The following is a 57106-nucleotide window of genomic DNA, read 5'->3' on the forward strand; positions in this document are numbered from 1 at the left end:
GACGCCGGTGGGCCGTCGGACACAGGCGGAAAGTGACCGGTGGGCGAGCCGTGCTCCGGCTGCCCGGACCAGGGATCGACCGGCGGTGAGGTCATCAGATCAGCTCCAGGCGAGGGTGAGAACGCGTGATGGTAGCCAGACGGAGCCCGGCCGCGCAGCCCCCCGAGTCTGACGAGGGTACGCAAACGACGATCGCGGTGGCCACGATATCCCGGGGGGAGGACATCGTCGGCCACCGCGATCGGCGGGGGAGCGGGGATGGTTCAGGCGCGCAGGCTGGCGGCCCCACGCGGCAGGAAACGCTGGCCGGTGACCCGCTCGGAGGTGCCGGTCCGGTCCAGGTACGGGGTGATCCCGCCCAGGTGGAACGGCCAACCGGCACCGAGGATCATGCACAGGTCGATGTCCTGCGCCTCGGCGACGACGCCCTCGTCGAGCATCAGCCGGATCTCCTGCGCCAACGCGTCGAGGGCGTTCTGCCGGACCTGCTCGGCGCTGAGCGGCTGGTCGCCGACGACGAGCAGCTTGGCCACCTCGTCGTTGATCCGGTCCTCGACGACGATCGGCTGACCCGAGTCGGCGATCCGACGCAGGTTCTCGCTGACGCCGAAGCGGTCCGGGTACGCCGCGTGCAGGGTGCCGCCCACGTGGTAGGCCACCGCCGGCCCGACCAGTTGGAGCAGGGCGAGCGGACGCATCGGCAGCCCCAGCGGGTCCAGTGCGCTGTCGGCAACGTCCAGCGGGGTGCCGGCGTCGACGGCGGCGAACACGGTGCCCAGGAAGCGGGTGAGCAGCCGGTTGACCACGAACGCCGGGGCGTCGGAGACCAGCACCGAGGACTTCTTCAACTGCTTGCCCACGGCGAACGCGGTGGCCAGGGTGGCGTCGTCGGTCCGTTCGCCCCGGACGATCTCCAGCAGCGGCAGCACCGCCACCGGGTTGAAGAAGTGGAAGCCGACCAGCCGCTGCGGATGCTCCAGCTCGGCGGCCATCGCGGTGATCGACAGCGAGGAGGTGTTGGTGGCGAGCACCGCCTCCGGCGCGACGATCTTCTCCAGCTCGGCCCAGACCTGCTTCTTGACGTCCAGGTCCTCGAACACGGCCTCGATGACGAAGTCGGCGTCGGCGAAGACGGACTTGTCGACCGAGCCGGAGACCAGGCCGTACAGCTTGGCGGCGGTGCCCTTGTCCATCCGGCCCTTGCTGACGGCCTTCTCGATCTGGGTGTGCACGTAGCCGACACCCTTGTCCACCCGCGACTGGTCCAGGTCGGTCAGTACGACCGGCACCTGGAGGCGGCGGGCGAACAGCAGCGCGAGCTGGCTGGCCATCAGGCCGGCACCGACGATGCCGACCTTGGTGACCGGCCGGGCCAGGGCCTTGTCCGGTGCGCCGGCCGGCCGCTTGGCCCGCCGCTGCACCAGGTCGAAGGCGTACAGGCCGCTGCGCAGCTCCTCGGAGAAGATCAGGTCGGCCAGCGCCTCGTCCTCGGCGGCGGTGCCGGTGGCGAAGTCGGCGTCCTTCGCCGTCTCCAGCAGGTCCAGCGCCTGGTACGCGGCCGGCACCGCGCCGTGCAGCCGTTGGTCCAGGGTCTGCCGGGCGAAGTAGAGCACGCCCGCCCACATGTCCCGGTCGACCTCGGGCCGGCTGACGGTGACCTCGCCCCGCACCACCGCGGCGGCCCACTCCAGGGACCGTTCCAGGAAGTCGGCCGGCTCCAGCAGCACGTCCGCGATGCCCATCTCGGCGGCCTGCTTCGGCTTGAGCATCTTGTTCTGCATCAGCGGGTTCTGCAGGATCACCTGGGTGGCGGCGGGGATGCCGATCAGGTTCGGCAGCAGTTGGGTGCCGCCCCAGCCGGGGATCAGGCCGAGCGACACCTCGGGCAGGGCCAGCGCCGCCGCGCCACCGGACAGCGTCCGGTAGTGGCAGTGCAGGGCCAGTTCCAGGCCGCCGCCCATCGCCGCGCCGTTGACGAAGGCGAAGGTGGGCACGGCGCTGTCCTTCAGCCGGGCGAAGACCCGGTGGCCGAGCCGGCCGATCTCCAGCGCCTGCTCCCGGTCCGCCAGCGCCGGCAGGCTGGTGATGTCCGCGCCGACGCAGAACACGTACGGCTTGCCGGTGACCGCGACGAACGCCGGCTCGGCGGTGAGCGCGGCGGTGATCGCCTCGTCCAGGCTGGCCAGGCCGCCCGGGCCGAAGGTGTTCGGCTTGGTGTGGTCGAAGCCGTTGTCCAGGGTGATCAGGGCGGCGGGCCGGTCCAGTCCCGGCACGTTCACCTGCCGCAGCAGCGCCCGGGTGACGACCTCGTTCGGTGCGCTGAGGCTCATTTGTCTGCACCCTCCCAGTTCGGGTTCTCCCAGATGACCGTGCCGCCCATGCCGATGCCGATGCACATGGCGGTGAGGCCGTAGCGCACCTCGGGGTGCTCGGCGAACTGCCGGGCGAGCTGCGTCATCAGCCGTACGCCGGAGGAGGCGAGCGGGTGACCGATGGCGATCGCGCCGCCCCACGGGTTGACCCGGGGGTCGTCGTCGGCGATGCCGAAGTGGTCGAGGAAGGCGAGCACCTGCACGGCGAACGCCTCGTTCAGTTCGAACAGGCCGATGTCGTCGATGCTCAGGCCGGCGATGCGCAGTGCCTTCTCGGTCGACGGGATCGGGCCGACGCCCATCACCTCGGGTTCGACGCCGACGTAGCCGTACGACACCAGCCGCATGGCGACCGGCAGGCCCAGCTCACGGGCGGTGGCCTCGTCGGCGAGCAGGCTGGCGGTGGCGCCGTCGTTGAGGCCGGCCGCGTTGCCGGCGGTGACCTTGCCGTGCGGGCGGAACGGGGTCTTGAGGGTGGCCAGCTTTTCCAGCGAGGTCTCCCGGGGTGCCTCGTCGGCGGTGGCCAGGCCCCAGCCGCCGTCGGCGTCGCGGATCGCGACCGGCACCAGGTCGGCCTGGAGCTTGCCGTCGGCGTACGCCTTGGCGGTCTTGAGCTGCGAGGCGAGCGCGAACGCGTCGGTGCGCTCCTTGGTGATGTGCGGGACCCGGTCGTGCAGGTTCTCGGCGGTGGCCCCCATCACCAGGGCGGACGGGTCGACCAGCTTCTCGGCGATGATCCGCGGGTTGGGGTCGACGCCCTCGCCCATCGGGTGCCGGCCCATGTGCTCGACGCCACCGGCGATGGCGATGTCGTACGCGCCCATGGCGATGCCACCGGCGACGGCGGTCACGGCGGTCATCGCGCCGGCGCACATCCGGTCGACGGAGAAGCCGGGGACGGTCTTGGGCAGGCCGGACAGCAGGGCGGCGGTGCGGCCGATGGTGAGGCCCTGGTCACCGATCTGGGTGGTGGCGGCGACGGCCACCTCCTCGACCCGCTCCGGGGGCAGCTGCGGGTTGCGGCGCAGCAGCTCGCGGATGCAGCGGATCACCAGATCGTCGGCGCGGGTGTTGGCGTACATGCCACCCGCCTTGCCGAACGGGGTGCGGACACCGTCGACGAAGACGACATCCCGAACTTCTCGGGGCACTTGGAGCCTCCTTATCGACCACGACCCGGCCGACGCGCCGCGGGGGCGGCACGGGCCGGGTGAGGGTCGGCCGGCACTGGCGTTTCCCCGGGAATGCTACTCGCCAGTAACCATGGCCGTCACCACCCCCGGTGTGGCCCATCCCACACTCCCGGCGCGGGGGCACCCGGCCCTGGCCGGCCCGGAGACGGGCCGGCGTGGACCGGGATGCGGACCGTCAGGGACGACGGAGGGTGGCGCGGTGGTGGCTCAGGCCCGGGGCGCGGGCAGCAGTGCCTCGGCGAGCGCGGGCAGCAGGAGGGAGAGCTGCCACTGGCGTGCGCCGTAGCCGCGCAGGACCTCCGCGACGGTGTCCACGGTGATCTCGTCGGGCGGCTGCCAGGCCAGCCGGCGGACCGAATCCGGGGTGATCAGGTTCTCCGGCGGGAGCCGGTGCTCACCGGCGACGCGGACCACCACCTCCCGGCAGCGGGCCAGCCGCCCGGCGGCCACCGGGTCGCGCTCCGCCCACCGGTGCGGCGGGGGCGGCCCCTCCACCGTCGGGGTGACGGGCAACGCGTCGTCGGCCAACTGGCGGGCCTCGTCGAGCGCCGTCAGCCAGGACCGGGCCAGCCGGCGCACCGACCGGCCGCCGAACCCGGGCAGCGTCAGCAGGGTCTTCTCGTCCTTCGGGTCCAGCTCGGCGGCGGCGATGATCGCCGAGTCGGGCAGCACCCGGCCCGGAGCGGCGTCGCGGCGCACGGCGATCTGGTCCCGGGCGTACCACAGGGCCCGGACCCGGGCCTGCGCCCGCGCCCCCCGGACCCGGTGGATGCCGGAGGTCCGCCGCCACGGCTCCGCCCGCACCCGGGGCGGCCGGGTGGCCCAGGTGATCAGCGCGGCGAACTCCTCCGCCGCCCACGCCGACTTGCCCTGCGCGTGGAGTTCCGCGTCCAGCGCGTCGCGCAGGTCGACCAGCATCTCCACGTCCAGCGCCGCGTAGGTCAGCCAGGACTCGGGCAGCGGCCGGCTGGACCAGTCGGCCGCCGAGTGGTGCTTCTCCAGGGTGTAGCCGAGCAACTGCTCGGTCAGCGCGGCCAGGCCGACCCGCTCGAAGCCGGCCAGCCGGGCGGCCAGCTCGGTGTCGAACAACCGGCGCGGACGCAACCCCAGCTCGGCGAGGCAGGCCAGGTCCTGGCTGGCGGCGTGCAGCACCCACTCGGCGTCGCCGATCGCCTGGTCGAGGGCGGTCAGGTCGGGCAGCGGCAGCGGGTCGATGAGCGTGGTGCCGGCCCCCTCCCGGCGCAGCTGCACCAGGTAGGCCCGCTGGCTGTAGCGGTAGCCGGAGGCCCGCTCGGCGTCCAGGGCCACCGGGCCGGTGCCCGCCGCGAAGCGGGCCACGACCTCGTCCAGCTCGGCGGGGGTGGCCACCGGCTGGGGGGTGCCGTCGCGGGGCGCGGTCAGCGGTACGGGCCCGCCGGAGGGCTGCTCGGTGCCCGGGTCCGCCGGCTGGGCGACGGCCGGGGGCGGAACGTCTGCCGTACGGCTTTCGGCGGCCCGACGGCGCAGGGGTGGTTCGTCGGTCACCTGACAACCCTAGTGCGCCGGGCGAGATGGTGTGCGCAGCCGGTCCGGTGTGTGTCGTCCCGGTGTCCGACAGAGGTCGGGACGGTGAGGACGGCCACCTCCACCGCAGGACATTCGATGTCCGATAGGACGTCCTCAGGGCACCCGGGACATCTGCTTGTGCTCCGGGCGTGTCGCGTCGTTACCGGGAGGGCTGCCGGCGGTCAGGCCGCGCCGGCCGGCCGGCGGTCGGTGAGCGCGGTGACCCCGGGCGGCGGCAGCCCCGCGGTGGAGGCGAGCAGCGCACACCAGGCCGACAGGTGCGCGCCGAGGTCCTCGCCGAGCGGCGTCCAGGACGCCCGGATCTCGACGTCCCCGGCGGCGGGCGGGCCGGCCAGCTCGCCGAACCGGGTCGACACGGTCTGGGTGACCGTGCCACCGGCCGCCCGGTAGTCGGCCTGGTGCGCCTCCAACGCGTCGGTGAGCCAGGTCCAGCCCACCCCCGGCAGCAGCGGATCGGCGGCCAGGTCGACCTCCAGGTCGGCGGTCACGTAGGTGACCAGCCGCAGGGTGCCACGCCAGGCGTCGTGCCCGGCCGGGTCGTGCAGCAGGATCAGCCGCCCGTCGGCCACCTCGTCGTCGTCGCGCAGCACGGTGGCGGAGAGGGCGAACGCGTACGGGGCGAGCCGCTGGGGCGCGCCGACCTCCTCCAGGACGATCTCCGCCCGGGGGGTGACCGACCGCAGGCCGGCGACCGCGCGGGCGAACGTCTCCGGGAGCGCGATCGGGGGGGCCATGACCGGCAGCCTATGCCGACGCGCCGTCGCCCGCCGGCACGGCACGCCGAAGCGCCGGCCCACGGCGGTGTCCCGCCGCCGACCGGTGCGTCCCGGGGGTGCGGGTCACAATTGGCGGCGCTGCCCGTCGGGCCCGCGCGGGTGCGTGGCACGATTGCCGCGATGACCACCGACACCACGGGCACCGCCGCCCGAGACGGAGAATCCCGCCGCAGCGGGCCGGCCGACTCGCCCTTCGTCCGGGCCTGCCGCCGGGAGTCCGTCCCGCACACCCCGGTCTGGTTCATGCGCCAGGCCGGCCGGTCCCTGCCGGAATACCGGGAGATCCGGGCCAACGTGGGGATGCTGGACTCCTGCCGCCGGCCGGACCTGGTCGCCGAGATCACCCTCCAGCCGGTCCGCCGGCACGGCGTCGACGCGGCGATCCTGTTCAGTGACATCGTCGTCCCGGTCGCCGCGGCCGGCGTCGACCTGGACATCGTCGCCGGCACCGGGCCGGTGGTGGCCGAGCCGGTGCGCACCGTCGCCGACGTCGAGCGGGTCCGCCGCATCGACCGCGCCGACGTGTCCTACGTGGACGAAGCCGTCCGGCTGCTCGTCGCCGAACTCGGCGACACCCCGCTGATCGGCTTCGCCGGTGCGCCGTTCACCCTGGCCAGCTACCTGGTCGAGGGCGGACCGTCGCGGACCCACGCCAGGACCAAGGCGATGATGTACGGCCAGCCCGACCTGTGGCACGCGCTGTGCGCCCGGCTCGCCGAGGTCACCCTGGCGTTCCTGCGGGTGCAGGTCGACGCCGGGGTCTCCGCCGTGCAGCTCTTCGACTCCTGGGCCGGGGCCCTGTCCGAGGCCGACTACCGCCGCTTCGTCCTGCCGCACTCCACCGCCGTGCTGTCCGGCCTGGCCGACGCCGGGGTGCCCCGGATCCACTTCGGGGTGGGCACCGCCGAACTGCTCGGTGCGATGGGGGAGGCCGGCGCCGACGTGGTCGGCGTCGACTGGCGTACCCCGCTGGACGTGGCGACCCGCCGGATCGGGCCGGATCGGGCCGTGCAGGGCAACCTCGACCCGACCGTGCTGTTCGCCCCCTGGCCGGTGATCGAGGCCGAGGTGCGGCGGATCGTCGAGCAGGGCCGCGCCGCCCCCGGACACGTGTTCAACCTCGGTCACGGCGTGCTGCCCGAGACCGACCCCGAGGTGCTGACCCGGGTGGTCGCGCTGGTGCACGAGGTGTCCGCGCGCCGGGACGAGCAGGGCTGAGCGGTGCGGGCGCGGCCGTGGCGGGTGGCGGTGGTCGGTGGCGGGATCACCGGCCTGGCCGCCGCGCTGCGGCTACGCGACCGCGCCCCCGCCGACACCGAGATCACCGTGTACGAGCAGTCTGGCGCGCTCGGTGGCAAGCTGCGCACCGGTGAGCTGGCCGGCCGTACGGTGGAGTTCGGCGCGGAGTCGTTCCTGATGCGGGACCCGGCCGGGGGCGAGTCCGCCGCGGTGGCCCTGGCCCGCCGGCTCGGCCTGGCCGGGCGGATCGTGCACCCCACCGTCGGGCAGGCCGCGCTCGTCGTCGACGGCGGGCTGCGCCCGGTCCCGGGCGGCACGCTGGTCGGCGTACCCGGGGACCTGGCGGCGGTGGCGGCGGTCGCCGAGCCCACCCTGGACGCCGACCGCGACGGCGGCCGGCCGCTGCTCGACGCGGACCAGGACGTCTCGGTCGGGGAACTGGTCCGGGCCCGGTTCGGTGAGCAGGTGGTGCAGCGGCTGGTCGACCCGATGCTCGGCGGCGTCTACGCCGGCCGGGCCGACGACCTGTCCCTGGTCACCACCATGCCGGCGCTGGCCCGCGCGGCGCGGGTGGAACACACACTGGTCGGCGCGGTCCGGGCCGCGCAGGCCGCCGCGCCGCGCGCCCCCGGCGCCCCGGTCTTCGGCACCCTGGACGGCGGGCTGGGCACCCTGGTCGAGGCGGCGGCCACGGCCAGCGGCGCGGCGATCCGGCGCAACGCGGCGGTCCGCGAGCTGACCCCGGTCGGCGACGGCTGGCGGCTGACCGTCGGCCCGACCCGTGACCCGGAACTGGTCGAGGCGGACGCGGTGCTGCTGACCGTGCCGGCCCGACCCACCGCCCGGCTGCTCGCCGGGTTCGCCGCGGCGCAGGCGGCGACCGTCGGCGGGCTGGACTACGCCAGCGTCGCGCTGGTCACCCTGGCGCTGCCCGCGCCGGCGCTGCCCCGGCTCTCCGGCTTCCTGGTGCCGGCCGGCGAGGGGCTGCTGATCAAGGCGTCGACCTTCTTCACCACCAAGTGGGGGCACCTGGCCGCGCCGGACGGGCTGGCCCTGGTCCGCGCCTCCGTCGGCCGGTACGGCGAGGAGACCTCGCTCCAGCTCACCGACGACGACCTGCTCGCCACCGTGCACCGGGAGCTGACCCGGGTGCTCGGGGTGGCGTTGCCCGCACCGGTCGCCGGTCACGTACAGCGCTGGGGCGGCGCGCTGCCCCAGTACGCCCCCGGTCACACCGGGCGGGTGGCCGCCGTCCGGGCGGCGCTGCGCGCGTCGCACCCCACCCTGGCGGTGGCCGGCGCGGGTTTCGACGGGGTCGGCATCCCGGTCTGCGTCCGCTCCGGCGAGAGCGCGGCCGAGGAGATCATCGAAGCACTGGGAGGATCGGGTCCATGACCGAGCAGAGCACCGAGCAGTCCAACGCGGCCCGGATCCGGGAACTCAACGAAACCGTGCGCTACACCATGTGGTCGGTCTACCGGGCCACCGGCGGGCTGCCGGCGCTGCGGGAGAACGTCACCGGCGAGGTGGAGTCGCTCTTCGAGGAACTGGCCGGCAAGGACGTCGTGGTCCGGGGCATGTACGACGTGGCCGGGCTGCGCGCCGACGCGGACGTGATGATCTGGTGGCACTCGTCGTCCAGCGACGCCCTCCAGGACGCCTACCTGCGGTTGCGCCGGACCACCCTGGGGCGGGCGTTGACCCCGGTGTGGTCGCAGTTGGCGCTGCACCGGCCGGCGGAGTTCAACAAGAGCCACATCCCGGCGTTCCTCGCCGACGAGGAGCCCCGGCCGTACCTGTGCGTCTACCCGTTCGTCAGGTCCTACGAGTGGTACCTGCTGCCGGACGCCGAGCGGCGGGAACTGCTGGCCGAGCACGGCAAGATGGCGCGCGGCTACCCGGACGTCCGGGCCAACACGGTCGCCTCGTTCGCCCTCGGCGACTACGAGTGGATGCTCGCCTTCGAGGCCGACGAGCTGCACCGGATCGTCGACCTGATGCGGGACCTGCGGGCCTCCGGGGCCCGGCGGCACGTCCGCGAGGAGGTCCCGTTCTACACCGGCCGGCGTCGTTCGGTCGCCGACATCGTCAACTGCCTGGTCTAGTCCGACCACCGGTCCGGTCGGCGTACCGGCCCGGTCCGGGCGTGCCCGGCGTCGATCCGGGCGTGCCCGGTGGTGCCGCTCGGCCGGCGTGGTGCTGTCGGAATGTGGACGCGTCCGGCTCACAGCCCGCTGTGGACGCTCCGGAGTGGAATGACGACGGTAACCTGAGAGATTCAAGACGGTAACTTCCGTGCCGTCGGGATCCACGGGGGCGTGCCGGTGTCGCAGATCGTCGAGTTTCCGCTGGAGGGTGGCGGCAGGGTCCAGTTCGAGACCCCCGCCGAAGAGGGCACCGTCCCGGTCGGCCGGGGCGGCGCGGCGGCGACCCGGGCGCACGAGACACTGGAATCGGCCCTGACGCACCTACGGCAGGTCAGCACCGCGGTGCTGCGCAACCTCCGCGATGTCGCCGAGCCACCGGACCGGGTCGCGGTGGAGTTCGGGGTCAAGGTGTCGGCCCAGACCGGGCTGATCATCGCCAGCGGCACCTCGGAGGCCAATCTCACCGTTCGGGTCGAGTGGGACCGGCCCGGCACGGAAACGTGAGCCGGATGGCGTCGTGATCATGGGCGCGCGGGGAAAGCCCGACGTCAGGCCGGTCCATCCGGTGCCTGACGACGCGGAACTCGCCGTCGCCGGGGTCCGCAACGCCGCCGGTGCGGTGGTCGGCGCGGCCTTCCTGATCGATCGTCACCTGTTGCTGACCTGCACCCATGTCGTCCGGGCGGCCCTGACCGGGGAGGTCTCCCCGACGCCTGACGAGCCGGCTGACACCGCGTCGCTCAGCGGTGGGCAGGTCGAGGTGGTCTTCCCGCTGGTGCGCCGGGGACGGCCGGCGATCGCGGTGGTGCTGCCCCCCGACGACCCCGACGATCCCGACGACCCCGGCGACGTGACCGTCCTGCGCCTGGTGACGCCGGTGCCGGCGGGCATCCGGCCGGTCCGGCTGGCCCGACCGGGGGAGTCCGGCACCCGGGACCGCGTCTGCCGGGTTTTCGGCTTCCCGGGGGGCAAGGGCCGCTGGTTCGAGGGACGGGTCGTCGGGCCGGTAGGTGGCGGATGGATGCAGTTGGCCAACCCGACCGACGCCGGTTACCAGATCCAGCCCGGTTACTCAGGCGCCCCGGTCTGGGACCACCGGGTCCGCTGCGTGGTCGGGATGATCGTCTCTGCCGACCAGCGCACCAGACCCCAACTCGAATACCCGGCCGCCTTCATGATTCCTATCCGGCGGCTGCCGGTGCCCGCCACGTTCGGCCCACCGCTGGTGGTGACCCGGTGGCGGCAGCCGTTCAGCCGGTGGCGTACCGGTTCCGGACCACCTGCCGGCCAGCTGGCCCGGCCGGGGACGCCGGCACCGGCGGGAACGCCGTCACCGGACGCGGTGGCACGACCGCGCCGGCTGCGACCGGGGTGGATCGCGGCGCTGGTGGCGGTGCTGGCCGGCATCTGCATGGTCGCGCCCGAACCGTTGCCCGGGTGTCCCCCTGCGGCGGAGTTGCGGGTCGCCGTGGCCCCTGACGACCTGCTCACCTACCAGACGGTCGCCGCCGCCTTCCAGCGGTCCTCCGCGGTGCGCGGTTGCCGCACCGTGAACATGTTCGTCTACTCCGCATCGGCCGAGGAGGTGGCCAAGGGCCTGCGACACGACTGGTCGGCCTCGGCCGGGGAACCGGCGAGCAGCGGTCGTCCGGCGGTGCCGGGCTGGTACCCGGCCGACGTCGGCCCGCGTCCGGACGTCTGGTTCCCCGGTGCCGAGCCGCTCGACGACCAGCTGCGCAACCTGGACAGCGTGCGGGACTTCGAGACGGTTGCCTGGTCACCCCTGGTGCTGGGGGTGCCCCGGGGCCTCGTCGACGCCGACCGCGACGACCTCGACCGGCAACGCTCCCTGTCCTGGCCGGAGCTGTTCGGCAAGGCCAGCCGTTCCGCGACCGACCCGCCCGTGGTGACCGGTGGGGGCCGGCCGGTCCCCGGCGTCGGCTGGCAGGTGGTACGCCCCGACCCCACGCTCTCCCCGGAGGCCCGGATGGTCGACGTGGCCCTCTACCAGGACGTCGGGACGACCCAGCTCCGGCGGCAGGTGGAACAGCCGTTGGAGCGTACCCAGGATGCGCGCGGCTACCCGCTCGGCACCCTCGCCGCGGTGCTGTGCCGGCAGCGGCAACTCGCTCAGGACCCGTCCGCGCCCATGCCGCCCGCCGTGATCACCACCGAGCAGGCGCTCGTCCGGTTCAACGGCGGCCACCGGCTCGGCGACGCCTGCGCCGAACTGGGGCGGCCCACGCCCCACCGGTCTCTGGTCGCCTTCTACCCGAAGCAGACCCCGGGCGTCGAGCACCGGGTGGTACGCCTGCACTGGCCCGACGCGGTGCAGAGCCCGGTCGCCCGGTCCACCGCCGACGACTTCCGTCGCTGGCTGGCCGGCCCCGGCCGGGACGTGCTGCGGACCGAGGGGTTCCGGGTCGCCGGCCGCGACGAGCCCGGCTCCGGGCTGACCGAGACGAACGGGGTGCTGCCCGACTGGCCGTTGGAGAATCCGCAGTGGCAGCTGGCGGACGCCGCGGACGCCGCGGTGCTCGACACCGCTGACCGGCGCTACCGGGAGGCCCGGCGGCCGGCGCGGGTGCTGTTGGCCCTGGACAGCTCCGGTTCGATGCTGGCCCCGGCAGGTCGGGGCACCCGTTTCGACCTGGCGGTCGACGGGGTGGCCACCGCACTGGGGCAGCTGGGTGTGCGGGACGAGGTGGGCGTGTGGACGTTCTCCACCGCGTACCCCGGTGCCGCCGGACGGCCCCGGCCGGTGGGGCCGGCCGACCCGGCCCGGGACGCGGCCCTGCTCGCCCGGTTGCGCCGAACCGTGCCGTCCGGCGACACCCCGCTGCACCGGACCATCGACGACGGTTTCCGGGAGTTGCGTCGGCCCGGCGACCCCGAGGGCTACCTGCGGGCGCTGGTGGTGCTCACCGACGGACGGGACACGGCCAGCGGAGATCTGGTGCCCCGGCTCGACGGGCAACCGCCGGTGCGGCTCTACGTGCTCGCCGTCGGCGAGGCGAGCTGTGCCGACCGGGTGCGGGACCGCGCCCTGCGACAGGCCGCCCGGTCCACCGGCGGGGAGTGCCGGGAGGTCGCCGCCGAGACGATCGACCAGCGGCTCACCGAACTGTTCGCCCAGTTGTGGGAGAAAGGAGCCGAGCAATGACCGACAGGCAGCCGCACCGGGTCCGGTCGGCCACCCTACGGCGGCTACGCGTTCCGTCCGCCTTCCTGTTCGGCCTGGTGGCCGGCACCGTGCTCGGTGTGCTGGGCACTGTCGCCTGGTACGTGGCCCCGCGCGGCGCCGATCTGGAACCGGGGGATCTGGTGCTGCTCAGCGGCAGGGACACCAGCATCGACCAGCAACGGCGCAAGCTGATCGAACGGTGGAACGAAACCAACCCGCGCAACCAGGCCCGGTTGGAGGAGACCACGGTCAGCGCCGACCAGCAGCGCAGCGAGATGGTCGCGATCGCCCAGGCACAGGCCGCCGGTCGTACGGAGAACCCGGTCCGGGACATCGACATCTACAACCTGGACGTGACCTTCACCGCCGAGTTCGCCGCCGCCGGCTACCTGCGACAGGTCGACGAGTCGCGACTGAGCGCGGGGTACCTCGACCAGTTCGTGCCGGAGGCCCTCGCCACCGGTCGTTACCAGGGCACCCTCTGGGCGCTGCCGTTCAATACCGACGCCGGCCTGCTCTACTACCGGACCGACCTGCTCGGGGTCCCCGGGGACCTCCCCGGCCAGCGCCGGTTCGACTGGCACACCATCATCGAACGCAGCCAGGCGCTGACCGCCCCGGCGGGCCGCACGGGCCCCACCATGGGGTACACGGGCCAGTTCGGTCCGTACGAGGGGCTGACCGTGAACGGGATGGAACTGATCTGGGACGGCGGTGTCGAGCGCCTGGTCGACGAGAGCACCAACCGGGTGATCTTCCAACGCCAGGAGTGGGAGCGGCGGCTGCGGGAGGTCGCCGCGGCGCGCGGGAAGGGTCTGCTCGCCGGTGACGCGTTCGGCGTCCCGGGTGACGAGCTCCGCAGCCTGGATGACTTCGGCGGTGGTCGGGCCCTGTTCATGCGCAACTGGCCGGTCAACTATCCGAGGCTGGACACCCCCGACGGGATGTCGACCCCTCGGGTGCCGTTCCAGGTGACGCGGTTGCCCGGCCCGTCGGCGTTGGGCGGCCAGAACCTCGCGGTGGCGAAGCAGAGCAAGCAGCCCCGGGCGGCCCAGGCCCTGATCGAGTTCCTGACCAGCCGGGAGAGCCAGACCCAGCTGTTCGAGCGGGGCGGTTTCGCCCCCACCCGCAACGACGTCTACGCCGACGAGGACCTCCGCTCCAGGTTCCCCTACCTGGCGCTGCTGGCAGAGGCGGTACGGGAGGCCCGGGTCCGGCCCCGGGTGCCGTACTACTTCTCGTTCAGTGAGGTGTTCCGCAAGGGCGTACGGACCGCGTTGGAGGGTAACGGGGCGTTGCCTGAGGACTTCGAGGCCCGCCTCAACGATGCCCTGCGCGGACGCTGATCCCGGTGACGGTGCCGGCCCGAACACGGAAGTAGTGGCCTCCGGGTGATGGGAGGCCACTACTTCCGCACGGTGTCCGGACGGGTCAGAGGGTCGCGGTGCAGACCGGGGTCGGGCTGGCGCCGCTGCCCGAGGCGAGGAAGCCGAAGGTGGTCTTCCCGCCGGCGGCCAACGCGCCGTTGTAGTTGACGTTGCGGGCGGTCACCGTCGATCCGCTGCTGGTCAACGTGGCGTTCCACGCCTGGCTGACCTGCTGGCCGCCGGAGTACGTCCAGTTGACCGTCCAGCCCTTGATCGCCGAGGAGCCGGCGGTCACGTCCACCTCACCCTGGAACCCGCCGTTCCAGGTCGAGGTCACCCGGTAGGTGGCCGTGCAGCCACCGGTCGCCGGCGGCGTGGTCGGCGGGGCGGTGGTGGGCGGGGCCGTGGTCGGCGGTGCGGTGGTCGGCGGCGCGGTGGTCGGCGGGGCCGTGGTGGGCGGCGCGGTGGTGGGCGGCGTGGTCGGGTTGGTGCCGCCACCGAAGTCCACGTCACTGCACAGGTAGTACGACTGATCCAGGTGGCTGGCCTGCCACACCGTGTAGACGATGTGCCGACCGGTACGACCCGGCGCGTTCACCGGGATCTGGATCGACACGCCGCCGGTGTCCCTGTCCCACTGGGACGCCGGGGTGTTGCCGATCTGCCCGGCCAGTTCCAGGTTGCCCCAGCCCAGCGGTGTGGTCAGCGAATTGAAGCCCTGCTTGGTGACGTACACCCGGATGTAGTCGGCACCGTGGCTGGCCTGGTCGAAGAACTTCAGCCGGAAGCTGTTCGCCACCGACGTGGTCTTCCACGCGCCCACGGTGTCCAGGGCGTTGTAGCGGCCGTTCTGGGTGCGTCCGCCGCTGCACAGCTGGCCGTCCGGGATGGCGCCCTGGTGGTTGCCGGCGACACCCTCCCGGAACAGGCCGTTCCAGTTCCACATGGCCTGCGGGTCGGCCTGCCAAGCCTGCCAGCACATCGGGTCCTCGGTGGCCATGCGCGGGTTCTGGAACTCGGCACCCCAGCGCTCCCAGCAGCTGTAGGCGCGGAATCCCGGGTTCACCACCGCGCCGTGCGCGGACGCCGAGTTGGCCAGGGCGGTGGTGAGCAACAGCGCGATGATCGCGCCGATGGTGAGCAGCGACCCCGCGAGCGCGGTGGGTCGTCTGCGTAGGACGGTGGACATGGAGCCTCCGAGGTAAGGGGTCGATCGATCGACGCCCGGACGGCCGGGAGTTGCCCCTCCCGTGCCTGCTGTGCGGCTCCCACGACGGCTCTGCCTCCGCAGGCTTGCATAGGAAAGCGGTATCCGTCAATCTTTCGGGCTGCTCGCCCCGCCGCGCCGCATGGGCAGGTGGGGGATGCCGTCCTCGACGTACTCCGGGCCGGTCACCGTGAAGCCGTGCCCGGCGTAGAAACCGGCCAGGTGGGCCTGCGCCTCCAACACGCAGGGCCGGTCGTCGACCAGCCGCAGCGCCTCGGTCATCAGCCGGCCGGCGAGCCCGCCGCCGCGGGCCGCCGGGGCCACCACCACCCGGCCGATCCGCACCACCCCGCCCGGGTCGGCGAGCAGCCGCAGGTAGGCCCGCACGATGCCGTCGTGGGCCAGCCAGAGGTGCCGGGTGCCGGGTTCGACGTCCCGCCCGTCCAGCTCCGGGTACGGGCAGCGCTGCTCCACCACGAACACGTCGATGCGCAACCGCAGCAGGTCGTGGAAGGTGCGTACGTCCAGCTCGGTGAAGCTGGCGACGTGGACGTCGACGGTCTGCGGTGCCATCAGGCGATGGTAGGCGGCCCGCCCGCCGGCCTGACGCGGCAGTGGCGTCTGGGTCCCGCAGGGAGCGGGCCGGGCGGGTGCCGACCGGTGGCGCGGGCCGGGCGGGTGCCGACGACGGGTCAGACCGGGCGGGCACCGACCGCGTCGCGGATCTCCGCGCCCAGGGCCTCCACCGCGCGGGCGCAGTGCGCACAGCAGAAGAACCGGCCGCCGACCTCCACCCCGTGCCCGATGATCTTCACCTGGCAGTGCTCGCAGATCGGCGCGAGCTTGTGCGCCGCGCACTCGAAGGAATCGAAGGTGTGCACGTCACCGCTGACCGTGCGCACCTCGAACGCCATCCAGTAGTCGTTGCCGCAGACCTCGCAGGTAGCCACCCGTCACACCTCTCCGAATCGGACATCTGCCCCCAGGGTGCGACAGGATGGGGGTCGCGCAGGGTGAAATGCCCCGGATCGGTCGGGTCGGACGGCGTTTCGCCCCGGCGTGTCGGGCGTTGGACCCGGTAGGACGCCCGACCCCGGAGGATCACGTGATCAAGCGCAGCCTGCTTCTGCTCTGACTGCCCGGCATCGGTCCGGCCCGGTTCGGTTGCTCCGCCTCGGCGTCGGTTCAGCCCTGCTTGGGCTCCAGCCGGATCGACACCGAGTTCACGCAGTGCCGGGTGTCCTTCGGGGTGAAGCCCTCGCCGTGGAAGACGTGCCCGAGGTGGCTGTCGCAGCGGGCGCAGCGGATCTCGGTGCGTACCATGCCGAGGCTGGTGTCCTGGATCTCCCGCACCCGGCCCGGGATGGCGTCGTCGAAGCTCGGCCAGCCGCAGTGCGAGTCGAACTTGGTGTCGCTGGAGAACAGTTCGAGCCCGCAGGCCCGGCAGTGGTAGACGCCCGGGGTCTTCGTGTCGACGTACTCGCCGGTGAAGGGGCGTTCGGTGCCGGCCTCGCGCAGCACCCGGAACTCCTCCGGGGTCAGCCGGACCCGCCACTCGTCCTCGGTGCGGGGCAGTTCGCTCTCGTCAAGACTCACCGGTCAACCGTACGTCGGATGTCGGGGGCATCGCATATGGTCGCGCCATGGCGGCCAGCGGGAAGACGACGGCGACCGAGGTCGAGGTGGCCGGGCGCAGCGTCCGGCTGAGCAGTCCGGACCGGGTGATCTTCCCAGAGCGCGGGTTCACCAAGGCCGACGTCTTCCACTACTACGTATCGGTGGGCGAGGGCATCATGCGCGCGTTGGCCGACCGGCCGACCACCCTGCAACGCTTCCCCGACGGCATCGCGGGGGAGGCGTTCTTCTCCAAGCGGGTGCCCACCCGGGGGGTGCCGCCGTGGGTGCAGACGGTCGGCATCACCTTCCCCAGCGGCCGGGGCGCCGACGAGCTGCGCCCGACCGACCTCGCCCACGTCGCCTGGGCCGCGCAGATGGGCACGGTGGTGTTCCACCCGTGGCCGGTCCGGGCCGCCGCCGTCGACCACCCCGACGAGCTGCGGGTGGATCTCGATCCGCAGCCCGGCACCGACTTCGCCGACGCGGCGACGGCCGCCGCCGAGCTGCGGGGCATCCTCGCCGAGCTGGGCGTCACCGGCTGGCCGAAGACCTCAGGCGGCCGGGGGCTGCACGTCTACCTGCGCATCGCCCCGCGGTGGACGTTCACCGAGGTGCGCCGGGCCACCATCGCGCTGGCCCGGGAGCTGGAACGACGTCGTCCCGACCTGGTCACCACCGCCTGGTGGAAGGAGGAACGCGGGCAGCGGGTCTTCGTCGACTACAACCAGATGGCCCGGGACCGCACCATCGCCTGCGCGTACTCGCTGCGGGCCAACGCGCGGGCCACCGTCTCCACCCCGGTCACCTGGGACGAGCTGCCCGACGTCGATCCCGACGATTTCGACCTGCGTACGGTGCCGGTCCGGTTGGCCGGGCGGGGTGACCCGCACGCGGGCATCGACGACGACCCGGTCGACATCACCCCCCTGCTCGACTGGGCCGAGCGGGACGCCGGGCAGGGCCTGGGCGACCTGCCCTATCCACCCGACCATCCGAAGATGCCCGGCGAACCGAAGCGGGTGCAGCCGAGCCGGGCGAAGCGTCCGGCCGACGACGCCACCGGCTGAAATCGGAATGCCGGCGGCGTCGGTGGTGCGGACTGTTCGTCGGTAATCCGAAATCAGTTGCGCGGCATGCCACTCCCACGTGTGAAAATGGCTTTCCTGCGTCCTCTTTCCGGTACTGATGATTGCGCTCGACTGGTCATGACGCCTACGGTCGAATATGAAAGGTAGGATGCGCGGACGCCGGCTGCACTCGTGTGAACAGGGCTTATGCCCTCGCTGTCGAGTGTCCGGTCGACTGCTGCCCGGCGGTGACAGTCGATTCGCCGGTCAGTGGCTCCGATTCATCCGACCGGACGCGGGCACCGGACAAGGGAATCACCATGGCGGCCACGACGAGAAGAACGCAGCGGATCGGCGGGGTGCCGGGCCGGCATTCCGTGATCCTCGAATACCTCAAGATCCTGCCGGCCGTGCTCACCGGGGTGGCCGCGGTCCTCGTCGCCCTCACCGGACTGCTGACCCTGCTCGTCAGATAGTTTCCGGCAGTCGGCCGGCAGGCCGTTCCGCATTCGGCTGCGGGGTCGCGTCCCCGGGCCGGCACCCGTCGACCGGTGCGGGGGTGTTCGCGGGTCGGGTAGAGGGTCGGGCCGTCCACGCGAGGAAACGGTCGAACAGTTCCGCCGGGGACGGGGCCGGGTGCGGATTGAGCCGCACCAGATCGGCGGTGGCCTCGAACAACTGGCTGGCCATGTAGATCGACAGTGCCACCAGGTCCCGCCGGTACTCCCTGGTCAGGAGCAGGCGGGCGGGTTGGCAGGGCCAGGGCGCGGCGCACGTCCGGCACCGCCACAGCGGGCGCATCGGCGGATGCCCGCCCACGGGCCGCCGCTGCCGATCATGAACAGGCGAAACGTTCGACGTGGTCACGTCCTCATGGTGTCCCTGTCTGTTGTCTACGTCAATAGTCTCCGTAGTTGTCGGAGTCGAGGGCGGTGCCTGCTGTCATTGTCAACCTGTGGAGCTCGTCGGCGTGTCGGAGATCAGGACGATGCTCGGGAACGTCTCCCGGCAGCGCGCGTCCGTGATCGCCAACCAGCGGAACTTCCCGGAACCCGTGGCGGTGCTGGCGATGGGCAAGGTGTGGCGGAAGGTCGACGTCGAGGCGTGGATCCGCGAGCACCGGCCGGAGCTGGCCACGGACTGATCCCGGCCGGCCGACCGGGATGATCTCTCAATGTCGCTGATGTTGCGGTATGCAGCCGCCGTGACCGCGCAACATCGGCCCACCTGAGTTGATCTTGGTTTGGCGTCCGTCGTGACCGCGCAACATCGGCCCACCTGAGCCGATCATGGGTTCGGCGGTCGGTGTGGCCGCTCAACCTCGGCCCACCTGAGCCGATCTCGGGGTCAGCGGCCGGCGGCGATCGCCTCGACCGCCTCCTTGGCGGTGCGCAGGTCCGTTCCGGTCGCCTCCCGGTACGCCTTGATCGCCCTGATCTTGTCGCCCCGGGCCAGGTGCTCCCGCACCCCGGGCAGGGCCGGGCCCCGGTCCACGACGCCCAGGTGTTCCATGATCAGCCGCTGGCGGCGTTCGATCTCCGTCAGCCGGAACGACACGTCGTCGCGGCGGTTGCGCAGCGGGAACTGCATCACCAGCGCCAGCACGAGGGCGAGAGTCGACAGCATCAGCGCGGTTTCCATGCCGCCGATCACACCAGATCCACGCCTGCGGGCCAACCGGCGGGCCAGGGTAACGATCAAGTAACGGGTGCGAACCTTTCCCACCGGGTCACCGCTCTTGCTCTCCGTCGGCCCGACCCCGGGCCCCGGGGAGGCAACGGATGAAGCTGGTGTGGAGGCGGGCCCGCGAGGCGCGGGGACTGCTGCTCGCGGCGGTCGCCGCCGCAGTGGTCGCGATCGCACTGGTCACCGGGCTGGCCGACTACAACCGGCGGGCCGTCGACGCCGGGCAGCGCGCCCTGATCACCGCCGCGCCCGTCGAGGAACGCAGCCTGCTGGTCAGCGGCTCCGGTGGCCGCGACCGCACCGAGTACGCCACCCGCGACCGGGCCGTCCGGGACGGCTTCGCCACCGCCCTCAAGGGCACCCCGATCCGGGTCTCCGCCGCCCGCTACGGCACCGGCAGGGAACTCACCGGCACCCTCGCCCCGGGCATCCGGACCGGCAAGGAACCGGTCTTCGCCACCCTGGCCACCCTGGACGACCTGGCCGCGCACGCCGACCTCGTCGACGGCGACTGGCCGGCCGCCGGGGCCGGCCCGCTCCAGGCCACCCTGCCCGAGAAGGTCGCCGGCGCACTGGGCCTGCGCACCGGCGACCGGGTGCCGATGCGCGACCGCAGCGCCGACCGGCGTACCGAGGTGGTGCTCGCCGGCACCTGGCGGCCCCGCGACCCGGCCGACCCGTACTGGCGGCTCGCCCCCGGCCTGGGCACCGACGCGGACGGCGACGCCACGCACGGGCCGTTCGTGCTCGACCCGGCCGACTTCGCGGCCACCTTCCCCGGCTCGGTCTCCGCCGCCTGGATGGTCGCGCCCGACCTGACCGCCGTCGGGGCGGACCGGCTGCCGGCGCTGCGCCGGGCCGTCGCCACCGCCGCGACCGGGGTGCCCGAGACGGCCGGGCTCGGCTCGTCCGCCCAGGCGGTGACCACCCTCGACCGGCTCATCGACCGGATCAGCCGGGCCGACCTGGCCGGCCGCTCGGCCCTGGCCACCCCGCTGCTGCTGATCGTGGTCCTCGGCGGGTACGCGCTGGTGCTGATCGCCGCCCTGCTGCACGAGGACCGGCGCGCCCAGACCGCCCTGCTGCGGGCCCGGGGCGCGGCCCGCCGGCAACTCGCCGGCCTGGCCGCCCGGGAGGCGACCCTGGTGGTCGTCCCCGCCGCCCTGCTCGGGCCGCTGCTCGCCGGCGGGGCACTGCGCCGGGTCGCCGCCGACGGGCCGGTCGACCTCGGCGGTGCCGTCGGCGGCGGCCGGTGGGTCTGGGCGGCAGCCCTGGCCACCGCCCTCGGCTGCCTCGCCGCGATGGTCGCCCCCACCCTGCGCGGGGCGGGCACCTACGTGGCCGACCTGGCCGCCCGGTCCCGCCCCGACCGGGTCACCACCGTCAGCCGGGCCGGACTCGACCTGGCCCTGGTCGCCTTCGCCGCCCTCGCCTGGGTGCAACTGCGCCGCTACTCCTCACCGCTGGCCGGGGCCGGCAACGACCTCGGCGTCGACCCGCTGCTGGTGGCCGCGCCGACCCTGGGGGTGCTGGCCGGGGCGGTGGTGGCGTTGCGGCTGCTCCCGCCGGCCACCCGCTTCGCCGAACGGTTCGTCGACCGGCGACCGTGGACCGCCACCATCTTCGGGATGTGGCAGGCCGGCCGGCGGCCACACGCCGGCCCGGTGCTGCTGCTCGCCCTCGCCGTCGGCGGCAGCACGCTGGCCTGGTCGCTGGTCGCAACCGGGGAACGGTCCCAGGTCGACCAGGCCGACCACCGTATCGGCGCGGACCTGCGGCTGGTCGAACGCACCGGCGTCGCCCCCCTCGACCGGGCCGCCGCGCTCGCCGCGCTGCCCGGCGTCGACCGGGCGCTACCGGCCTGGCGCGACGACATCCGGGTCGGCCGGGACGACCGGCAGGCCACCGTGCTCGCGCTGGACACCGCCCAGGCCGGCGAGGTGGCCAAGCTCAGCGACCGGCTCGCCGACCGGCCCGCGCGGGAACTGTTCGCGCAGTTGACCGCCGCCCGGGGACCGGCCCTCGGGCTGCCGCTGCCGGCCGACGCCCGCAGCCTCACCGGCACCGTGAGCACCCCCGTCGACCAGGCCGTCGCCCCGCACCGGATCGCCGTGTCGGTGCTGCTCACCCGGGCCGACGGGCTGGCCTACCGGCTGCCCGTGGCGCGCACCGGCAGCGACGGGCGGGCCGTCGGGTTCCGGGTCGACCTGCCCGCCGTCGCGGGACTGCGACTCGCCGGGTTCGAGGCCGACGGCGGGGACGTCGCCGGCACCGCGTACGCGCTGAAGGTGCGGGACCTGCGCACCGTCGGCCCGGACGCCCGGTCCACCACGTTCACGCCCACCGGCCGGTGGCGGGTGGCCGCCGCCGAGTCCACCGGGAACAGCACCGCCACCGCCGACGACGCCGGACTGACCGCCACCCACCCCGTCGGGTTCCTCGACGGCGGCCGGTACGCCTACCAGCCCGCGTCCCGCTTCGCGGTGGTGCCGGATGGCCCGGACACCGCCGTACCGGCCCTGATGACCCCGGCTGTGCGGGCCGCGCTCAACGTCCGGCCCGGGGAGACCGTGCAGCTGACCCTGTCCGGGGTTTCCCTGCCGGTGCGCCTGCTCGGGGAGGTGACCGCGCTGCCCGCCACCGCCGGCGACGGGGTGCTGCTCGACCTGCCCGCCGCCACCGACTGGCTGATCCGCAACTCGGGCACCGTCCGGCCGGTACCCGAGTGGTGGCTGCGGACCGACCCCGCCGCCCACGCCGAGGCGTCCCGGGCCGCCGCCGCACTGCCCGGCACGACCCTGCTGGACCGCCGGCAGGCCGCCGCCGTGGCCGCCGACGACCCGTACTGGCAGGGGGCCCGGACCGGGCTGCTGGCCGCCGCCCTCGGCTCGGTGCTGCTCGCCCTCGTCGGCCTGGTGGTCGACGTGTGGGCCACCGCCCGGCACCGGATCGGTGAGTTCTCGGTGCTGCACACCCTCGGCGCGTCCCCCCGGCTGCTGGCCCGCGCGCTGCTCGCCGAACAGACCTTCCTCGCCGGGATCGGTGTCGGCGTCGGCCTGCTGCTCGGCGCGGTGGTCGGAGCCACCATGGCACCCCTGGTGATCCTCACCCCGGCCGCCGGGCGACCCGTGCCCGCGCCGGCGTTCGCCCTGGCCTGGGCCCCGATCGGGTGGACCGTGGCGGGGCTGCTGCTGGCCGCGCTGGCCGGCAGCGCGGCGATGGCCACCGGGCTGCGGCAGCGGGTCGCCGCCGCCCGGCTGCGCACCGGAGGAGACCGGTGACGACCACGACGACCGGACCGCTGCACCACGGGGAGGACCAGCGATGAACATCGGCGTCGTGATCCGTCGGGTACGCGCCCACAGCGGGCAGTTCCTGCTGCTGGCCGCACTGACCCTGGTGATCGCCCTGCTGGTCGCCGGGGTGCCGAGGGTGGCCAACCGGCTGGCCGACCAGGGGCTGCGGGAACACCTAGCCGCCGAACCCGGCGCCCGCCGCGACCTGACCTGGACCACCCGTCCCGTCGTCGACGCGCCACCGGCCAGCAGCCGGGCCGCCGACCTCGACAGGTTCCAGCAGCGGATGCCCGCCGACGTGCGCGCCGCCGTGGCGCACCGCTGGTACGCCGCGCAGACCCCCGGTGACCTGGTCACCGGCCCCGACCTGGCCCGGGGCAACTACCTGGTGCAGTTGGGCCTACGCGCCACCCCCGGCATCGAGACGACCGGCACCCTGGTCGAGGGGCGCTGGCCGGCCGTCCCACCCGACGACGACGCCCCGGTGCAGGTCGCCCTCGCCGCCGACGTCGCCGGCCGGTTCGGGCTGCGCGTCGGCAGCCGGCTCCGGCTCGCCGCCCCCGACCCGCAACACCCGTCCACCCCGCTGACCGTGGTCGGCCTGTTCCGTCCCGTCGACCCCGCCGACGGAAGCTGGGACGCCCTGCCGTCGGTGCTCCAGGTCGGCGAGCCGGAGGGCGACGGTCAACCCTTCATCCTGGTCGGGACGGTCGCCGTCGCCGCCCTGGACCGGCTGGCCGGGCAGGGGCGGCCGATCTCCTTCACCTGGCGCTACCGGCTCGGCGCGGACGGCATCGACGTACGGCGCATCGACCAACTCGTCGACGGGGTGCAACGGCTGGTCCGCGCCAGCACCGCCACCGACACCGAGCTGACCCAGGGCGTCGACGTGCCGCTGCGCGAATTCAGCCGGGCGGTCACCTCGGCGCGTACCCTGCTCGCCGTCATCGCCGCCGGGGTGCTGGCGACACTCGCCGGGCTGGTCGTGCTGGCCGCCGCGCTGGCCGTACGCCGCCGCCGCGCCGAGTTCGTGCTGATCCGCGCCCGGGGCGGCGGGGCCACCACCGGACTGCGGCGCAGCCTCGCCGAGTCGCTGCTGGTCGTCCCGCCCGCCGCCGGGCTCGGCTGGCTGCTCGGTGGCCTGCTGCCCGGTGCGCCAGGTGGCACCGGGCCGCTCGCCGTGGGTGCGACAGTGCTGGTCACCCTGGCGCTGCCGGTGGCGACGCTGGCCGTACCGTCCGGGTTGGTCGGGCGGCGGGACCTGGGCCGGCTGCGCCCGTCCGCCCGGCGGGCCACCACCGAGGCCGCGCTGGTGCTGCTGGCCGGGCTGGCGGTGGTGCTGCTGCGGCGGCGCGGCCTCACCCCCGGCACGGTGGACCCGCTGCTGGTGTCGGTGCCGGCGCTGGTCGCGGTCGCCGCATCGGTGCTGGCGCTGCGGCTGTACCCGTGGCCGGTGCGGCTGGCCGGGCGGCTCGCCGCGCGTACCCGGGGAAGTGTCGCCTTCCTGGGCACGGCCCGCGCCGGCCGGGCGGCGGCGGCCACCCCGCTGGTCGTGGTGGTGCTCGCGGTCGCCACCGCCGCGTTCTGCGCGGTGGTCGCCACCGGCATCGAGGACACCCGCGACGACGTCGCCACCCGGGCGGTGCCGGCGGACGCGCTGATCCGGGGCGACCGGCTCGCCCCGGACACCGGGCCGGCACTGGAGCGGCTGCCCGGGGTGCGGGCCGCCACCGGACTGGTCGACGAGTCGGCGCAACGCCTGGCCACCGATGCCCTGGGCACCGACGCCCGGCTGCGCGACACCAGCGTGCTGCTGGTCGACGGCCCCGGCCTGGCCCGCACGGCACGGGCCGCCGGCCGGGACGTCCCGGTGCCCGGCCCGCTGCGCGACGCCCGGCCGGGCGACGGCCCGCTGCCGGCGGTGGTCTCCCCGGCGGTCGCCGCCGACCTCGCCGACGCCGGCCTGCGGTCCGCCTTCGTCACCGTGCAGGGCCAGCGGTACGAGTTCGTCCCCGCCGGCACCGTCGCCGACTTCCCGCTGGCCCGGCCGAACACCAGCCGGTACGTGGTGCTGCCGTGGCAGGCGCTGCCCCGGCGGGACAGTCCGCCGGTGCCCACCGGGTTCCTGGTGGCCGGCGACCGGCTCGACGCCGGGGCGCTGCGTCAGGCCGGGGACGAGGGTCAGCAGCGCTACCAGACCGGCGGCGCGGTCACCGGCCGGGAACGGCCCCGGGGCGTGGCGGTGCAGACCTGGGCGCAGACCCGGCTGCGGTTGGGTGGCGGCGGCGCCAACGGGCTGCTGGCGTTCGGGTTCACCACCGGTGCGGTGGCCGGTGCGGTGCTGGCGCTGCTCGCGGTCGCCTTCACCGTGCTGGCCGGGGCCCGCGCCCGGGGCGAGGTGCTGTCCCGGCTGCGCACCCTCGGGCTGTCCCGCCGGCAGTGGCGGGGGCTGCTGCTGGTGGAGCTGGCCCCGCTGGTCGGGGTGTCGGTGCTGACCGGCGCGCTGGTCGGGGTGCTGCTGCCGGTGCTGCTCACCCCGCTGCTCGGTCTCGCCGCGTTCACCAGCGGCACCCCGGTGCGGGTGGGCTTCGCCCCCGGCACGGTCGCCGCCACGGTCGGACTCGGCGCGGTCGCGCTGGGCTTCGCCCTGGCGGTGGAGGCCCTGAACAACCGTCGGATGCGCCTCGGCGAGGTGCTCCGGCTCGGAGAGGAGAGCTGAGATGACCACGACCGCCCCGAACCCCGTCGTCCCGGACCTGGCCGACCTGCAACGCCGGGCGGCGCAGCGGGCGGCCGAACGGGCCGGCGGGCAGGACCGGCTGCGCGGGCACATCGTCTGCGACGGGCTGGTCCGGATCTTCAAGACCGAAGGGGTCGAGGTGGTCGCCCTCCAGGGGCTCGACCTGGTGATCGACCGGGGTGAGCTGGTGGCGATCGTCGGGGCCTCCGGTTCGGGCAAGTCGACCCTGCTCAACATCCTCTCCGGGCTGGACACCCCGACCGCCGGCATCGCCCGGGTCGCCGAGTACGACCTGCTGTCGCTGTCGGCCCGCCGCCGGTTGGCCTACCGGCGACGCACCGTCGGGTTCGTCTGGCAGCAGACCGGCCGCAACCTGCTGCCGTACCTGACCGCGCGGGAGAACGTGGAACTGCCGATGCGGCTGGCCCGGCGCGGTGGGGGCGCACGGGCCCGCCGGCAGCGCGCCGGGGAACTGCTGGACCTGGTCGGGGTGGGGTACTGCGCGGACCGGCGACCGGGTCAGCTCAGCGGCGGTGAACAGCAGCGCTGCGCGGTGGCGGTGGCGGTCGCCAACGACCCGGAGGTGCTCTTCGCCGACGAGCCGACCGGGGAACTGGACGAGGCGACCGGCGCGGAGGTCTTCGCGGCGCTGCGCACCATCAACGCCGAACTGGGGGTGACCGTGGTGGTGGTCACCCACGACCACGCCGTCGCCGACCAGGTCCGCCGCACCGTCGCGATCCGCGACGGCCGGACCGCCTCCGAGGTACGCCGCACCACGCGCATCGGCGTCGACGGCAGCACCGAACTGGTCAGCGAGGAGTACGCGGTGCTGGACCGGACCGGCCGGATGCAGCTACCGACGCCGTTCGTGGAGGCCCTGGCCCTGCGCGACCGGGTCCGCCTCGACCTCGCCCCGGACCACGTGCAGGTCCGCCCCGGCGACCGGACGCCACAGCAGAACGGGAGTGACGCATGAGCGAGCAGGTCCCCGCCGTCCGGTCCGCCGGGGCAGTCACCGACGAGGTGGTACGGGTCGAGCAGGTGAGCCGGACGTTCGGCCGGGGCCGGCACGCCGTGCACGCCGTCCGCGAGGTCTCCTTCACCGCCGCCCGGGGCGAACTGGTGGCGGTGCGGGGGCGTTCCGGCGCCGGCAAGACCACCCTGCTCAACCTGGTCGGCGGGCTGGACCGACCGGACGCCGGCCGGGTCCGGGTGGCCGGGCACGACGTCACCGACGCCGGTGAGGACGAGCTGTTGCGGCTGCGCCGGGGGACGGTGGGCTTCGTGTTCCAGACCTTCGGGCTGGTGCCGATCCTGTCGGCGGCGGAGAACGTCGGGGTGCCGCTGCGGCTGGCCCGGGTCCCGGCGGCGGAACGCGAGGAGCGGGTGGCGGTACTGCTGGAACTGGTGGGTCTGGGCGCCCACGCCCGACAGCGCCCGTATGAGCTGTCCGGCGGGCAGCAGCAGCGGGTCGCCGTGGCCCGCGCCCTGGCCAACGAACCCGACCTGCTGATCGCCGACGAGCCGACCGGCCAACTCGACTCCGAGACCGGCCGGGCGATCATGGATCTGCTCCGCGCGGTGGTGCACGCCCGGGGGATGACCGCCCTGGTCGCCACCCACGACCCGGCGCTGATCCAGGTGGCCGACCGGACGCTCACCCTGCGCGACGGCCGCCTGGCCGACGACTGACCCTGTCAGAGGGGGAGTTTCATGCCCTCGTGGCTGGCGACGAAGCCGAGGCGTCGGTAGAACCGGTGCGCGTCGGCGCGGGACTTGTCGGTGGTGAGCTGCACCAGCCCGCAGCCCCGCTCGCGGGCCCGGTCGATCGCCCAGCTCATCATCGCCTCACCCACCCCCTGCCCGCGCAGGTCGGCGCGGACCCGCACCGCCTCCACCAGCGCCCGTTCCGCACCGTGCCGGCCCAGCCCCGGGATGTAGGTGAGCTGGAAGCAGCCGACCACCTCCCCGTCGCGCTCGGCCACCAACTGCTGGTTGCGCGGGTCGGCGGTGATGGCGGCGAACGCCCGCTCGTAGGCCGCGTCCACCGTGTGGTGCTCGCGGGCCCGGCCGAGCACGTCGTCGGCGAGCAGGGCCAGGATGGCGGGCAGGTCGGCGCGGACCGCCTCGCGCAGGGTCACCTCGGTCACGCCGGGCAGCCTGCCACAGCGACCCTTGTCGATCGACGGGCGGAGGTGGCGGACGGGGTGCAGCATGATGCGACATGGAGCCGTTGCTGCTGCCGTTCCGGTGGATCTACCGGGGTCTGGTGTACTTCGCCAACTCGCCCCGGACGCTGATCGCGTCGTACCTGCTGATGATCGTGGTGGCCGGGGTGATCTACGGCCAGGTGGAGCACCGCAGCGCCGCCGACGCGGTCTGGTGGGCGGTGGTCACCGCCTCCACCGTCGGGTACGGCGACATCTCGCCCACCACCTGGCCGGGACGCGTCCTGGCCGCGCTGCTGATCTCCACCATGGTGCTGCTGGTCATCCCCCTGATCACCGCGCACTTCGCCAGCCGCCTCATCGTTGACGACGACGCGTTCGAGCACGTCGAGCAGGAGGAGCTGAAGAACGACGTGCGGCGGATGCGGGCCCTGCTGGAGGAGTTGGCCGCCCGGCAGGGCATCACGCTGCCGGAACTGCCGCCGCCACCGGCCCCACCGGACCACGCGACCCTGGTCCGGCAACGGCTACGCGGACGCCGCAACCGCCGCTGACCCGCCGCCCGCCTGGTCCGGCGTCGACCCGCCCAGGGGCCTGCCGTCGTCGGTCAGCGGGCGGGGCAGCGCAGCCCCTCCCGGGGCACGGTGAGCGAGATCAGGTAGGCGTCCACCGCCTCGGTGATGCAGGCGGTCTGCGGATAGGCGGTGTGCCCCTCGCCCTCCCAGGTGAGCACCCGCCCGACCCCCAGCATGTCGGCCAGCCTGGCGGTCTGCTCGTACGGGGTGGCCGGGTCACCGGTGGTGCCCACCACCACGATCGGCGGAGCGCCGTCGGCCCGGCCGGTCGGGTACGGGTCCCGCCCGCCCGGCCACTCGACACACCCGAACATGCCCACCGCCAGGGCCGGCCCGAACAGCGGGTACTTCTGCCGCCACTCGGACTGCAACCGGCGGATCTGGTCGACGCTGGGCTTCTCGGTCTCGTCGGCGCAGTTCACCGCCAGGTTGGCGTCGAAGAGGTTGGAGTAGTGCCCGTCCTCGCCCCGCCCGGCGTACGAGTCGGCGAGCGTGAACACGTCGGTCGGGTCACCCTCGTCGAGGCGGTCGATCGCGCGGGCCAGCTCCTCCCAACCCGACTCGGTGTAGAGCGAGGAGATCACCGCGTAGAAGACCCACCCGGAGGTGGCCTCCCGTCCGTCGGTGCCGCGTACCGGGGAGACCTTCGCCTTGTCGATCGCCGAGGTCACCGCGCCCCGGGCGTCCGGCGCGACCGGGCAGCGGCCGGCGTTCGCCGCGCACCACCTGTCGAAGTTGTCGAACGCCCGCTCGAAGCCCCGGGCCTGGCTCTCCGACCCGGCCACCAACTGCTGCCGGGGGTCCACCGCGCCGTCGAGCACCAGCGCCCGGACCCGCTGCGGATAGAGCTGCGCGTAGGTCGCGCCGAGCAGGGTGCCGTAGGAGTAGCCGAGGTAGGTGAGCTTGTCGTCGCCGACGGCGGCCCGGACCGCGTCCATGTCCCGGGCGGCCTGCTCGGTGCCGTACAGCGGGAGCTGGTCGCCGTAGCGGTCGCCGCAGCCCCGGCCGATCCGCCGGTTGAGCGCCTGGTAGCCGTCGAACGACTGCTGGCTGCGCGGATCGGGGTCGTAGCCGAAGCTGGCGTCGAGGTCGGCGTCGGAGATGCACTTGACCGGGCTGGACCGGGACACCCCGCGCGGGTCGAAGCCGACGATGTCGAACCGGTCGGTCACCGCCGTGGGCAGCCCCCCGAACGACGGCCCGAACGACAGGTAGACGGCGGTGTCCACGCCGGACCCGCCCGGCCCGCCCGGGTTGATGACCAGCGACCCGATCCGGTCCCGCTGCTTGGATGAGCGGACCCGCAACAGCGCGATCTCGAAGGTCTCGCCGCTGCCCGGCCCGGCGGTCGCCCCCGTGCCGGTGCCCCAGTTGCGCGGCACGGCGATCCGGGCGCACTCGTAACGCATGCCCGGGGCACCCCGGCCGACCAGATCCTGGGCGACCTCGGGACAGGGCCGCCAGGTCGGTGCGGTGCCGGCCTGCGCCGCCGCCGAGTCCTCGGTACGCGGGGCGAACGCCGGCAGGGTGCACCCGGTGACGAGCAGTGCGCCCGCGACGAACCCGGCCAGGGCGAGCCGGAACCGGCGGTTGCGGCGGGCGGTGCTGGTCACCGGCGAACCTCCATGATCGGGGTAGCAGTCAGGCTACGCCGGGGTGTCGCCGGCCGGCGGCACGGTCACCGCCGGATCACCCCGGAGCACCTGGTCGACGTCGAAGCGCACCGGACGGTCGAGCTGGTCGTAGCGGCAGGACCGGGGATCGCGGTCGGGCCGCCAGCGGACGAACCGGGCGGTGTGCCGGAACCGGTCGCCCTCCATCGCGTCGTAGCCGACCTCTACCACCAGCTCGGGCCGCAGCGGCACCCAGTCGAGGTTCTTGTCGCCCGTCCACCGGCTGACCCCGCCGGGGATGCGCTGGCCGCGCTCGTGGTCGCCGTGCGCCCACGGGTGCTCGCCCGTGCCCTCCCGGTAGGGGGCCAGCTCGTCGAGCAGCTCCTGCCGGCGGGCCATGGTGAACGAGGCGCTCACCCCGACGTGGTGCAGCACCCCGGCATCGTCGTAGAGGCCCAGCAGCAGCGAACCGACCACCGGCCCGGACTTGTGCCAGCGGAACCCGGCCACCACCACGTCGGCGGTCCGCGCGTGCTTGACCTTGGCCATCAGCCGCTTGCCCGGCTGGTAGGGCAGGTCGGCCGGCTTGACGATCAACCCGTCCAGGCCGGCGCCCTCGAACACCTCGAACCAGCGCCTGGCGGTCTCCGGGTCGGTGGTGACCTGGGTGACGTGCACCGGCGGCCGGACCCCGGACAGCGCCCGCACCAGGCGCTCCCGCCGGGCCGGGTAGGGCTGGTCGACCAGCAGCTCGTCGTCGAGGGCGAGCAGGTCGAAGGCGACGAAGTCGGCCGGGGTCGTCCCGGCGAGCAGGGCGACCCGGGAGGCGGCCGGATGGATCCGCTGGGCGAGCTGTTCGAAGTCGAGCCGGGGCTGCCCGCCCGGACCGTCACGCCGGATCACGATCAGCTCGCCGTCGACCGCGCACCGCTCGGGCAGCTGCGCCCGGACCTGCGCCACCACCTCGGGGAAGTAGCGGGTCATCGACTTGCCGCCCCGGCTGGCCAGCTCGACCTCGTCGCCGTCGCGGAACACGATGCAGCGGAAGCCGTCCCACTTGGGCTCGTAGGTCAGGCCGGGATCGGTGGGCAGGCGGGCCACGCTCTTGGCCAGCATCGGCTCGACCGGGGGATTGATCGGCAGGTCCACGGCGACAGTCAACCAGACACCACCGACAGTGGTGAGGCGGATCACCGTGGGTGCCGGTCCGGCGTGTCCCCGCCTGTGCCGTCCGTCCCTGCGGATACGGATCGCGTCGGCCCGGCCCGGCGCTAGCCTCGCCGGATGGAGTGGCGGTGTGGTTGCTGTGGGCGCTGGCGGGTGACCGTCGAGCTGGTCCGCGGCCGGCACCGCTACCGGCTGGTGCACCGCTACCCGGACCGCTTCGGCGGCGGCAAGAACGTGCTCGGCGAGGTGGGCACCGTCGCCGAGCTGACCGACCTGCTCCGCCGGCACACCCCGCTCGACCTGGCCGACCTACGCGAAGCCGGCTGACCCCGACCCCGGCACCGGCCGGGCCCGGTCGGGGCCGCGCCCGCCCCCGACCCCGCCCCCGGCCCCGACCCCGGCAGCGGCCGGGGCGGCGTCCCGGCGGGGGCACCGTCGGGAGGGCGACCGGAGAGTGGCCCGGTCACGATCGCTGCGGCACGCTCGGGGGAACCGGGCGGCACGTGGGTGCCGCCGGTGGAGCCACGGAGGCGGCATGCGGTTCGAGACGGCGACCGAGATCGACGCGGACATCGACACGGTCTGGGCGGTGCAGACCGACATCGAACGCTGGCCGGAGTGGACCCCGTCGGTCCGGACCGCCCGCCGGGGTGAGGCCGGGCCGCTGGCGCTCGGGTCCACCGCCCGGCTGGAGCAGCCCCGGCTGCGCCCGACGTCCTGGCGGGTCACCGAGATCGACCCACCCCGCGGCTTCGTCTGGGAGTCCGCCAGTCCCGGCGTCCGCAGCCGGGGCGAGCACCTGATCGTCGCGCTGCCCGACGGCCGGGTCCGGGTGGAGTTGGCCCTGGAACTCACCGGCCCGCTCGCCGGGCCGGTGGGCTGGTTCGGTGGCCGGCTGGTGCGCCGCTACCTGCGGTGGGAGGCCGACGGCCTGCGGCGGCGCTGCGAAGCCGGCTGAGTCCCGACCGGGTCCCGGCGGGGATGGCACCGTGCGACCCGTCGGCGTCCCTGCGCACCACCGCGCGGGACGGCACCGGCCGGTCGCCACCCGCCGCGCCCGCACCTGCGGTCGGGTCGCCGGTCGGCGGTGCCGGCCCTAGGCTGACAGCGACCCTGGGAGGTGCGGTGTCCGAGTTGACGTACCCCGAGGTGGGGGCGACCCGGGGCGGGTCGTTGCCGGCGGGCTACCACCACCTGCGGCACCGGTTCGCGCTGGCGGCCGGCAGCTTCCCGGTCGCCGCCGAGGCGGTGCTGAGCTGGCGGCTGCACCGGGCGGCCGGGGTGCGGATGCGCACCGACGCGGCGCGGGCCGCGCCCGGCGTCCGGGTCACCCCGGGACTCGGGGTGGGCCCGCTGCGGGTGTGGGGGCCGTGCGAGGTGGTCTGGGTGGTCGACGACGAGCGGGAAGCCGGCTTCGGCTACGGCACCCTGCCCGGCCATCCGGAACGCGGGGAAGAGGCGTTCCTGGTCCGCCGCGACGCCGACGACGCGGTCAGCTTCGAGGTCACCGCGTTCAGCCGGCCGGACCGCTGGTTCATGGCCGCCGCCGGGCCCGCCGGTCGCGCCGTCCAGCACGGGTACGCCCGCTGGCTCGCCCACACCCTGCGCCGGCTCGTCCGCTGACCGGCCGCACCGGCCGCCGGACTCGGAACCAACGCGATGAGGCCGAAACAGCGGTGTCAGCCCGCTCCGATACCGCACGCCGGCCGGTCCTGCTACGACCAGGGTCGGTTGATCGAGGCGTGTGCTACCTCGGCGATCTGACGAACCGTGCCATCCGGCTGGTCAGAAGCGGGCGAAGGAGCGGACCGGCATCCGGGGGCCGTACCGGGGCGCCTGGATGCCGGCGGCGGCCAGCAGCAGGCAGACCCGCCCCCGGTGGCCCCGGAACGGGGCGAGCAGGTCGAGCATCCGGGCATCGTCACCACGCGCCTCACCGGCCAACGCCCAGGCCACCGTGTTCGGCACGTGGTAGTCGCCGACGCTCACCGCGTCCGGATCGCCGTAGGTGACCCGGACCACCTCGGCGGCGGTCCACGGGCCGATGCCGGGGATCGCGGTGAGCCGCCGGGTCGCCTCGGCGCTGTCGACGCAGCGGTCCAGCCGGTCGGCCAGGGCGGCGGCCCGGCGCAGCGTCTCGGCCCGGCGTTGCTCCACGCCGAACGGGTGGAACACCCAGTACGGGGCCGCCGCCACCCGCGCCGCGTCGGGCGGCAGCAGCAGCGGCTGGAAGGGTCCGGGCGCGGGCTCGGCGAAGTGCCGTACGGTCGCCGCGTACGCCCGGTACGCCTCCGTGCCGGTGACCTTCTGTTCGAAGACGGCGCGTAGTACCCGGGGGAAGACCTGGCCGGTGGCGGGCATCCGCAGCCCCCGGTGCCGGACGGCCAACTCGGCCACCAGCGGGTGGGCGGCGGCCAGTTCGGCGAACCCGGTCAGGTCGTCGCGTAGGCCGGCGACGGCGTCGGCCCGGTCGACCACCCAGTCGGCGCCCGGCCCGTGGCCCTCGGCCAGCAGGTCGCCCGCCTCGGGACGCAGGGTCAGGGTGGCCGGGCCGGCGGGGGTGCGGGTGGCCCACCAGAGGGTGCCGGCGACGATCCGCGCGCACGGGTCGTACGGGCTGAAGGTCAGGGCCCGGACCGACGCGGTGAGCCGGTAGTCGGCCGGCGGTCGCAGCACCCGGCGTGCCGCCGGCTCGTCCCAGGTCACCCCGCCACTGTGCCATGGTCCCGGGGGACGGACCGGCCGGCCCCGTACCGCCGGGGCGGGTGACCGGGGCGGAAACGGACGACACCGCCGACGCCCTGCGCGTCGGCGGTGTCTCCATCCCGGAGCGGACCGGCCGCCCGAGCGGCCGTGGGTGCGGGGTTGGGGGGACCTTTCGGTGGCGCGCGCCCGCTGGCGTGTGGCGCGTCCACCGCCCATGTCCGTTCCGGGGGCAGGTGGGGGAGGGTGGCGGTACCGCGACGCCGGCCCGACCAGGGGCCGGCGTCGCGGCCCGGACCGTGCGACGCTGCCGGTACGTCGACGGTCCTGATCCGCGACGGTGGCCGGTCGCGCCCTCCCCGGCTGCGACCGGCCACCGGGTTCCGGCTGGCGCAGGATCAGTAGGTGTAGTCCCCGCCGCTGCTGCTGGAGTCGCCCGAGTCGCTGGCCGCCGGCGGGGCGACCGCCTTCGGGGTGCCGGTCGGCAGGCAGGTCAGGTTCTTCTTGCCCTCCGGGTCGACCACGAACCAGGTGCCACCGACGCCCTGGCCCTTCCACTGGCCCGCCTTCTTGTCACCGATGTAGCGGTAGACCGGCCAGCCGCCGATGGTGATCTGCCGGGTGCCGTCCTGGCGGGTGACGGTGCCGACCTTGTCGTCGGAGACGCCCTGCAACTGCGGGTTGCCGTCGGTCAGCGCCGGCGGCCAGACCTGCGCGCACTTGTCGACGCAGTTCGACGACGGCGGGTCGTCGGAGTCCTTGTCGAAGCGGTAGAGGATGAAGCCCTCCTGGTCCACCACGACCCGGCCCATCCGGGCGATCTTCTTGCCGACGAGTTCGTCGGTCAGCTGGACGTTGGCCGGCGGCGGCGCCTGGTCGGCGGCGGGGGCGCCGGAGGCACCGGGAGAGGCCGAGGTGTCCGGCTCGACCGACGCGGTGGGTTCGGCCGCGGCGACGGCGACCGGCTCGGCGACGCTGGAGTTCGCCCCGTCGTAGCCTGCGGGCGCGCAGGCCGTAAGTGCGACCACCGCGCTCGCGACGATGACGGTCGTCCGCTTGATCTTTGCCACGTGCCCTCCTCATTCTTGGCGGTTCACCGAGTAGTACGGAGCGCCCACTGTCAAGGTTGAACGATCCACAGTGGGGCATTTCACATCGATGCCGTTGAACCGTTCCGGCCGGCCGTACGTGTGCGCGAGCAGTGGCACCCTGCGCCCGGAAAGCCGAAACGGCGTCGGCCCGCAGCGGGCCGACGCCGTCTCCGACGGAGGGTCTCTCAGGGCACGACGGTGACCAGCGGGCTCGCCACGCCGTTGGCGTCCACCGACTGCACCTGCAACTTCGCGATCTCACCGCGCGGCGCCGAGGTGGACGCCTCCAACTGGAGAGCCTGCGGGTTGGCCGTGGTGCCGTAGCCCGTCCCCGGCACCGCCCAGGTGGAGATCACCTCGGTCGTGTCGTTCTTGCGGACCACCACCAGCCGGCAGGTGCGCGGGCCGGGCAACCGGGTCAGGTTGAACCCGATCCAGGTGCCGTACTCCTTGCTGTCCAGCCACATCGTGGTCTTCACCCCGGTGCTGCCGTCGGTGGCGTCGAACTGGTCACCCTCGATCTCGGTGCCACCCACCGCCGGCCCCGACCGGGTCGGCTGCGGGCTCACCGGACCGTCCACCGGCGCGGACCGGCTCGGCTCGGCGACCACCGCGTCGCCACCGCCGACCGTACCGCCGAAGGTGGCGACCCCGATGCCGCTGAGCGCACCGACCGCCACCACCGCGGCGGCCATCGACAGCACCTGCCGGAACCGCGCCTTGCGCCGGTGGGTACGGACCGCGACCAGGGTACGGTCCAGCAGCCGCGGATCCGTCGCGGTCTGCTCCATCGCCATCATCGTCTCGCCGTCGATGTCGGAGAGCAGCCCCACCACCGGGACCATCGTCTCCAACTCGGCGGCGCACGCCCAGCAGGTGGCGAGGTGTTCCTCGAACCGTTCGGTGTCCTGCACGTCCAGGACGCCGAGCGCGTACGCGGCGACGTCCATGTGGTCTGCCCGGCTCATTCCGTCACCCCCCTCTCCTGTAGGGCCGTGCGCAGCGCGCGCAGCGCGTAGTAGACCCGCGACTTGGCGGTGCCCAGCGGCAGACCCAACTCCTCGGCCGCCTCCGGCACCGTCCGCCCACGGAAGTACGTCGCCACCAGGATCTCCCGGTGCGACTGACTGAGCGTACGCAGCGCGTCCGCCACCGTCATGGTGCGCAGCACCCGGTCGGTGCTGTCCGCCTCGGCGAACGCCGTCAGATCCCGGTCGTACGTCTCGGGTGGGCGGGCCTGCTCGCTGCGGTGCTCGTCGATGGCGATCCGCCGGGCCACCGTGACCAGCCAGGGCCGCAGCGAACCCTGCCCCTGCACACCCAGCCGGTGCGCGTTGCGCCAGGCCCGCAGCAGCGTCTCCTGCACGATGTCCTCGGCGCGTTGCCGGTCACCACCGGTCAACCGCATCACGAACATCAGCAGCGGGCCGGCGTGCTCGGCGTAGAGCAACCGGACCAGCTGGTCGGAGTGGCTCGCCTCGGGCGTCGTCGCCGGGGCCTGGTGCCGCCCGGGCGTCGATCGCGGGGTCACCGGGCCATTCTGGCGATCGGTGGGACCGGCGTCGACCCCCCGGCTGGACCTCGACGCACGCGACTGCGGTTGGGCCCGGGCGAACATCCACCCTGGCCTGGCCAGTTCACCGTGCAAGCCGGCCGCGACCGCACTCATCCAGACCTCCTGCTGTCCACCGACATCAGCGGGCCCACGGGGAGGGCGCCGACCGTTGATACGGACCGCTCTTCCCAGCGGATCAACGGCGGACCGAAAAAATTCCGGGCGGCGGCGGCAACGAGTCGGTGGCGTCCGCGTCGGTGACCACCGCGGCACCGGCGACGAACCGGTCCAGCTCGACGCCGGCCAGCACCCGCCCCGGGAACCAGTCGCCGGCCGCGCGTCGGGTCAGCTCCGGCACCGGCGGCTCGACCCGCCCGGCCACCAGCACCAGGTTGCCGTGCCGCCGCCCGCGCAGCACCGCCGCGTCGCCGACCAGGGCGGCCCGGGGCAGCACCTGACGGACCGTGGCCACCTGGGCACGGGTGTGCCGCAGCGGCGGGCCGTCCGCCAGGTTGGCCAGGTACCAGCCGGTCGGCGCGAGCACCCGGGCCACCTGCGCGGCGTACTCGGCGCTGGTCAGGTGGGCCGGGGTCCGCGCACCGGCGAAGACGTCGGCGACCACCACGTCGTACGACGCGTCACGGCTGGACTCCAGGGTGGCGCGGGCGTCGGCGACACGGACCTTCAGCCTCGGGTCGGCCGGCCAGGGCAGCTCCCGCCGGACCAGCTCCACCAGCGCGCCGTCCACCTCGGCCACCCGCTGCGTCGACCCGGGCCGGGTGGCCTGGACGTACCGGGGCAGGGTCAGCGCGCCACCGCCCAGGTGCAGCACCCGCAGCGGGGCACCCGGCGGGGCGATCAGGTCCAGCGCCGCGCCGAGCCGCCTGACGTACTCGAACTCCAGGTGGGTCGGGTCGGCCAGGTCCACATGCGACTGCGGCGCGTCGTCGAGCAGCAGCGTCCACGAGCGCGGCCGGTCCTGGTCCGGCACCAGCTCCGCCCGGCCGGTGGCCACGTCCACCACGATCCGGTCGTCACCCCGACGGCGGCCCATCAGCGGGTTGCGCCGCTGCGACTGGCCATCAGCGGGTCCCGCCGCTGCGGCTGGCCATGGTCAGTGCCCGGTGCAGCAGCCGCGCGTCGCCCAGCATCCCGCGCAGCCGCCGCTCCAATCCGGCGATCGGCACCAGGTTCTGCGGCGCGCGCGGGTCCTTGTACGGCGAGGACGCGAACCGGGGCAGGGTGACCAGCGACAGGTCGGCCAGCGTGATCGCGTCCTGCGGTTCGAGGTCCGGCGAGCACTCCAACCGGACGATCCCGGCCCAGGGCGCACCCACCGCCACCGGCAACCGCAGGTACCACGACCAGCCGCCCCAGGCGGTGCCGAGCCGGAACACCGGGGACCGCTGGCCGGAGCCCAGCCCGGTGACCACGGTGGTGAGCCGGGCGTCGAGATACTGGCTGTGCTGCGTCTTGATGTAGCCCAGGGTGCGCGGCAACTGCCGGCGCGCCCGCAGTGGGCCGTCCACCACCAGCAGGTCCCCGTCGGTGCGGGCCGCATCGGACACGGCCACCTCCAGGGCGGTCAGCGGGGCCTGCACCGCCGCCGGCAGCTTGCTCAGCTCCCCGGTGCCGCCGACCCGGTGCACCGGGTAACGCACCTGTCCGCAGGTCACCTCCTGCGCCGACGGGCTGGCCGTGAACAGCCCCCGCCCCACCCGCGCCCCGGCCAGCTCCGCCGCGCCGCGCTCCAGGTCGCACCGGACCACCCCGGCCGCGTACGAGGCCGCGATCCCCGGGTACGACGCACCGTCCTCCTCGGCCGTCCACACGCTGGCGTCGATCCGGCGTACCCCGTCGACGAGCAGCACCACGTCCGGGGCGGTCACCCCGGGACGGGGGTCGATCGCCCGCCAGTCCACCGCCGGCAGTTCCACGTCGGTGTCGACCTGGGTGCTGCTCGGCGCGACCGGCCCACCCGGGGTCGCCTCGAACGACGCCCCGTAGGACGGGTCCCAGGCGTCCACGAACAGCTGCGGTCCGGTCACGTCGCGCTCACCGGTCGGACTCTTCGTTCGCGGCTGCGGGGCTCCGCTGCGCTGCACTCCTCGCGCTCACCGGCCGGTCCGTTCGACGTGGGCCGTGCGGGCGTCCTTGCGGACCTCGAAGCGCACCGGAATGCGCTCGGCCAGCGCCGGCACGTGGGTGACCACGCCGACCATCCGGTCGCCCCGGGCGGCCAGGCTCTCCAGGGTGGCGGCGACGATGTCCAGGGTGGCCGCGTCGAGGGTGCCGAACCCCTCGTCCAACACGATCGACTCCAGGCTGGCCGCCGTGGTGGACATCCCGGCGAGCTGCTCGGACAGCGCCAGCGCCAGGGCCAGCGACGCCTGGAACGTCTCCCCGCCGGACAGCGTCCGCACCCCCCGGCGCAGCCCCGCGTCGTGGTGGTCGACCACGAAGAACTCACCCTTGTCGTGGACCAGGTCGTACTGCCCCTGGGACAGCTCCCGCAGGATCCGGGAGGCCCCGTCGACCAGCAGGTCCAGTGCCTCGGCCAGCAGCCACCGTTCGAAGTTGTTGGCCCGCAGGTGCCCGGCCAGCGCCCGCGCCGTACGCGCCTGCCGCTCGTGCTCGGCGCGCTGTTCCCGCAGCTCGACGGCCTGCGCCCGGCGTTCGGTGATCCGCCGCAGGTCGGCCTCGGCCCGCTCGGTGGCCACCGCGACCGCCTGCGCGGGGTCGTCGGCGGGGGGCAGCCCGGCGGCGTCGAGGAGACCACCGAGGCGTTCCTCGACCTGCTCGGCGGCCGACTGCGCCCCGGTCGCCGCCTCGACCAGCCCGTCCCGGTCGGCCCGTCGCTGCCGGGCCTGTGCGCCGGCCCACTGGACCAGGGCCGTCCAGGCGGCGGCCACGTCGTCCCGGTCGGTGGCCGGCGGACCGAACCGGGCCAGCCCGTCGCGGGTGGTGTCGAAGTCCCGCCAGGCGGCCCGCAGCCGGTCCTCGGCCGTGTCGGCCGCGCCCCGGGCCCGGCGGGCGGCGTCCCGGCCGGCGCGTACCGCCACCGCCGCCTCGTCCAACGCCTGCCGCAGCCGGGCGTGCTCGGCCAGCTGGTCGCGCAGCGCCGCCGGGGTGGCCGCCCCGGCGAGCTGTCCGGCCAGCTCGGTCAGCCGGCCGCGCAACTGGTCGTGCTGGGCCCGCAGCCGCACCAGCGTCCGCTCCTGCTCCCGGGCCGCCGCGTCCCGCTCGTCGACCAGGGCCAGCGCGGCCTTGCTGGCCGCCCGCGCCGCCTTGCCGGCGGCGGTCGCCGCCGCCACCGCCGAACCGGCCGGCACCGCCGGCACCCGGGGCACCGGCTGCTCGCAGACCGGGCAGGGTGCGCCGTCGACCAGGTGCGCCCGCAACGCGACCGCCTGGTCGACGGTCTTGGCCTCCTCGTGGGCCTTGAACGCCGCCTCCAGTTCGGCCTCGGCCCGTGCCGCCGCCTCCCGGGCCGCGCCGAGCGCCGTCACCGCCGCGTCGTGCGTGGCCTGCGCCGCGTCGAGGGCCGCCCGGACCGTGTCCGCCTCGCCGGTCAGCCGTTCCGCGTCGGCGTGTGCCCGCAGCAGCAGCCGCAGCGCGCTCTCGTCGCCCGCGCCGGCCAGCTCGCCGCGCAGCTTCTCCTCCCGCTCCTCGGCCAGCGCCACGGTGCGGGCCGTCGCGTCGACCGCCTCCCGCGCCGTGCTCACCGCGTGGGCCACCTCGGCCACCCCGGCCGGGGCGCGCACCCCGGCCAGCCCGGCCAGGTCGGCGTCGAGCGCGGCCAGCGCCGCCGTGGCCTCGCGCGCCGCCGACCGGGCCCGCTCCCGCTCCGGTACGGCCGCCGCGACCGCCGCCGCCAGCTCCCGCACCCGGTCGACCCGGTCGGCGGCGGCGGCCAACGCCTCGTCGTCGACGTCGGTCAACCCGGCGAGCATCCGGGCGACCGCCTCCAGCTTCGCCTCGGCCTGCCCGGCACGTTCGGTGGCCCGCTTCTGCACGTTCTCGTAGACGCCGAGGCCGAGCAGGTTGACCAGGATCTGCTGCCGGGTGGCCGGCTTGGCGTGCAGGAAGTCGGCGAACTGCCCCTGCGGCAGCACCACGCAGGAGGTGAACTGCTCGTACGGCAGCCCGACCGCGTCCAGCACCGCCTGTTCCATCTCGGCCGGGGTGCCGGCCAGCACCTCGCCCAGGTCCTCCGGGCTGAGCCCGGTGTCGAGCTTGGTCACGTCGAACCCGGGCGGCATCAGTTGCAGCCCGGCGTTGGCGGTCTTGACCGCGCCCCGGCCGTCCCGGCGCACCACCCGGGTCGCCACGTACCGGTCGCCTGCCGACTCGAAGACCAGCCGGACCCGGGCCTCCACCGCCGAGGGGGCGAGCGCGTTGGCCAGCCCCCGCGCACCGCCCCACCGGGGCACCGCGCCGTAGAGGACGAAGCAGATCGCGTCCAGCACCGTCGACTTGCCCGAGCCGGTCGGCCCGACCAGGGCGAAGAAGTCGGCGTCGGTGAAGTCGACGGTCGTCTCGTCGCGGAAGACGGTGAAGCCGGCCAGGTCCAGCCGCATCGGTCGCATCAGCGCTCCACCTCCTCCAGCAGCTCGTCGAAGAGGCCCCGGACCCCGTCGTCCTCGTGCCCCCGGCTGCCCAGGTAGTCGGCGAACAGTTCCCGGGGCGAGCGGCCGGCCCGCTGGGCGACCCGGGTGCCGCTGCCCGGCGTCGGCAGCAGCTCCGGGTCGATCCGGATCTCCAACGCGCGGGGGAACAGCTCCTGCACCTCCTCCCGCAGCCCGGCCCGGGGCTGTTCCCGGACGAACACCCGCAGCCAGCCCTCCGGCGGCTCCGCCGCGGCGAGTTGGGCCAGGGTGCCGCGGACCGTGCGCAGCGGCACCGCCGCCGACACCGGCACCTCCCGGATCCGGGCGGCCGAGGTCGCGCCGACCTCGACCAGCGTCACCGAGCAGATGTTCTCCTGCTCGCCGAAGTCGACGGCGATCGGGCTGCCGCTGTAGCGGATCGGGCACGGCCCGATCACCCGCTGCGAGCGGTGCAGGTGTCCCAGGGCCACGTAGTGCGCGGTGCCGGGGAAGACCGAGGCCGGCACCGCGTACCCGAGGACGGTGTGCGCGTCGCGCTCGCCGCCGCCGGTGCTCGCCCCGACCACGGTGAGGTGGGCGGTGACCAGGTGCACCCGGTCCGGCTCGGTGAACCCCTCGGTGAGTTTCGCCAGCACCCGGCCGAGGTGGTCGGCGTAGGTCTGGGTGGCCTCGGCGGCGGTCAACTCGTACATCTCCACCGCGCGGACGGCGTACCGCTGGGACAGGAAGGGCAGCGCGGCGAGCTGCCACCGCTCACCGTCGGCGGTGACGCCGTCGATGACGTGCTCGGCCGGATTCTCCCGGACCCCGCCGCGCAGGGTGATGCCGGCCGCCTCGGCCCAGGGGCGCAGCGCGTCGAGGGCGTTGCCGTTGTCGTGGTTGCCGCCGATCGCCACCACGTCGGCCCCGGTCCGCCGTAGCGCGGTCAACGCCCGGGTGACCAGCCGGGTCGCCTCCGGGCTGGGCGCGGCCGTGTCGTACAGGTCGCCGGCGACGATGACCAGGTCGGGGCGTTCGGCGTGGGCGATCTCGATCACCCCGGCGAGCACCTGCTTGTGCTCCTCGGCCCGGGACTGTCCCTTGAGCACCTTGCCGACGTGCCAGTCGGAGGTGTGCAGGATCTTCATGGCTGCCAGCTCCCTAGAACGGGATGTCGTCGTCGACGCCGCCCGAGCCGACCACGGCGAACGGGTCGACCGAGCCGGTGATCGAGCGCAGCGTCTCCGACGGGGCCCGGCCGGCCTCGGAGACCCGGGTGGCCCAGGCCGGGAAGGGGAACTCCAGGCACAGCGGGACCGGGATGTCGGGCTGGTTGACGAACATGGTGCCCGGCTTGGCCAGCAGGGCGCGTTGCCGCTGGGCCGGCGGGAGGAAGCCGTACTCCGGGCGGGACGCCTCGGCCGGGTCGAGCCGGCCCACCACCCGGATCGCCGAGTTGGTGACGATCCGCCGTTCGACCTCGCTCGCCGTCTGCTGCGCGCCGACCAGGATCACCCCGAGCGACCGGCCCCGCTCGGCGATGTCGAGCAGCACCTCCTTGATCGGGGAGGAGCCCTCGCGGGGGGCGTACTTGTTCAGCTCGTCGAGGACGACGAAGAGCAGCGGCTTGGCGGTGCCGGCCTTCTCCTTGCGTTCGAACTCGCCGCGTAGCGTCACACCGACCACGAAGCGCTGCGCGCGGTCCGGCAGGTTGTGCAGGTCGACGACGGTGACCTGGGCGCTCTCGGCGGTGTTGATGGAGTGTGGGCGGCGGGTGGCCAGGTCGCCGCGGATCAGCCGGCCGAGGTCCTTCTTGCTGCCGATCAGCCGGCGGGCGAAGGCGTTGACCGTGCCCAGGCCGACCGCGCTGCCCGCCCAGTCGCCCCGGGTCTCGTCGTCGTTGAGCTGCTCGACGACGTGGTCGACCAGGTCGGCGTAGGAGCCGAGGCGCACCCCGTCGACGCTGACCCCACCGTCGGCGGGCTGGGCGTAGCGGGCCAGGTGGGCGGTGACCGAGTGGACCACCATCGTGTACTGCTGACGTTCGTCGTCGGCGTCGGCGAAGACGTACGGCAGGAGGCGGTCGGCGCAGAACTCGCTCAGCGTCCAGTAGAACGCGTCGACGCCGGTGAGCCGGCTGCTCACGTCGGGGGTGCCGGCGGCGTCGCCGACCCGGGGCGGGGCGTACACCCGCACGTCGGGGAAGGCGCCGGCGGCCAGCCCCAGCCTGGCGTACGCGGCCCGGGTGGTGTCGTCGAGCCGGGCGTTGGGGTGGTCGAGGAAGAGCAGGTCCTCGCCCTTGACGTTGAAGATCAGCGCCTTGGCGTTGACCGCGTCGCCGCCGAGCACCCCGGAGCGGAACACCGAGTAGAGCAGGAAGGTGGCGAAGCTGGTCTTGGTGGCCACCCCGGAGATGCCGGAGATCGACACGTGCGCGCCCCGGCTGCCGTCGAGGAAGTCGGCGTTGAGATAGACGGGGACGCCGTCGCGGCCCATCCCCATCGGGATGCGCCGTTCCATCCGGTCGAAGTGCAACGCGCGGGCGCGGGCGTCACCCTCGGCCCGGTGCACGGTGGCTCCGGGCGCGGGCGGCACGTACAGCTCGGGGTCGACCCGGGTGGTGGTGATCTCGGCGGCCTCCTGCACCTGGGCCGGGAGGGTGCCGTCGGCGATGGCGAAGACGTCCGACTCGAACTGGGCGCCCTCGTGCCGGGCGCGGACCTGGGTGACCACCCCGGCGATAATGACCGGCTCCCGGTCGGGCAGCTCGCGCCGGGTGACCACGACGTCGTCGAGCTGGAGGTAGCTGCCGGGGGAGACGGCCGTCCAGAACTGCAACGGGGTGGCGTCGGCGGTGCCGAGCACCCGGCCGACGGGCTCGCCGGGGCTGTCGATCCGGCCGTCGGTCCGGTCGTCGGTCATCCGCGGGCTCCGGTCAGCTGGTCGTCTCGGTCAGGGCGCACGCCCTGCATCCTGCCCGAGGAGTGCGACAGGTTGCCACGCGACGCGGCGGACGCCACCGGCGGGCCGCCGTCGACGCCCGGCCGACCGCCGTCGCCGACGCCGGTTCGGTGACCGCAAGGGACGGCGCGCTCACCGTCGGTCGACTTTTTTCCGCGTGGCGGCGGTGTTTGCGCAGGTGGTGGGCCCGGCGGAAATCCGGGGAAAAAAACCCTCACGAAGGGCGTGACAGAAACCGGCCGGTTGGGCTGAGAATAGCCACAGTCGACATCGAGGATCTTCTTCCTCAGGTGCCGGCCGTCACGTCCGTAACCTGCGGATACGTGACCGGCCCGCGGTCCACCACCGTCGGGTCATCGTCAGTCGGCACCCCCCCCGACTGTCCCTGTGGAGGCAGAACCCCCATGCGCCGAACCCCTCTGCTGAGCGGCCTCGCCACGGCCGCTCTCCTGGCCACCGCCGTCACGGTGCCCACCGCGGCCACCGCCGCGCCCGCCGCCGACCCGTTCACCCGCGCGGTCGCCCAGCTCAAGGCCCACTCCGGTGCCGGCCTCGCCGCCGACGGCCAGACGTTCACCCCGCGCAACGTGGTGACCGACGCCGACGGCACCGAGCATGTCCGGCTCAACCGCTACTCCGACGGTCTGCCCGTCCTCGGCGGCGAGGTGGTCGTCCACCTCGGCAAGGGCGACTCCTGGCGCGGTGCCACCCACAGCCTGGCCAGCGCCCCGCAGCGTTCCCCGAAGGCCAAGGTCAGCGAGGCCGCCGCCGGCAAGATCGCCTTCGCCGCGTCCACCGCCACCGGCCGCTCGGTCGCCGGCGCGCAGCTGGTCTTCGACGCCGGTGCGACCGCGACCGCCCTCGCCTACGAGGTGGTGGTGGCCGGCACCCACGCCGACGGCACCCCGAGCGAGCTGCACGTGCTGGTGGACGCCACCACCGGCGCGGTCCGCGACTCGTGGGAGGGCGTGCAGCGGGAGGGCACCGGCAACACCTTCCACTCCGGCACGGTCTCGGTCGGCAGCACCCAGTCCGGCAGCACCTACCAGCTCGCCGACGCGGCCCGGGGCGACCACCGCACCTACGACCTCAACGGCCGGACCATCGGCAAGGGCACCCTGGTCGCCAGCACCAACAACGTGTTCGGCGACGGCACCCTGAACAACCGGCAGACCGCCGCCGCCGACGCCGCCTTCGGCGCGCAGAAGACCTGGGACTACTACAAGAGCGCGCACGGCCGCAACGGCATCCGCAACGACGGTGTCGGCGCGTACAGCCGGGTGCACTACAGCAGCAACTACGCCAACGCCTTCTGGCAGGACACCTGCTTCTGCATGACCTACGGCGACGGCGGCTCCGGCTGGTACCCGCTGACCTCGCTCGACGTGGCCGGGCACGAGATGACCCACGGCGTCACCAGCAACACCGCCGGGCTGCGCTACAGCGGTGAGTCGGGCGGCCTCAACGAGGCCACCAGCGACATCTTCGGCACCCTGGTCGAGTTCTACGCGGCCAGCGCCAAGGACCCGGGCGACTACCTGATCGGCGAGAAGCTGCGCAGCACCGGCACCCCGCTGCGCTACATGGACAAGCCCTCCAAGGACGGCAACTCGGCGGACTGCTGGAGCAGCTCGGTCGGCGGCCTGGACGTGCACTACTCCTCGGGCGTGGCGAACCACTTCTTCTACCTGCTCGCGGTGGGTAGCGGCACCTCGTCGTACGGCACCAGCACCACCTGCAACGGCACCACGGTCGCCGGCATCGGCAACACCAAGGCCGGGGCGATCTGGTACCGGGCGCTGACCCGCTACATGACCTCCACCACCAACTACAAGGGCGCCCGGACGGCGACCCTGTCGGCCGCGACCGACCTGTACGGCGCGACCAGCGCCGAGTACAAGGCGGTCGCCGCCGCCTGGTCGGGCGTGAGCGTCAGCTGACCCCCGGGGCCGGCGTCGACACGCCGACCCCGACGTCCTCGACACGGGGCGTGGGCACACCGACCGGGTGGCCCACGCCCCGTGCCGTGTCCGACGGGAGGGTGACGTCAGCCGGCGGGCGCGGCCCCGGCCGAGCCGACGCCCGGCGCGTCGCGGGCGTACCGCAGCAGGAGTACGCCGTCGGCGGCGGCCAGCGTGTGCCGCAGCGGCAGCGACCGGGGCGGGCTGCCCGGGCCGGCCGTGATCCGCCCCGGGCCGGCCCCGGCCAGCAGCGGGGCGACGGTGACGCAGAGTTCGTCGACGAGGTCGGCGGCGGTGAGCGCGCCGAACAGGTGCGGGCCGCCCTCGCAGAGCAGCTGGCCGAGCCCCCGCTCGCGCAGCGCGGCCAGGCCGGCGGCGAGGTCGACGTCGTCGCGGCCGACCCGGACCAGGTCGACGGCGTCGGTGAGGCCCGGGGGCGCGACGGCCGTCGCGGTGGTCAGCACGACCGGGCGCACCGGCGCGTCGGCGAACGCGGCCTGGGTCGGGTCCAGCCGCAGCGACCGGGAGACGACGGTCAGGGTCGGGTACTCGGCCAGGCCGTGCGCGCGCCGCCAGGCCCGGCGTTCCGCGCTCAGCCGCACCGCCCGGTAGCCCTCGTGCCGCATCGTGCCGGCGGCCACCAGCAGTCCGTCGCAGAGCATCCGGAGCAGGCCGAAGACCCGCTTGTCCGGCTCGCCGGAGAGGCCGGCGGAGTAGCCGTCCAGGGTGACCGCGCCGTCCGCGCTGGAGACGAAGTTGACCCGCAGCCGGGGGGTGTCGGCGCGGGCGTAGAGCGCGGTCAGCGCGGTGTCGTCCAGCGGGCCGTCGGCGGGCGTGGGCCAGATCCGCCAGATCGGGATTCCGACGCTCATTCGCCGGCCGGACCGGTGACCGGAGGGGTGGGTGCGGGGGTACGGTGCTGACAGTCGCACCACTTCCGGCCGGGGCAGTCGTCGTGCCGCCGCTGCCGGCACGCTCGGCAGATCATGCCGGCAGCCTATGCGGTGGGTGGAGGGGGCAACATGTCACGTCAGGTCTTCCAGCTGAAGGTGTCCCTCACCGGGGTCCGCCCGTCGGTCTGGCGACGGGTGCTGGTCCCCGGCGGTTACACCCTCGACCGGCTGCACCGGGTGGTGCAGCACGCGATGGGTTGGCGGGACTGCCACCTGCACGCGTTCGAGATCGACGGGGTGCAGTACGGCGAGCCGGACCCGGACGCGGAGCCTGCGGTGCGCGACGAGCTGGACGTCCGGCTGGACGCGGTGGTCGGCAAGGGCAGCCGGTTCGGCTACGTCTACGACTTCGGTGACTGGTGGGAGCACGAGCTGGTGGTGGAGGACGTCCTCGCGGCCGACCCGGACGAGCGTTACCCGAGCTGCCCGCAGGGGGCGCGGGCCTGCCCGCCGGAGGGGGTCGGCGGCCCGGCCGGGCAACTCCTGCTGCTGGCGGCGCTGGCCGATCCGCACCACCCGGAGCATGTCACGATGCGGGACTGGGTGGGCCCCGGGCACGACCCGGCGGCGTTCGACGCGGGGCGGGCGACCACCCTGCTGCGCCGGTTCTGCTGATCCGCGGTCCTGCCGGGTCATCACGTCAAGCGGGATAAACGCGATACCTGGTAACGATCTGGGAACGCTCCCAACGGTCTATTGACACCCCCGACACCTCCCGGCAATCTCATGGGAGCGTTCCCAAGGGCGTGGCGCGGATCACCCGCGACCATCCCAGACCGACCGGCGATCACCGCCGGACCGGCCGGGACGTGCGACAGCACCCCCCACCACACCCACCCAGCCTCACCATCGAAAAGGGGTCAGGATGAGCGTCACCACGCGGCGTACCCGGTTCGCGGTCGCCGCCCTGGCCGCAGTAACCGCCATCGGCGGTCTCGCGGCCTGCGGCAAGGACGACGAGCCGAAGGAGGCCGGCGGCAAGCCCAGCAAGCTGGTCGTCGACACCTTCGGTGAATTCGGATACGACGAGATCGTCAAGCAGTACGAGAAGGACACCGGCATCAAGGTCGAGCTGCGCAAGACCGCGCAGCTCAACGAGTACCGGCCGAAGGTGGTCCGGGCCCTGGCCACCGGCAAGGGCGCCGCGGACGTCACCGCGCTCGAAGAGGGCATCCTCAACGAGTTCAAGACCAACCCGGCCAACTGGGCCGACCTGACGCCGCTGATCGCCGACCACAGCAAGGAATACCTGCCGTGGAAGTGGGAGCTGGGCAAGGCGGCGGACGGGCGGCTCATCGGCCTGCCCACCGACGTCGGCAGCCTCGGCGTCTGCTACCGCAAGGACCTGTTCGCCGCTGCCGGTCTGCCGACCGAGCGCGACCAGGTGGCGGCGCTCTGGCCGGACTGGAACGCCTTCATCGAGACCGGCAAGAAGTACCGCGCGGCCACCAACAAGGGCCTGATCGACTCGGCCACCACCGCCGCCAGCGCGGTCATGGTGCAGCAGGGCGGTGACCTGTTCTACGACAAGGAGGACAACGTCATCGCCGACAAGAGCGCCGCGGTGAAGACCGCGTGGGACACCGCCGTCGCGATGTCCGACGCGAAGATCTCCGCCAAGAGCGCCACCTGGTCGCCCGAGTGGTCGGCCGGCTTCAAGCAGGGCACCTTCGCGGCCACCTTCTGCCCGTCGTGGATGCTCGGTATCGTCGCCGACAACTCCGGCCCGGAGAACAAGGGCAAGTGGGACCTGGCGCCGGTTCCCGGCGGCGCGGGCAACTGGGGCGGCTCCTGGCTGGCCGTGCCCTCCCAGAGCAAGTACCCCAAGGAGGCGGCCAAGCTCGCCGAGTACCTGACCAACGCGAAGAGCCAGGTCGAGGCGTTCAAGCTCAAGGGCCCGCTGCCGACCAACCTCGAGGCGCTGAAGAACCCGGAGTTCACCAGCTTCACCAACGAGTACTTCAGCGGCGCGCCGACCGGCAAGATCTTCGGTGAGAGCGTCGAGAAGATCCAGCCGCTGCACCTCGGCCCGAAGCACCAGGCGATCAAGGAGAACGCGTTCGAGCCGGCCCTGCGCTCGTACGAGAACGGGCAGTCCCCCAAGGACAAGGCCTGGGAGCAGTTCCTCAAGGACGCCAAGACCCAGGGCGCCTTCTGATCACTGCACCACCACCGGCGGTGGCGTCCGGGCATGTCCCGGGCGCCACCAATGGCGTCCCCCCGTTCCACGTACCGCCCGCCTCACCGGCCCCGCCGGAGCCGGGAAAGGACCCCGCATGAGCCTCTCGGCCACGACGGCGCCGCCGTCGCCCAGCGCCCCACCCCCCACACCTCCCCGGCGGCGCAGCCGGGCGATCACCCTGAACCGCCTCGACCTGAAGCTCTCGCCCTACCTCTACATCGCGCCGTTCTTCGTGATCTTCGGCATCTTCGGGTTCTACCCGATGCTGCGTACCGCGTGGATGTCGCTGCACGACTGGGACCTCATCGGCGACCACAGCTTCATCGGGTTCGACAACTACACCCGGCTGTTCACCGACGAGTACTTCTGGAACGCCACGATCAACACGTTCGGCATCTTCATCCTGTCGACGATCCCCCAGTTGCTCCTGGCGCTGTTCCTGGCCACCATGCTCAACCGCACCTTCCTGCGGGCCCGGACGCTGTTCCGGATGGCCATCTTCATGCCCAACGTGGTCTCCGTCGCCGCGGTGGCGATCGTCTTCGGGATGCTCTTCCAGCGCGACTTCGGTCTGATCAACTGGGTGCTCAGCCTGGTCGGCGTCGACGCGGTCGACTGGGACGCCCAGAAGTGGAGCTCCTGGACGGCCATCGCCTCCATGGTCAACTGGCGGTGGACCGGCTACAACACGCTGATCCTGCTGGCCGGCATGCAGGCCATCCCGAAGGACCTCTACGAGGCCGCCGCGATCGACGGCGCGAACCAGTGGAAGCAGTTCTGGCGGATCACCCTGCCGATGCTGACCCCCACCTTCGTCTTCGTGGTCACCCTGTCCACCATCGGTGGGCTCCAGCTCTTCACCGAGCCGCTGGTCTTCGGCAACGGCAACATCATCGGTGGCGACCAGCGCGAGTTCCAGACCCTGGCGATGTACATGTACGAGCTCGGTATCGAGAACCTCAGCTCCGCCGGCTACGGCGCAGCGGTGGCCTGGGCCATGTTCGTCATGATCGCCCTGGTCTCGCTGGTGAACTTCCTGCTCGTCCGCCGTTCGGTGAAGTGAGGACCGCGCCGTGAACAAGGCATCCCAGCGCCTCTGGCGCACCAGTCCGCTGCTCTACATCGCGCTCGTCGTCGCGGTGCTCTTCTCGGTCTACCCGTTCTACTACATGGTGGTCATCGCCACCCGTAGCCTCGACCAGATCAACGACGTACCGCCGCCGTTCACCCCGGCCGGCGAGTTCGGCGCGAACTTCGGCCGGGTGCTCGACAACGACGCGGCGAACTTCCTGACCGGTCTGCTCAACTCGGTGATCGTCTCCGCGGTGGTGACCGTCTCGGTGGTGATCACCGGCTCGCTGGCCGGCTTCGCCTTCGCCAAGCTGCGGTTCCGGGGCCGCAACGCCCTGCTGCTGACGATCATCGTGACCATGATGATCCCGACCCAGCTCGGCCTGATCCCGCTCTGGGGCATGATCCAGGACCTCGGCTGGTACGACACCCTCTACGCGGTGACCGTGCCCTTCCTGGTCAGCGCGTTCGGCGTGTTCATGATGCGGCAGTACGCCATCCAGGCCATCTCCGACGAGCTGATCGAGGCGGGCCGGGTCGACGGCGCCAGCACCTTCCGGATCTTCTGGAACATCGTGCTGCCGGCGCTGCGCCCCGCCGCGGCCGTGCTCGGCCTGCTCACCTTCATGGAGACCTGGAACTCCTACCTCTGGCCGTACGCCGTGCTCACCCCCGAGAACCCGACCCTGCAGGTGTCGCTGGCGTTCCTGTCGTACGCCTACTACACCGACTACTCGCAGGTGTTCGCCGCGACCGCCATCGGCACCGTGCCGCTGGTGATCGTGTTCATCGTGTTCGGCCGCCAGATCATCGGCGGCATCATGGAAGGCGCCGTCAAGTCGTGAGCAACCCGACCCACCCGCCCGCTGTCGGCGTACTCGACCAGGGGCCGGAACTGACCTTCCCGCCCGGCTTCCTGTGGGGCGCGGCGACCGCCGCGTACCAGATCGAGGGGGCCGCCGCCGAGGGCGGCCGGACCCCGTCGATCTGGGACACGTTCAGTCACACCGAGGGGCGGGTGGTCTCCGGGCACACCGGGGACGTGGCCTGCGACCACTACCACCGGATGTCCGACGACGTCCGGTTGATGGCGGAGCTGGGCCTCAAGTCGTACCGGTTCTCGGTCTCCTGGCCGCGGGTGCAGCCCGGCGGCACCGGCGGTGCCAACCAGGAGGGCCTGGACTTCTACCGGCGGCTGGTCGACGAGCTGCTGGCCAACGGCATCGAGCCGTGGCTCACCCTCTACCACTGGGACCTGCCCCAGCCGCTGGAGGACGCGGGCGGCTGGCCGGTCCGGGACACCGCCGGTCGGTTCGCCGACTACGCGTCCCTGGTCGCGGACGCCGTCGGCGACCGGGTGAAGTACTGGACCACGCTCAACGAGCCGTGGTGCTCGGCGTTCCTCGGCTACGGCTCCGGGGCGCACGCCCCCGGGCGCTCCGACGGGGCGGACTCGGTCCGGGCCGGGCACCACCTCATGCTCGGTCACGGGCTCGCCGTGCAGGCCCTGCGGGCGAAGCTGCCGCAGGCCCAGCTCGGGGTCACGGTCAACCTCTACCCGGTGACCCCGGCCACCGACGCCCCGGACGACGTCGACGCCGCCCGCCGGATCGACGGGTTGGCCAACCGCTTCTTCCTCGACCCGCTGCTGCGCGGGTCGTACCCGGCGGACCTGACCGCCGACCTGGCCGAGGTGACCGATTTCGGACACGTCCGCGACGGCGATCTGGAGATCATCTCCACTCCGCTGGACCTGGTCGGGATCAACTACTACAGCCGGCACGTGGTGGCCGCGCCGGTCGCCGGCGAGGAGCCGGAGAAGTACTGGCGGGCGCCGTCCTGCTGGCCGGGCAGCGAGGACGTGCGGTTCGTCACCCGGGGCGTCCCGGTCACCGACATGGACTGGGAGATCGACGCCCCGGGCCTGGTGGAGACGCTGCGGCGGGTCCACGAGGAGTACACCGACCTGCCGCTCTACGTCACCGAGAACGGCTCGGCGTTCGTCGACACCGTCCAGGACGGTCGGGTCGACGACGTCGACCGGTTGGCCTACTTCGACGCCCACCTGCGGGCCTCACACGAGGCGATCGCGGCCGGGGTGCCCCTGCGGGGCTACTTCGCGTGGTCGCTGATGGATAATTTCGAGTGGGCCTGGGGTTACACCAAGCGCTTCGGGATGATCTGGATCGACTACGACACCCAGGCCCGTATCCCCAAGTCCAGCGCCAGGTGGTACGCCGAGGTGATCCGACGCAACGGTCTGGCCGCACAATAGGCAGAGGCCAGCCAGCATTCCGGACGGCCCCGCCGCGCCGCCCGCCCCCGGGGGCGGACGGCGGGGACCGTCCGACGTCGGAGGAGAGACGATGACAACGCAACGCACCCGGTCACTCGGGCGCCCGACCCTCGACGCGGTCGCCGCCCGCGCGGGTGTCGGGCGGGGCACGGTCTCCCGGGTGGTCAACGGCTCACCCCAGGTCAGCCCGGAGGCCCGGGCCGCCGTCCAACAGGCCATCGCCGAGCTGGGGTACGTCCCGAACCGGGCGGCACGGGCACTGGTCACCCAGCGGACCGACTCGGTGGCCCTGGTGGTCTCCGAGTCGGGGGAGCGGGTCTTCACCGAGCCGTTCTTCGCCGGCATCGTCCGGGGCGTGAGCTCCGGCCTGCTGGAGACGCCGCTGCAACTCTGGCTCGCCATGGTGCAGTCCCCGATCGAACGGGAACGGGTCGAGAACCACCTGACCAACCAGCACGTCGACGGGGTCCTGCTGCTGTCGCTGCACGACTCCGACCCGCTGCCCACCCTGCTGGAGGAGCGCGACCTGCCCACCGTGCTCGGCGGCCGGCCGGCCCGGATGCTGCGCCCCGGGGCGCGGCCGTCCTGGTTCGTCGACGTCGACAACGTCGGTGGCGCCCGCAACGCGGTGCAGCACCTGGCCCGGCAGGGCCGCCGCCGGATCGCCACCATCGCCGGCCCGCAGGACATGGGCGCCGGCCTGGCCCGCCTGGTCGGCTACCGGGAGGCGGTGGAGTCGACGGTCGGGATGCTCGACCCCCGCATGATCGCCTACGGGGACTTCAGCGAGGGCAGCGGCGCGGCGTGCATGCGTCGGCTGCTGGACGCCTGCCCCGAACTGGACGCGGTCTTCGTCGCCTCCGACCTGATGGCGTTCGGCGCGCTGCGGACGCTGCGCGAGGCGGGCCGGCGGGTGCCCGAGGACGTGGCGATCATCGGGTTCGACGACTCACCCGTCGCCCAGCAGGCCGACCCGCCGCTGACCACGGTCTTCCAGCCGGTGGAGGAGATGGGCCGGCAGATGGCCCGGCTGCTGGTGGCCCGGATCCGGGGTGACGAGATCCCCACCCCGCACATCCTGCTGGACACCGAACTCATCCAGCGTGCCTCCACCTGAAACGCTTCGACAGCTCCGACCTCCACCTCCGGCCCGCCGCCGGGTGGCCTGACGCGCCGGTGGCCCCGGCTCAGGACCAACGGCCCAGGCTCAGGACCAGCGGCGCAGTTCCCGTTTGGCCAGCGACGCGCGGTGCACCTCGTCGGGGCCGTCGGCGAGCCGCAGGGTGCGGGCCTGGGCCCAGAGCCCGGCGAGCGGGGTGTCCTGACTGACCCCGGCACCGCCGTACCCCTGGATCGCCTTGTCGATCACCCACTCGGCCATCGCCGGCGTGGCGATCTTGATGGCCTGGATCTCGGTGTGCGCGCCCCTGTTGCCGACGGTGTCCATCAGCCAGGCGGTCTTGAGCACCAGCAGCCGGGCCTGCTCGATCCGTACCCGGGATTCGGCGATCCACTCCCGGACCACGCCCTGCTCGGCGAGCGGCCGGCCGAACGCGATCCGCTGGTTGGCCCGGCGGCAGAGCAGCTCCAGGGCCCGCTCGGCCATCCCGACCAGCCGCATGCAGTGGTGGATGCGGCCGGGCCCGAGCCGGGCCTGGGCGATGGCGAACCCGGTCCCTTCGGCACCGACCAGGTTCTCCGCCGGCACCCGGACGTCGACGAAGTCGATCTCGGCGTGCCCGCCGTGCGGGGCGTCGGTGTAGCCGAAGACCGTCATGCCCCGGCGGACGTGCACCCCGGGGGTGTCCCGGGGCACCAGCACCATGCTCTGCTGGCGGTGCCGGTCGGCGTCCGGGTCGGTCTTGCCCATCACGATGAACAGCTCGCACCGGGGGTCCATCGCCCCGGACGACCACCACTTGCGCCCGTTGATCACGTAGTGGTCGCCGTCGCGGACGATCCGGGTGGCGATGTTGGTGGCGTCGGAGGAGGCCACCTCGGGCTCGGTCATGCAGAACGCCGAGCGGATCTCGCCGGCCAACAGCGGGGTGAGCCACCTGTCGCGTTGCGCCCCGGTGCCGAACTCGGCGAGCAGCTCCATGTTGCCGGTGTCCGGGGCGGCGCAGTTGACCGCCTCGGGGGCCAGGTGTGGGCTGCGCCCGGTCAGCTCGGCGAGCGGGGCGTACTGGAGGTTGGTCAGCCCGGTGCCGTAGCGCGGATCGGGCAGGAAGAGGTTCCACAGGCCGCGCCGTCGCGCCTCGACCTTCAGCTCGTCGAGCACCGGGGACCGCGACCACGGGTCACCCGCCGCCGTGACCTGCGCCGCGTGCACCGCCTCGGCCGGCAGGACGCACTCGTCGAGGAACGCGCCGAGCCGCTCCCGCAGCTCGACGGTACGGGCGTCGTAGTCGAAGTCCATCAGTTCCCCCTGACCGCGCGCAGACCGTGCTCCACCAGGGGCGTCACCATCTCGCCGATCCGGTCGAACCCACCGCCGAGGGTCTGCCCCAGGGTGTGCCGGTAGTGGATGCCCTCGCAGATCACCGCGAGCTTGAAACAGCCGAGGGCCAGGTGCCAGTGCAGCGGCCCCACGTCGACGCCGCTGCGCTCGGCGTACCTGGCGATCAGCTCGCCGCCGGTGGGGAAGCCGGCGCGTGGGCCGAGCCCGTCGGCGACCGGGTTGCCCTCGGCGAGGTCGCTGTCGCCGAGCACGTCCCAGTACGTCAGCAGCAGCCCGAGGTCGGCCAGCGGGTCACCGAGGGTGGCCATCTCCCAGTCCAGCACCGCCCGCACCGACACCGGGTCGACCGTGGTGAGCAGGTTGTCCAGCCGGTAGTCGCCGTGCACGATCCGGCCGGCGTTCACCCCCTCGGGCACCGAGGCGGCCAGCGCGTCGCGCAGCTCGTCCACCCCGGGCAGCTCCCGGCTGCGGGACCGGTCGAGCTGGCCGGCCCAGCGTCGTACCTGCCGGCCGAGGTAGCCCTGCGGTCGGCCGAAGTCGGCCAGCCCGACCGCGGCCGGGTCGACGGTGTGCAGCGCGGCGAGGGTGTCCATCATCGCCCAGGCCAGGTCACGGCGTTGCCCGTCGGTGAGCGGGTCGGTCTGGGCCCGGGTGCGCAGCACCTCGCCCGGCACCCGCTGCATCAGGTAGAAGGGGGCCCCGATCACCGCCGGGTCGGTGCAGAGCAGCACCACCCCGGGCACCGGCACGGCGGTCGGCGCGAGCGCGGCGATCACCTGGTGCTCGCGGGCCATGTCGTGCGCGGTGGCCAGCACGTGCCCCAGCGGTGGGCGGCGCAGCACCAGCTCGCGCCCGGCACCGTGCAGCAGGTAGGTCAGGTTGGACTTGCCGCCGGTGATCAGGCTGGCCCGCAGCGGCCCGCCGGCCAGCTCCGGGTGGTGCAGGGCCAGCCACCCGGCCAACCGGTCGAGATCCAGCCCGGGGGGCGGCCGGTCGCCGGGGGCTCCGCCGTCGTGGGACGCGTCGACGGCCGGCTCGGTCATCCGCATAGTTGATGGCAGGTCAGCCGGGTTGTCAAGGTCAGCGATTTTCCGCCCGGGACATGCCACGGCAACAGGGGCGAAATGGTCAACCGGCAGGCTGGGGACCAGCCTGCCGGCCGTGTGCGGTCGGCCCGCCGAGCGGAGGGACAGACATGTTGCTGAGAGTTCGGGTGACCCTGCCGGACCGACCCGGGACACTCGGCCAGGTGGCCCGCACGCTCGGCGTCTCCGGGGCGGACATCGTCCAGGTCGTGGTGCTGGAACGGCTCGGCGGCCGGGCGGTTGACGACTTCACCGTGGTCTGGCCCGGTGCCGCCCGGGTCGAGGGCCTACTCGCGGGCCTCGCCGCCATCCCGGGGGTACGCGTCGACGGGGTGTGGCGGGCGATCGGCGCGCCGACCACCACCGGTCAGGACGCCGAACTGCTCGCCCAGGTGGCGGCGAACCCCACCGACGGGGTGGCCACCCTGGTCGACGCGGTGCCCGGGCTGCTCGCGGCGGACTGGGCGGTGGCGGCCGTCGTGCCGGTGGACTGGGCCTCGCGGGCCGGTGCGGGGACGGCGACCGTCGGGCACGCCAGCTGGCGCGCGCCCGAGCCGCCCCGGCTGCCCGAGGTGACCCCGCTGCGGGCCCGCACCCTGACCATGGCCGACGGCACGCACTACGCGATCGCGCCGTTCGGCCGGGCCGGGCTGGTGCTGGTGGTCGCGCGGGACCACACCGAGCCGCTGACCGCCGCCGGGTTCCACGCCACCGAGGTGGACCGGCTCGCCCAGCTCGTCCGGGCCAGCGCGGTGATCCTCGGTGACCGGCTCGACCTGGTCGGCCCGAAGTCGGTGACCACCGTCACCTGACCTGGGCGGACGGTTGCCGGTGCGACACCACCGGGCAACGCCACGGCAACAGGCCGCGGGCAGGCTTCGTGGTGGGGAAAGGAGTGGACATGGCGCTGTGGCGGGTTCGCGCGACCGTGGACGACCGGCCGGGATACCTGTCGGTCCTCACCGCGAGTCTCGCGTTGCGGGGGGTCAACATCCTCACCGTGCAGGTGCACACCACCGAGGTCGGCGCGGTGGACGACTTCCTCGTCGACGCGCCGGACACCCTCGACGAGGCGGACCTGATCGCCGCCGTCGAACGCGGCCGGGGCCGGGACTGCTGGGTCGCCCGCAGCGAGGCGCGGGGCCTGGCCGACCAGCCGACCCGGGTGCTCGGGCTGGCCACCCGGCTGGTCGGTGACCCGGAACTGGCAGGCGA

Annotated in this window: 51 protein-coding genes and 1 pseudogene (2 of these 52 running past the window's edge); 26 read left to right on the top strand and 26 right to left on the bottom strand. The window is 73.8% G+C overall.

The window, feature by feature from the left end:
- From JQN84_RS04310 to JQN84_RS04330, 5 genes are all read right to left on the bottom strand, one after another.
- A protein-coding gene (locus JQN84_RS04310; protein WP_204957044.1) for a hypothetical protein crosses the window boundary here: on the bottom strand, positions 1-95 show its beginning. The gene continues 1189 nt to the left of window position 1, outside the view; only the first 95 of its 1284 coding nucleotides appear in the window; it begins with the start codon at positions 93-95; its stop codon lies off the left edge, out of view.
- 168 nt (positions 96-263) lie between these two features.
- Entirely contained in the window at positions 264-2330 is a 2067-nt protein-coding gene (locus JQN84_RS04315; protein ID WP_204957045.1) for a 3-hydroxyacyl-CoA dehydrogenase NAD-binding domain-containing protein, read from the bottom strand.
- Positions 2327-3523 (bottom strand): thiolase family protein, encoded by a 1197-nt coding sequence (locus tag JQN84_RS04320; protein ID WP_204957046.1) that lies wholly within the window; start codon positions 3521-3523, stop codon positions 2327-2329. The genes JQN84_RS04315 and JQN84_RS04320 overlap by 4 nt, the downstream gene beginning before the upstream one ends.
- Positions 3524-3772: 249 nt before the next feature.
- Positions 3773-5089: a ribonuclease D gene (locus tag JQN84_RS04325; protein WP_204957047.1), complete on the bottom strand. Its 1317-nt coding sequence runs from the start codon at positions 5087-5089 to the stop codon at positions 3773-3775.
- 203 nt (positions 5090-5292) lie between these two features.
- Positions 5293-5865: a DUF3000 domain-containing protein gene (locus tag JQN84_RS04330; RefSeq protein WP_204957048.1), complete on the bottom strand. Its 573-nt coding sequence runs from the start codon at positions 5863-5865 to the stop codon at positions 5293-5295.
- Positions 5866-6027: 162 nt separating this feature from the next.
- On the opposite strand from JQN84_RS04330, the gene hemE reads away from it, so the two are divergent.
- From hemE to JQN84_RS04360, 6 genes are all read left to right on the top strand, one after another.
- Entirely contained in the window at positions 6028-7125 is a 1098-nt protein-coding gene (hemE, locus tag JQN84_RS04335; RefSeq protein ID WP_204957049.1) for a uroporphyrinogen decarboxylase, read from the top strand.
- A 3-nt stretch (positions 7126-7128) separates the two neighbouring features.
- Positions 7129-8541, top strand: coding sequence for a protoporphyrinogen oxidase (gene hemG / locus JQN84_RS04340; protein ID WP_204957050.1), 1413 nt, complete (start codon positions 7129-7131; stop codon positions 8539-8541).
- Positions 8538-9251, top strand: coding sequence for a hydrogen peroxide-dependent heme synthase (hemQ, locus tag JQN84_RS04345; protein WP_204957051.1), 714 nt, complete (start codon positions 8538-8540; stop codon positions 9249-9251). The genes hemG and hemQ overlap by 4 nt, the downstream gene beginning before the upstream one ends.
- A gap of 219 nt (positions 9252-9470) precedes the next feature.
- Complete coding sequence (locus tag JQN84_RS04350) at positions 9471-9797, top strand: CU044_2847 family protein (RefSeq protein ID WP_204957052.1); 327 nt, start codon at positions 9471-9473, stop codon at positions 9795-9797.
- A 61-nt stretch (positions 9798-9858) separates the two neighbouring features.
- The gene (locus JQN84_RS04355) at positions 9859-12456 is read left to right on the top strand and encodes a trypsin-like peptidase domain-containing protein (protein WP_204957053.1); all 2598 of its coding nucleotides are present in this window, start codon (positions 9859-9861) and stop codon (positions 12454-12456) included.
- On the top strand, positions 12453-13823 hold the full coding sequence (locus tag JQN84_RS04360) for an extracellular solute-binding protein (protein WP_204957054.1): 1371 nt from the start codon (positions 12453-12455) through the stop codon (positions 13821-13823). Before JQN84_RS04355 ends, JQN84_RS04360 begins: the two co-directional genes overlap by 4 nt.
- 85 nt (positions 13824-13908) lie before the next feature.
- Here the strand turns inward: JQN84_RS04360 and JQN84_RS04365 are convergent, their stop codons facing one another.
- From JQN84_RS04365 to msrB, 4 genes are all read right to left on the bottom strand, one after another.
- On the bottom strand, positions 13909-15033 hold the full coding sequence (locus JQN84_RS04365; RefSeq protein ID WP_204957055.1) for a lytic polysaccharide monooxygenase auxiliary activity family 9 protein: 1125 nt from the start codon (positions 15031-15033) through the stop codon (positions 13909-13911).
- 126 nt (positions 15034-15159) lie between these two features.
- Complete coding sequence (locus JQN84_RS04370; protein WP_204957056.1) at positions 15160-15624, bottom strand: GNAT family N-acetyltransferase; 465 nt, start codon at positions 15622-15624, stop codon at positions 15160-15162.
- Positions 15625-15743: 119 nt separating this feature from the next.
- A complete protein-coding gene (locus JQN84_RS04375; RefSeq protein WP_204957057.1) occupies positions 15744-16001 on the bottom strand; it encodes a metallothionein in 258 nt (85 codons plus the stop codon).
- 235 nt (positions 16002-16236) lie between these two features.
- The gene (gene msrB / locus JQN84_RS04380; RefSeq protein WP_204957058.1) at positions 16237-16647 is read right to left on the bottom strand and encodes a peptide-methionine (R)-S-oxide reductase MsrB; all 411 of its coding nucleotides are present in this window, start codon (positions 16645-16647) and stop codon (positions 16237-16239) included.
- Between the two features lie 47 nt (positions 16648-16694).
- On the opposite strand from msrB, the gene ligD reads away from it, so the two are divergent.
- Together ligD and JQN84_RS04390 are read left to right on the top strand one after the other, a co-directional pair.
- Positions 16695-17735: a non-homologous end-joining DNA ligase gene (ligD, locus tag JQN84_RS04385; RefSeq protein ID WP_204957059.1), complete on the top strand. Its 1041-nt coding sequence runs from the start codon at positions 16695-16697 to the stop codon at positions 17733-17735.
- A gap of 320 nt (positions 17736-18055) precedes the next feature.
- Complete coding sequence (locus JQN84_RS04390; protein ID WP_158224222.1) at positions 18056-18211, top strand: hypothetical protein; 156 nt, start codon at positions 18056-18058, stop codon at positions 18209-18211.
- A gap of 112 nt (positions 18212-18323) precedes the next feature.
- Here JQN84_RS04390 and JQN84_RS04395 read toward each other — a convergent pair.
- Positions 18324-18536: pseudogene (locus JQN84_RS04395) on the bottom strand (hypothetical protein); the annotation flags it as partial.
- Positions 18537-18690: 154 nt separating this feature from the next.
- Between JQN84_RS04395 and JQN84_RS04400 the strand changes: the two are divergent.
- The gene (locus JQN84_RS04400) at positions 18691-18879 is read left to right on the top strand and encodes a hypothetical protein (protein WP_204957060.1); all 189 of its coding nucleotides are present in this window, start codon (positions 18691-18693) and stop codon (positions 18877-18879) included.
- 203 nt (positions 18880-19082) lie between these two features.
- On the opposite strand, the gene JQN84_RS04405 is transcribed toward JQN84_RS04400, so the two are convergent.
- Positions 19083-19376 (bottom strand): hypothetical protein, encoded by a 294-nt coding sequence (locus tag JQN84_RS04405; RefSeq protein ID WP_204957061.1) that lies wholly within the window; start codon positions 19374-19376, stop codon positions 19083-19085.
- A 140-nt stretch (positions 19377-19516) separates the two neighbouring features.
- Here JQN84_RS04405 and JQN84_RS04410 point away from each other — a divergent pair, with 140 nt between their 5' ends.
- The 4 genes from JQN84_RS04410 to JQN84_RS04425 are packed head-to-tail and all read left to right on the top strand — an operon-like array spanning position 19517 to position 27152.
- A complete protein-coding gene (locus JQN84_RS04410) occupies positions 19517-22702 on the top strand; it encodes an FtsX-like permease family protein (RefSeq protein WP_204957062.1) in 3186 nt (1061 codons plus the stop codon).
- A gap of 43 nt (positions 22703-22745) precedes the next feature.
- Positions 22746-25436, top strand: coding sequence for an FtsX-like permease family protein (locus JQN84_RS04415; RefSeq protein WP_204957063.1), 2691 nt, complete (start codon positions 22746-22748; stop codon positions 25434-25436).
- A 1-nt stretch (position 25437) separates the two neighbouring features.
- Complete coding sequence (locus tag JQN84_RS04420) at positions 25438-26436, top strand: ABC transporter ATP-binding protein (RefSeq protein ID WP_204957064.1); 999 nt, start codon at positions 25438-25440, stop codon at positions 26434-26436.
- Positions 26433-27152: an ABC transporter ATP-binding protein gene (locus JQN84_RS04425; protein WP_204957065.1), complete on the top strand. Its 720-nt coding sequence runs from the start codon at positions 26433-26435 to the stop codon at positions 27150-27152. The genes JQN84_RS04420 and JQN84_RS04425 overlap by 4 nt, the downstream gene beginning before the upstream one ends.
- A gap of 5 nt (positions 27153-27157) precedes the next feature.
- Here JQN84_RS04425 and JQN84_RS04430 read toward each other — a convergent pair whose 3' ends face one another.
- Positions 27158-27601, bottom strand: a complete 444-nt coding sequence (locus tag JQN84_RS04430) for a GNAT family N-acetyltransferase (RefSeq protein ID WP_372445913.1) — start codon at positions 27599-27601, stop codon at positions 27158-27160.
- A gap of 83 nt (positions 27602-27684) precedes the next feature.
- Here JQN84_RS04430 and JQN84_RS04435 point away from each other — a divergent pair, with 83 nt between their 5' ends.
- A complete protein-coding gene (locus JQN84_RS04435) occupies positions 27685-28182 on the top strand; it encodes a potassium channel family protein (RefSeq protein WP_204957068.1) in 498 nt (165 codons plus the stop codon).
- A 53-nt stretch (positions 28183-28235) separates the two neighbouring features.
- On the opposite strand, the gene JQN84_RS04440 is transcribed toward JQN84_RS04435, so the two are convergent.
- Together JQN84_RS04440 and JQN84_RS04445 are read right to left on the bottom strand one after the other, a co-directional pair.
- The gene (locus JQN84_RS04440) at positions 28236-29816 is read right to left on the bottom strand and encodes an alpha/beta hydrolase (RefSeq protein WP_372445897.1); all 1581 of its coding nucleotides are present in this window, start codon (positions 29814-29816) and stop codon (positions 28236-28238) included.
- A gap of 33 nt (positions 29817-29849) precedes the next feature.
- Complete coding sequence (locus JQN84_RS04445; RefSeq protein ID WP_204957336.1) at positions 29850-30965, bottom strand: ATP-dependent DNA ligase; 1116 nt, start codon at positions 30963-30965, stop codon at positions 29850-29852.
- A 135-nt stretch (positions 30966-31100) separates the two neighbouring features.
- On the opposite strand from JQN84_RS04445, the gene JQN84_RS04450 reads away from it, so the two are divergent.
- The 3 genes from JQN84_RS04450 to JQN84_RS04460 all read left to right on the top strand — a co-directional run bounded on the left by JQN84_RS04450 (position 31101) and on the right by JQN84_RS04460 (position 32606).
- On the top strand, positions 31101-31310 hold the full coding sequence (locus tag JQN84_RS04450) for a hypothetical protein (protein WP_204957070.1): 210 nt from the start codon (positions 31101-31103) through the stop codon (positions 31308-31310).
- Positions 31311-31518: 208 nt separating this feature from the next.
- Positions 31519-31941 (top strand): SRPBCC family protein, encoded by a 423-nt coding sequence (locus JQN84_RS04455; protein ID WP_204957071.1) that lies wholly within the window; start codon positions 31519-31521, stop codon positions 31939-31941.
- A gap of 167 nt (positions 31942-32108) precedes the next feature.
- Entirely contained in the window at positions 32109-32606 is a 498-nt protein-coding gene (locus JQN84_RS04460; protein WP_307821004.1) for a DUF1990 domain-containing protein, read from the top strand.
- A 162-nt stretch (positions 32607-32768) separates the two neighbouring features.
- Here JQN84_RS04460 and JQN84_RS04465 read toward each other — a convergent pair whose 3' ends face one another.
- The 9 genes from JQN84_RS04465 to JQN84_RS04505 all read right to left on the bottom strand — a co-directional run bounded on the left by JQN84_RS04465 (position 32769) and on the right by JQN84_RS04505 (position 43843).
- Positions 32769-33689 carry a DNA-3-methyladenine glycosylase family protein gene (locus JQN84_RS04465; RefSeq protein ID WP_204957072.1) on the bottom strand — a complete coding sequence of 307 codons (921 nt, stop codon included), beginning with the start codon at positions 33687-33689 and terminating at the stop codon, positions 32769-32771.
- A gap of 395 nt (positions 33690-34084) precedes the next feature.
- Positions 34085-34756, bottom strand: a complete 672-nt coding sequence (locus JQN84_RS04470) for a COG4315 family predicted lipoprotein (protein WP_204957074.1) — start codon at positions 34754-34756, stop codon at positions 34085-34087.
- A 206-nt stretch (positions 34757-34962) separates the two neighbouring features.
- A complete protein-coding gene (locus JQN84_RS04475; protein ID WP_204957077.1) occupies positions 34963-35745 on the bottom strand; it encodes an anti-sigma factor family protein in 783 nt (260 codons plus the stop codon).
- On the bottom strand, positions 35742-36446 hold the full coding sequence (locus JQN84_RS04480; RefSeq protein ID WP_088645463.1) for a sigma-70 family RNA polymerase sigma factor: 705 nt from the start codon (positions 36444-36446) through the stop codon (positions 35742-35744). Before JQN84_RS04480 ends, JQN84_RS04475 begins: the two co-directional genes overlap by 4 nt.
- Before the next feature lie 82 nt (positions 36447-36528).
- Complete coding sequence (locus JQN84_RS04485; protein WP_204957079.1) at positions 36529-37386, bottom strand: spermidine synthase; 858 nt, start codon at positions 37384-37386, stop codon at positions 36529-36531.
- A 28-nt stretch (positions 37387-37414) separates the two neighbouring features.
- Positions 37415-38380, bottom strand: a complete 966-nt coding sequence (locus tag JQN84_RS04490; protein ID WP_204957082.1) for a hypothetical protein — start codon at positions 38378-38380, stop codon at positions 37415-37417.
- 66 nt (positions 38381-38446) lie between these two features.
- The gene (locus tag JQN84_RS04495) at positions 38447-40921 is read right to left on the bottom strand and encodes an AAA family ATPase (RefSeq protein WP_204957083.1); all 2475 of its coding nucleotides are present in this window, start codon (positions 40919-40921) and stop codon (positions 38447-38449) included.
- The gene (locus JQN84_RS04500; RefSeq protein ID WP_204957084.1) at positions 40921-42069 is read right to left on the bottom strand and encodes an exonuclease SbcCD subunit D; all 1149 of its coding nucleotides are present in this window, start codon (positions 42067-42069) and stop codon (positions 40921-40923) included. Before JQN84_RS04500 ends, JQN84_RS04495 begins: the two co-directional genes overlap by 1 nt.
- 13 nt (positions 42070-42082) lie before the next feature.
- Positions 42083-43843, bottom strand: a complete 1761-nt coding sequence (locus tag JQN84_RS04505; RefSeq protein WP_204957086.1) for an ATP-binding protein — start codon at positions 43841-43843, stop codon at positions 42083-42085.
- 443 nt (positions 43844-44286) lie between these two features.
- Between JQN84_RS04505 and JQN84_RS04510 the strand changes: the two genes are divergently transcribed.
- Positions 44287-45822 carry a M4 family metallopeptidase gene (locus JQN84_RS04510; protein WP_204957088.1) on the top strand — a complete coding sequence of 512 codons (1536 nt, stop codon included), beginning with the start codon at positions 44287-44289 and terminating at the stop codon, positions 45820-45822.
- A 107-nt stretch (positions 45823-45929) separates the two neighbouring features.
- On the opposite strand, the gene JQN84_RS04515 is transcribed toward JQN84_RS04510, so the two are convergent.
- A complete protein-coding gene (locus JQN84_RS04515) occupies positions 45930-46715 on the bottom strand; it encodes a pyrimidine reductase family protein (RefSeq protein ID WP_204957090.1) in 786 nt (261 codons plus the stop codon).
- 150 nt (positions 46716-46865) lie between these two features.
- Here JQN84_RS04515 and JQN84_RS04520 point away from each other — a divergent pair, with 150 nt between their 5' ends.
- From JQN84_RS04520 to JQN84_RS04545, 6 genes are all read left to right on the top strand, one after another.
- A complete protein-coding gene (locus JQN84_RS04520) occupies positions 46866-47411 on the top strand; it encodes a plasmid pRiA4b ORF-3 family protein (protein WP_204957092.1) in 546 nt (181 codons plus the stop codon).
- 250 nt (positions 47412-47661) lie between these two features.
- Positions 47662-48954: an ABC transporter substrate-binding protein gene (locus tag JQN84_RS04525; protein ID WP_204957093.1), complete on the top strand. Its 1293-nt coding sequence runs from the start codon at positions 47662-47664 to the stop codon at positions 48952-48954.
- Between the two features lie 118 nt (positions 48955-49072).
- On the top strand, positions 49073-50041 hold the full coding sequence (locus JQN84_RS04530; RefSeq protein ID WP_204924032.1) for a carbohydrate ABC transporter permease: 969 nt from the start codon (positions 49073-49075) through the stop codon (positions 50039-50041).
- A 10-nt stretch (positions 50042-50051) separates the two neighbouring features.
- Positions 50052-50894: a carbohydrate ABC transporter permease gene (locus tag JQN84_RS04535; RefSeq protein ID WP_204924033.1), complete on the top strand. Its 843-nt coding sequence runs from the start codon at positions 50052-50054 to the stop codon at positions 50892-50894.
- Positions 50891-52324 carry a GH1 family beta-glucosidase gene (locus tag JQN84_RS04540; protein ID WP_204957094.1) on the top strand — a complete coding sequence of 478 codons (1434 nt, stop codon included), beginning with the start codon at positions 50891-50893 and terminating at the stop codon, positions 52322-52324. The genes JQN84_RS04535 and JQN84_RS04540 overlap by 4 nt, the downstream gene beginning before the upstream one ends.
- Positions 52325-52415: 91 nt before the next feature.
- Positions 52416-53462, top strand: a complete 1047-nt coding sequence (locus JQN84_RS04545) for a LacI family DNA-binding transcriptional regulator (RefSeq protein ID WP_145918565.1) — start codon at positions 52416-52418, stop codon at positions 53460-53462.
- Positions 53463-53552: 90 nt separating this feature from the next.
- Here JQN84_RS04545 and JQN84_RS04550 read toward each other — a convergent pair whose 3' ends face one another.
- Together JQN84_RS04550 and JQN84_RS04555 are read right to left on the bottom strand one after the other, a co-directional pair.
- On the bottom strand, positions 53553-54764 hold the full coding sequence (locus JQN84_RS04550; protein ID WP_204957096.1) for an acyl-CoA dehydrogenase family protein: 1212 nt from the start codon (positions 54762-54764) through the stop codon (positions 53553-53555).
- Complete coding sequence (locus tag JQN84_RS04555; RefSeq protein WP_204957097.1) at positions 54764-55849, bottom strand: phosphotransferase family protein; 1086 nt, start codon at positions 55847-55849, stop codon at positions 54764-54766. Before JQN84_RS04555 ends, JQN84_RS04550 begins: the two co-directional genes overlap by 1 nt.
- A 152-nt stretch (positions 55850-56001) precedes the next feature.
- Between JQN84_RS04555 and JQN84_RS04560 the strand changes: the two genes are divergently transcribed.
- Together JQN84_RS04560 and JQN84_RS04565 are read left to right on the top strand one after the other, a co-directional pair.
- Positions 56002-56703, top strand: coding sequence for an ACT domain-containing protein (locus JQN84_RS04560; RefSeq protein WP_204957099.1), 702 nt, complete (start codon positions 56002-56004; stop codon positions 56701-56703).
- Between the two features lie 89 nt (positions 56704-56792).
- On the top strand, positions 56793-57106 hold the start of the coding sequence (locus JQN84_RS04565) for a GNAT family N-acetyltransferase (RefSeq protein ID WP_204957101.1). The gene runs 811 nt beyond the window's last position; the window shows 314 of its 1125 coding nt (coding positions 1-314); it begins with the start codon at positions 56793-56795; the stop codon falls past the right edge of the window.

The organism is Micromonospora humidisoli, from assembly GCF_016900955.1.
In the GTDB taxonomy this organism is placed as follows: Bacteria; Actinomycetota; Actinomycetes; order Mycobacteriales; family Micromonosporaceae; genus Micromonospora; species Micromonospora wenchangensis.

Excerpts from the sequence above, each read along its gene's own strand:
- JQN84_RS04370 (WP_204957056.1), bottom strand. The coding sequence starts at position 15,624 with ATGGCACCGCAGACCGTCGACGTCCACGTCGCCAGCTTCACCGAGCTG.
- JQN84_RS04510 (WP_204957088.1), top strand. The coding sequence starts at position 44,287 with ATGCGCCGAACCCCTCTGCTGAGCGGCCTCGCCACGGCCGCTCTCCTG.
- JQN84_RS04425 (WP_204957065.1), top strand. The coding sequence starts at position 26,433 with ATGAGCGAGCAGGTCCCCGCCGTCCGGTCCGCCGGGGCAGTCACCGAC.
- hemE (WP_204957049.1), top strand. The coding sequence starts at position 6,028 with ATGACCACCGACACCACGGGCACCGCCGCCCGAGACGGAGAATCCCGC.
- JQN84_RS04415 (WP_204957063.1), top strand. The coding sequence starts at position 22,746 with ATGAACATCGGCGTCGTGATCCGTCGGGTACGCGCCCACAGCGGGCAG.
- JQN84_RS04435 (WP_204957068.1), top strand. The coding sequence starts at position 27,685 with ATGGAGCCGTTGCTGCTGCCGTTCCGGTGGATCTACCGGGGTCTGGTG.
- JQN84_RS04480 (WP_088645463.1), bottom strand. The coding sequence starts at position 36,446 with ATGAGTGCGGTCGCGGCCGGCTTGCACGGTGAACTGGCCAGGCCAGGG.
- JQN84_RS04365 (WP_204957055.1), bottom strand. The coding sequence starts at position 15,033 with ATGTCCACCGTCCTACGCAGACGACCCACCGCGCTCGCGGGGTCGCTG.
- JQN84_RS04330 (WP_204957048.1), bottom strand. The coding sequence starts at position 5,865 with ATGGCCCCCCCGATCGCGCTCCCGGAGACGTTCGCCCGCGCGGTCGCC.
- JQN84_RS04500 (WP_204957084.1), bottom strand. The coding sequence starts at position 42,069 with ATGAAGATCCTGCACACCTCCGACTGGCACGTCGGCAAGGTGCTCAAG.
- JQN84_RS04315 (WP_204957045.1), bottom strand. The coding sequence starts at position 2,330 with ATGAGCCTCAGCGCACCGAACGAGGTCGTCACCCGGGCGCTGCTGCGG.
- hemQ (WP_204957051.1), top strand. The coding sequence starts at position 8,538 with ATGACCGAGCAGAGCACCGAGCAGTCCAACGCGGCCCGGATCCGGGAA.
- JQN84_RS04410 (WP_204957062.1), top strand. The coding sequence starts at position 19,517 with ATGAAGCTGGTGTGGAGGCGGGCCCGCGAGGCGCGGGGACTGCTGCTC.
- JQN84_RS04405 (WP_204957061.1), bottom strand. The coding sequence starts at position 19,376 with ATGGAAACCGCGCTGATGCTGTCGACTCTCGCCCTCGTGCTGGCGCTG.
- JQN84_RS04515 (WP_204957090.1), bottom strand. The coding sequence starts at position 46,715 with ATGAGCGTCGGAATCCCGATCTGGCGGATCTGGCCCACGCCCGCCGAC.
- JQN84_RS04390 (WP_158224222.1), top strand. The coding sequence starts at position 18,056 with ATGGCGGCCACGACGAGAAGAACGCAGCGGATCGGCGGGGTGCCGGGC.
- JQN84_RS04360 (WP_204957054.1), top strand. The coding sequence starts at position 12,453 with ATGACCGACAGGCAGCCGCACCGGGTCCGGTCGGCCACCCTACGGCGG.
- JQN84_RS04520 (WP_204957092.1), top strand. The coding sequence starts at position 46,866 with ATGTCACGTCAGGTCTTCCAGCTGAAGGTGTCCCTCACCGGGGTCCGC.
- JQN84_RS04530 (WP_204924032.1), top strand. The coding sequence starts at position 49,073 with ATGAGCCTCTCGGCCACGACGGCGCCGCCGTCGCCCAGCGCCCCACCC.
- JQN84_RS04485 (WP_204957079.1), bottom strand. The coding sequence starts at position 37,386 with ATGGGCCGCCGTCGGGGTGACGACCGGATCGTGGTGGACGTGGCCACC.
- ligD (WP_204957059.1), top strand. The coding sequence starts at position 16,695 with ATGGCGGCCAGCGGGAAGACGACGGCGACCGAGGTCGAGGTGGCCGGG.
- JQN84_RS04495 (WP_204957083.1), bottom strand. The coding sequence starts at position 40,921 with ATGCGACCGATGCGGCTGGACCTGGCCGGCTTCACCGTCTTCCGCGAC.
- JQN84_RS04455 (WP_204957071.1), top strand. The coding sequence starts at position 31,519 with ATGCGGTTCGAGACGGCGACCGAGATCGACGCGGACATCGACACGGTC.
- JQN84_RS04525 (WP_204957093.1), top strand. The coding sequence starts at position 47,662 with ATGAGCGTCACCACGCGGCGTACCCGGTTCGCGGTCGCCGCCCTGGCC.
- JQN84_RS04475 (WP_204957077.1), bottom strand. The coding sequence starts at position 35,745 with ATGAGCCGGGCAGACCACATGGACGTCGCCGCGTACGCGCTCGGCGTC.
- JQN84_RS04550 (WP_204957096.1), bottom strand. The coding sequence starts at position 54,764 with ATGGACTTCGACTACGACGCCCGTACCGTCGAGCTGCGGGAGCGGCTC.
- JQN84_RS04450 (WP_204957070.1), top strand. The coding sequence starts at position 31,101 with ATGGAGTGGCGGTGTGGTTGCTGTGGGCGCTGGCGGGTGACCGTCGAG.
- JQN84_RS04555 (WP_204957097.1), bottom strand. The coding sequence starts at position 55,849 with ATGACCGAGCCGGCCGTCGACGCGTCCCACGACGGCGGAGCCCCCGGC.
- JQN84_RS04420 (WP_204957064.1), top strand. The coding sequence starts at position 25,438 with ATGACCACGACCGCCCCGAACCCCGTCGTCCCGGACCTGGCCGACCTG.
- JQN84_RS04545 (WP_145918565.1), top strand. The coding sequence starts at position 52,416 with ATGACAACGCAACGCACCCGGTCACTCGGGCGCCCGACCCTCGACGCG.
- JQN84_RS04505 (WP_204957086.1), bottom strand. The coding sequence starts at position 43,843 with ATGACCGACGACCGGACCGACGGCCGGATCGACAGCCCCGGCGAGCCC.
- JQN84_RS04560 (WP_204957099.1), top strand. The coding sequence starts at position 56,002 with ATGTTGCTGAGAGTTCGGGTGACCCTGCCGGACCGACCCGGGACACTC.